The organism is Herbaspirillum sp. GCM10030257 (assembly GCF_042666555.1).
Lineage (GTDB): Bacteria > Pseudomonadota > Gammaproteobacteria > Burkholderiales > Burkholderiaceae_D > Noviherbaspirillum.
Map to the genome: position 1 here is coordinate 55,560 of NZ_JBHTDH010000006.1, position 55,483 is coordinate 111,042.

General features: G+C 59.3%; 59 protein-coding genes and 1 riboswitch (2 of these 60 only partly in view). Of the genes, 25 read left to right on the plus strand and 34 right to left on the minus strand.

All coding sequences use genetic code 11. The features are described from left to right. The 14 genes from ACFQUU_RS10995 to ACFQUU_RS11060 all read left to right on the plus strand — a co-directional run. Window positions 1-171, plus strand: partial view of an enoyl-CoA hydratase/isomerase family protein gene (locus ACFQUU_RS10995; RefSeq protein ID WP_382246884.1) — the 3' end only. Its footprint begins 615 nt before the window's first position; 171 of the gene's 786 nt are visible here — the last part of the coding sequence; the start codon falls outside the window, past its left edge; it ends in the stop codon at window positions 169-171. Window positions 172-370: 199 nt separating this feature from the next. Beyond that, window positions 371-757 (plus strand): endonuclease domain-containing protein, encoded by a 387-nt coding sequence (locus ACFQUU_RS11000; protein WP_382246887.1) that lies wholly within the window; start codon window positions 371-373, stop codon window positions 755-757. Window positions 758-806: 49 nt separating this feature from the next. Next, window positions 807-2,135 (plus strand): adenosylmethionine--8-amino-7-oxononanoate transaminase, encoded by a 1,329-nt coding sequence (gene bioA, locus ACFQUU_RS11005; protein WP_382246890.1) that lies wholly within the window; start codon window positions 807-809, stop codon window positions 2,133-2,135. A gap of 2 nt (window positions 2,136-2,137) precedes the next feature. After that, a complete protein-coding gene (gene bioF / locus ACFQUU_RS11010; protein WP_382246893.1) occupies window positions 2,138-3,325 on the plus strand; it encodes an 8-amino-7-oxononanoate synthase in 1,188 nt (395 codons plus the stop codon). Next, a complete protein-coding gene (gene bioD / locus ACFQUU_RS11015; protein ID WP_382246896.1) occupies window positions 3,322-4,056 on the plus strand; it encodes a dethiobiotin synthase in 735 nt (244 codons plus the stop codon). Before bioF ends, bioD begins: the two co-directional genes overlap by 4 nt. Further along, window positions 4,056-5,087 (plus strand): biotin synthase BioB, encoded by a 1,032-nt coding sequence (gene bioB / locus ACFQUU_RS11020; protein WP_382246899.1) that lies wholly within the window; start codon window positions 4,056-4,058, stop codon window positions 5,085-5,087. Before bioD ends, bioB begins: the two co-directional genes overlap by 1 nt. 87 nt (window positions 5,088-5,174) lie before the next feature. Beyond that, window positions 5,175-7,190, plus strand: coding sequence for an acetyl/propionyl/methylcrotonyl-CoA carboxylase subunit alpha (locus ACFQUU_RS11025; protein WP_382246902.1), 2,016 nt, complete (start codon window positions 5,175-5,177; stop codon window positions 7,188-7,190). Between the two features lie 102 nt (window positions 7,191-7,292). Further along, window positions 7,293-8,201, plus strand: coding sequence for a hydroxymethylglutaryl-CoA lyase (locus tag ACFQUU_RS11030; protein WP_382247440.1), 909 nt, complete (start codon window positions 7,293-7,295; stop codon window positions 8,199-8,201). Window positions 8,202-8,218: 17 nt separating this feature from the next. Beyond that, window positions 8,219-8,815 carry a uracil-DNA glycosylase family protein gene (locus ACFQUU_RS11035; RefSeq protein WP_382246904.1) on the plus strand — a complete coding sequence of 199 codons (597 nt, stop codon included), beginning with the start codon at window positions 8,219-8,221 and terminating at the stop codon, window positions 8,813-8,815. After that, a complete protein-coding gene (locus tag ACFQUU_RS11040) occupies window positions 8,812-9,318 on the plus strand; it encodes a YbaK/EbsC family protein (RefSeq protein WP_382246907.1) in 507 nt (168 codons plus the stop codon). Before ACFQUU_RS11035 ends, ACFQUU_RS11040 begins: the two co-directional genes overlap by 4 nt. Next, complete coding sequence (locus tag ACFQUU_RS11045) at window positions 9,315-9,524, plus strand: DUF1289 domain-containing protein (protein ID WP_382246910.1); 210 nt, start codon at window positions 9,315-9,317, stop codon at window positions 9,522-9,524. The genes ACFQUU_RS11040 and ACFQUU_RS11045 overlap by 4 nt, the downstream gene beginning before the upstream one ends. Window positions 9,525-9,695: 171 nt before the next feature. After that, window positions 9,696-10,322, plus strand: coding sequence for a 2-hydroxychromene-2-carboxylate isomerase (locus tag ACFQUU_RS11050; RefSeq protein WP_382246913.1), 627 nt, complete (start codon window positions 9,696-9,698; stop codon window positions 10,320-10,322). Between the two features lie 3 nt (window positions 10,323-10,325). Then, the gene (locus ACFQUU_RS11055) at window positions 10,326-10,775 is read left to right on the plus strand and encodes a hypothetical protein (protein ID WP_382246916.1); all 450 of its coding nucleotides are present in this window, start codon (window positions 10,326-10,328) and stop codon (window positions 10,773-10,775) included. Further along, entirely contained in the window at window positions 10,772-11,680 is a 909-nt protein-coding gene (locus ACFQUU_RS11060) for an MBL fold metallo-hydrolase (protein ID WP_382246919.1), read from the plus strand. Before ACFQUU_RS11055 ends, ACFQUU_RS11060 begins: the two co-directional genes overlap by 4 nt. A gap of 99 nt (window positions 11,681-11,779) precedes the next feature. On the opposite strand, the gene ACFQUU_RS11065 is transcribed toward ACFQUU_RS11060, so the two are convergent. The 3 genes from ACFQUU_RS11065 to ACFQUU_RS11075 form a co-directional block, all read right to left on the minus strand. Further along, window positions 11,780-12,682, minus strand: a complete 903-nt coding sequence (locus tag ACFQUU_RS11065; protein WP_382246922.1) for an SDR family oxidoreductase — start codon at window positions 12,680-12,682, stop codon at window positions 11,780-11,782. Between the two features lie 56 nt (window positions 12,683-12,738). Beyond that, window positions 12,739-13,596 (minus strand): enoyl-CoA hydratase-related protein, encoded by an 858-nt coding sequence (locus ACFQUU_RS11070; RefSeq protein WP_382246925.1) that lies wholly within the window; start codon window positions 13,594-13,596, stop codon window positions 12,739-12,741. A gap of 503 nt (window positions 13,597-14,099) precedes the next feature. Beyond that, window positions 14,100-14,759: a TetR/AcrR family transcriptional regulator gene (locus ACFQUU_RS11075; protein ID WP_382246928.1), complete on the minus strand. Its 660-nt coding sequence runs from the start codon at window positions 14,757-14,759 to the stop codon at window positions 14,100-14,102. Window positions 14,760-14,927: 168 nt separating this feature from the next. Between ACFQUU_RS11075 and ACFQUU_RS11080 the strand changes: the two genes are divergently transcribed. Next, window positions 14,928-15,899, plus strand: coding sequence for an NAD(P)H-dependent flavin oxidoreductase (locus ACFQUU_RS11080; protein WP_382246931.1), 972 nt, complete (start codon window positions 14,928-14,930; stop codon window positions 15,897-15,899). A gap of 117 nt (window positions 15,900-16,016) precedes the next feature. On the opposite strand, the gene ACFQUU_RS11085 is transcribed toward ACFQUU_RS11080, so the two are convergent. Further along, window positions 16,017-16,598, minus strand: a complete 582-nt coding sequence (locus tag ACFQUU_RS11085; RefSeq protein ID WP_382246934.1) for a hypoxanthine-guanine phosphoribosyltransferase — start codon at window positions 16,596-16,598, stop codon at window positions 16,017-16,019. Window positions 16,599-16,752: 154 nt separating this feature from the next. Here ACFQUU_RS11085 and ACFQUU_RS11090 point away from each other — a divergent pair, with 154 nt between their 5' ends. Both ACFQUU_RS11090 and ACFQUU_RS11095 read left to right on the plus strand, forming a co-directional pair. After that, the gene (locus ACFQUU_RS11090) at window positions 16,753-17,055 is read left to right on the plus strand and encodes a DUF1330 domain-containing protein (protein WP_382246937.1); all 303 of its coding nucleotides are present in this window, start codon (window positions 16,753-16,755) and stop codon (window positions 17,053-17,055) included. A gap of 8 nt (window positions 17,056-17,063) precedes the next feature. Further along, window positions 17,064-17,420, plus strand: coding sequence for a hypothetical protein (locus ACFQUU_RS11095; protein WP_382246940.1), 357 nt, complete (start codon window positions 17,064-17,066; stop codon window positions 17,418-17,420). A 68-nt stretch (window positions 17,421-17,488) separates the two neighbouring features. On the opposite strand, the gene ACFQUU_RS11100 is transcribed toward ACFQUU_RS11095, so the two are convergent. The 7 genes from ACFQUU_RS11100 to ACFQUU_RS11130 all read right to left on the minus strand — a co-directional run bounded on the left by ACFQUU_RS11100 (window position 17,489) and on the right by ACFQUU_RS11130 (window position 26,029). After that, a complete protein-coding gene (locus ACFQUU_RS11100) occupies window positions 17,489-18,745 on the minus strand; it encodes a phenylacetate--CoA ligase family protein (RefSeq protein WP_382246943.1) in 1,257 nt (418 codons plus the stop codon). A gap of 72 nt (window positions 18,746-18,817) precedes the next feature. Further along, window positions 18,818-19,666 (minus strand): ABC transporter ATP-binding protein, encoded by an 849-nt coding sequence (locus tag ACFQUU_RS11105; RefSeq protein WP_382246946.1) that lies wholly within the window; start codon window positions 19,664-19,666, stop codon window positions 18,818-18,820. Between the two features lie 82 nt (window positions 19,667-19,748). Continuing rightward, window positions 19,749-21,068: an ABC transporter substrate-binding protein gene (locus ACFQUU_RS11110; protein ID WP_382246949.1), complete on the minus strand. Its 1,320-nt coding sequence runs from the start codon at window positions 21,066-21,068 to the stop codon at window positions 19,749-19,751. Window positions 21,069-21,128: 60 nt separating this feature from the next. Next, window positions 21,129-22,193, minus strand: a complete 1,065-nt coding sequence (locus ACFQUU_RS11115) for a branched-chain amino acid ABC transporter permease (protein ID WP_382246952.1) — start codon at window positions 22,191-22,193, stop codon at window positions 21,129-21,131. 98 nt (window positions 22,194-22,291) lie between these two features. Further along, a complete protein-coding gene (locus ACFQUU_RS11120) occupies window positions 22,292-23,221 on the minus strand; it encodes a branched-chain amino acid ABC transporter permease (RefSeq protein WP_382246955.1) in 930 nt (309 codons plus the stop codon). Between the two features lie 59 nt (window positions 23,222-23,280). Continuing rightward, window positions 23,281-24,069, minus strand: a complete 789-nt coding sequence (locus ACFQUU_RS11125; protein ID WP_057288826.1) for an ABC transporter ATP-binding protein — start codon at window positions 24,067-24,069, stop codon at window positions 23,281-23,283. 4 nt (window positions 24,070-24,073) lie between these two features. Then, a complete protein-coding gene (locus tag ACFQUU_RS11130) occupies window positions 24,074-26,029 on the minus strand; it encodes an AMP-binding protein (protein ID WP_382246959.1) in 1,956 nt (651 codons plus the stop codon). A 258-nt stretch (window positions 26,030-26,287) separates the two neighbouring features. On the opposite strand from ACFQUU_RS11130, the gene ACFQUU_RS11135 reads away from it, so the two are divergent. Both ACFQUU_RS11135 and ACFQUU_RS11140 read left to right on the plus strand, forming a co-directional pair. Next, a complete protein-coding gene (locus ACFQUU_RS11135) occupies window positions 26,288-26,974 on the plus strand; it encodes a Crp/Fnr family transcriptional regulator (RefSeq protein ID WP_382246962.1) in 687 nt (228 codons plus the stop codon). A 65-nt stretch (window positions 26,975-27,039) separates the two neighbouring features. After that, entirely contained in the window at window positions 27,040-27,783 is a 744-nt protein-coding gene (locus ACFQUU_RS11140; protein WP_382247442.1) for an MgtC/SapB family protein, read from the plus strand. 220 nt (window positions 27,784-28,003) lie between these two features. On the opposite strand, the gene ACFQUU_RS11145 is transcribed toward ACFQUU_RS11140, so the two are convergent. Beyond that, entirely contained in the window at window positions 28,004-28,603 is a 600-nt protein-coding gene (locus tag ACFQUU_RS11145; RefSeq protein WP_382246965.1) for a type 1 glutamine amidotransferase domain-containing protein, read from the minus strand. A gap of 331 nt (window positions 28,604-28,934) precedes the next feature. Between ACFQUU_RS11145 and ACFQUU_RS11150 the strand changes: the two genes are divergently transcribed. Continuing rightward, the gene (locus ACFQUU_RS11150; protein ID WP_382246968.1) at window positions 28,935-29,351 is read left to right on the plus strand and encodes a hypothetical protein; all 417 of its coding nucleotides are present in this window, start codon (window positions 28,935-28,937) and stop codon (window positions 29,349-29,351) included. Between the two features lie 42 nt (window positions 29,352-29,393). On the opposite strand, the gene ACFQUU_RS11155 is transcribed toward ACFQUU_RS11150, so the two are convergent. The 16 genes from ACFQUU_RS11155 to apbC form a co-directional block, all read right to left on the minus strand. Further along, window positions 29,394-30,197 carry a substrate-binding domain-containing protein gene (locus tag ACFQUU_RS11155; protein ID WP_382246970.1) on the minus strand — a complete coding sequence of 268 codons (804 nt, stop codon included), beginning with the start codon at window positions 30,195-30,197 and terminating at the stop codon, window positions 29,394-29,396. A gap of 35 nt (window positions 30,198-30,232) precedes the next feature. Continuing rightward, the gene (locus ACFQUU_RS11160; protein WP_382246973.1) at window positions 30,233-30,907 is read right to left on the minus strand and encodes an ATP-binding cassette domain-containing protein; all 675 of its coding nucleotides are present in this window, start codon (window positions 30,905-30,907) and stop codon (window positions 30,233-30,235) included. Then, window positions 30,904-31,611, minus strand: a complete 708-nt coding sequence (locus tag ACFQUU_RS11165; protein ID WP_382246975.1) for an ABC transporter permease — start codon at window positions 31,609-31,611, stop codon at window positions 30,904-30,906. Before ACFQUU_RS11165 ends, ACFQUU_RS11160 begins: the two co-directional genes overlap by 4 nt. A 179-nt stretch (window positions 31,612-31,790) precedes the next feature. Continuing rightward, window positions 31,791-32,684, minus strand: a complete 894-nt coding sequence (locus ACFQUU_RS11170) for a DMT family transporter (RefSeq protein ID WP_382246978.1) — start codon at window positions 32,682-32,684, stop codon at window positions 31,791-31,793. A gap of 60 nt (window positions 32,685-32,744) precedes the next feature. Then, complete coding sequence (locus ACFQUU_RS11175) at window positions 32,745-33,587, minus strand: formate dehydrogenase accessory sulfurtransferase FdhD (protein ID WP_382246981.1); 843 nt, start codon at window positions 33,585-33,587, stop codon at window positions 32,745-32,747. A gap of 52 nt (window positions 33,588-33,639) precedes the next feature. Beyond that, on the minus strand, window positions 33,640-34,083 hold the full coding sequence (locus ACFQUU_RS11180) for a hypothetical protein (protein ID WP_382246984.1): 444 nt from the start codon (window positions 34,081-34,083) through the stop codon (window positions 33,640-33,642). Between the two features lie 40 nt (window positions 34,084-34,123). Further along, a complete protein-coding gene (locus tag ACFQUU_RS11185) occupies window positions 34,124-35,284 on the minus strand; it encodes a formate dehydrogenase subunit gamma (RefSeq protein WP_382246987.1) in 1,161 nt (386 codons plus the stop codon). Between the two features lie 200 nt (window positions 35,285-35,484). Continuing rightward, window positions 35,485-35,721 (minus strand): hypothetical protein, encoded by a 237-nt coding sequence (locus tag ACFQUU_RS11190; protein WP_382246989.1) that lies wholly within the window; start codon window positions 35,719-35,721, stop codon window positions 35,485-35,487. Next, complete coding sequence (gene fdh3B, locus ACFQUU_RS11195; RefSeq protein ID WP_382246992.1) at window positions 35,718-36,344, minus strand: formate dehydrogenase FDH3 subunit beta; 627 nt, start codon at window positions 36,342-36,344, stop codon at window positions 35,718-35,720. Before fdh3B ends, ACFQUU_RS11190 begins: the two co-directional genes overlap by 4 nt. Before the next feature lie 12 nt (window positions 36,345-36,356). Then, window positions 36,357-39,317 carry a formate dehydrogenase subunit alpha gene (locus tag ACFQUU_RS11200; RefSeq protein WP_382246995.1) on the minus strand — a complete coding sequence of 987 codons (2,961 nt, stop codon included), beginning with the start codon at window positions 39,315-39,317 and terminating at the stop codon, window positions 36,357-36,359. An 18-nt stretch (window positions 39,318-39,335) separates the two neighbouring features. Next, window positions 39,336-39,533 (minus strand): hypothetical protein, encoded by a 198-nt coding sequence (locus ACFQUU_RS11205; RefSeq protein ID WP_382246998.1) that lies wholly within the window; start codon window positions 39,531-39,533, stop codon window positions 39,336-39,338. Window positions 39,534-39,721: 188 nt separating this feature from the next. Then, window positions 39,722-40,336 carry a molecular chaperone gene (locus tag ACFQUU_RS11210; RefSeq protein WP_382247444.1) on the minus strand — a complete coding sequence of 205 codons (615 nt, stop codon included), beginning with the start codon at window positions 40,334-40,336 and terminating at the stop codon, window positions 39,722-39,724. A gap of 84 nt (window positions 40,337-40,420) precedes the next feature. Next, window positions 40,421-42,517 carry a 4Fe-4S binding protein gene (locus tag ACFQUU_RS11215; protein ID WP_382247001.1) on the minus strand — a complete coding sequence of 699 codons (2,097 nt, stop codon included), beginning with the start codon at window positions 42,515-42,517 and terminating at the stop codon, window positions 40,421-40,423. Continuing rightward, window positions 42,501-43,046, minus strand: coding sequence for a DUF3306 domain-containing protein (locus ACFQUU_RS11220; RefSeq protein ID WP_382247004.1), 546 nt, complete (start codon window positions 43,044-43,046; stop codon window positions 42,501-42,503). Before ACFQUU_RS11220 ends, ACFQUU_RS11215 begins: the two co-directional genes overlap by 17 nt. Then, window positions 43,036-43,554, minus strand: coding sequence for a DUF3305 domain-containing protein (locus tag ACFQUU_RS11225; RefSeq protein ID WP_382247007.1), 519 nt, complete (start codon window positions 43,552-43,554; stop codon window positions 43,036-43,038). Before ACFQUU_RS11225 ends, ACFQUU_RS11220 begins: the two co-directional genes overlap by 11 nt. Before the next feature lie 314 nt (window positions 43,555-43,868). Beyond that, window positions 43,869-44,957, minus strand: a complete 1,089-nt coding sequence (gene apbC / locus ACFQUU_RS11230) for an iron-sulfur cluster carrier protein ApbC (protein WP_382247010.1) — start codon at window positions 44,955-44,957, stop codon at window positions 43,869-43,871. A 175-nt stretch (window positions 44,958-45,132) separates the two neighbouring features. Here apbC and mobA point away from each other — a divergent pair, with 175 nt between their 5' ends. The 4 genes from mobA to ACFQUU_RS11250 all read left to right on the plus strand — a co-directional run bounded on the left by mobA (window position 45,133) and on the right by ACFQUU_RS11250 (window position 50,093). Further along, complete coding sequence (gene mobA, locus ACFQUU_RS11235; RefSeq protein ID WP_382247012.1) at window positions 45,133-45,732, plus strand: molybdenum cofactor guanylyltransferase MobA; 600 nt, start codon at window positions 45,133-45,135, stop codon at window positions 45,730-45,732. 4 nt (window positions 45,733-45,736) lie between these two features. After that, on the plus strand, window positions 45,737-47,017 hold the full coding sequence (gene glp / locus ACFQUU_RS11240; protein ID WP_382247015.1) for a gephyrin-like molybdotransferase Glp: 1,281 nt from the start codon (window positions 45,737-45,739) through the stop codon (window positions 47,015-47,017). A 359-nt stretch (window positions 47,018-47,376) separates the two neighbouring features. Continuing rightward, on the plus strand, window positions 47,377-49,746 hold the full coding sequence (gene lon, locus ACFQUU_RS11245) for an endopeptidase La (protein ID WP_382247446.1): 2,370 nt from the start codon (window positions 47,377-47,379) through the stop codon (window positions 49,744-49,746). Next, window positions 49,743-50,093 carry a hypothetical protein gene (locus ACFQUU_RS11250; protein ID WP_382247018.1) on the plus strand — a complete coding sequence of 117 codons (351 nt, stop codon included), beginning with the start codon at window positions 49,743-49,745 and terminating at the stop codon, window positions 50,091-50,093. Before lon ends, ACFQUU_RS11250 begins: the two co-directional genes overlap by 4 nt. A 32-nt stretch (window positions 50,094-50,125) precedes the next feature. On the opposite strand, the gene ACFQUU_RS11255 is transcribed toward ACFQUU_RS11250, so the two are convergent. After that, window positions 50,126-51,256 (minus strand): cytochrome P450, encoded by a 1,131-nt coding sequence (locus ACFQUU_RS11255; RefSeq protein ID WP_382247021.1) that lies wholly within the window; start codon window positions 51,254-51,256, stop codon window positions 50,126-50,128. A gap of 31 nt (window positions 51,257-51,287) precedes the next feature. After that, window positions 51,288-51,839, minus strand: coding sequence for an antibiotic biosynthesis monooxygenase family protein (locus tag ACFQUU_RS11260; RefSeq protein ID WP_382247024.1), 552 nt, complete (start codon window positions 51,837-51,839; stop codon window positions 51,288-51,290). 84 nt (window positions 51,840-51,923) lie between these two features. On the opposite strand from ACFQUU_RS11260, the gene ACFQUU_RS11265 reads away from it, so the two are divergent. Next, the gene (locus ACFQUU_RS11265) at window positions 51,924-52,613 is read left to right on the plus strand and encodes an ArsR/SmtB family transcription factor (protein ID WP_382247027.1); all 690 of its coding nucleotides are present in this window, start codon (window positions 51,924-51,926) and stop codon (window positions 52,611-52,613) included. Between the two features lie 79 nt (window positions 52,614-52,692). Here the strand turns inward: ACFQUU_RS11265 and ACFQUU_RS11270 are convergent, their stop codons facing one another. The 4 genes from ACFQUU_RS11270 to ACFQUU_RS11285 all read right to left on the minus strand — a co-directional run. Then, window positions 52,693-53,451, minus strand: a complete 759-nt coding sequence (locus ACFQUU_RS11270; protein ID WP_382247030.1) for a phytanoyl-CoA dioxygenase family protein — start codon at window positions 53,449-53,451, stop codon at window positions 52,693-52,695. 141 nt (window positions 53,452-53,592) lie between these two features. Continuing rightward, window positions 53,593-53,910, minus strand: a complete 318-nt coding sequence (locus ACFQUU_RS11275; RefSeq protein ID WP_382247033.1) for a hypothetical protein — start codon at window positions 53,908-53,910, stop codon at window positions 53,593-53,595. A 59-nt stretch (window positions 53,911-53,969) separates the two neighbouring features. Next, window positions 53,970-54,058, minus strand: a riboswitch (cyclic di-GMP riboswitch). Window positions 54,059-54,241: 183 nt separating this feature from the next. Then, window positions 54,242-55,342 carry a DUF748 domain-containing protein gene (locus ACFQUU_RS11280; RefSeq protein WP_382247036.1) on the minus strand — a complete coding sequence of 367 codons (1,101 nt, stop codon included), beginning with the start codon at window positions 55,340-55,342 and terminating at the stop codon, window positions 54,242-54,244. 105 nt (window positions 55,343-55,447) lie between these two features. Further along, window positions 55,448-55,483, minus strand: the 3' portion of a protein-coding gene (locus tag ACFQUU_RS11285; RefSeq protein WP_382247039.1) for an amidohydrolase family protein. The gene runs 1,236 nt beyond the window's last position; 36 of the gene's 1,272 nt are visible here — the last part of the coding sequence; its start codon lies off the right edge, out of view; the stop codon is at window positions 55,448-55,450.

The following is a 55,483-nucleotide window of genomic DNA, read 5'->3' on the forward strand; positions in this document are numbered from 1 at the left end:
CATGCGGTCAAGGAAGCCAAGCGACTGGTGCAGGATGTCGCGGGGCGGCCGTTGAGTGATGCGCTGATTGCGGATACAGCGGTGAGGATTGCGGATATTCGCAGTTCGGAGGAGGGGAAGGAAGGGGTAAGGTCGTTTTTGGAGAAGCGGAAGCCGGGGTGGTTGGTGTGAAGCTGTTCTTTCAATCTCTTGCCCCAAACAAGTAAATAACAAGTCCCTTCCCCCTTTTAGGGGGAAGGTTGGGATGGGGCGGGCCGCGTAGGCGTGTGAGGGTTGAGCATGGGACTGCGACAACTCGACCGCATCACCCCCACCCTAACCCTCCCCCTAAGAGGGGGAGGGAACCTGACGGAGTAAGTAGAGAGGCAGGATGGTTGAATCAATCACGCGCATCAAACCAACAACCACGACCAATGCCAGAACACTGCGCACAGGTATGACCTTAGCTGAGCAACGGTTATGGCATGCGATACGAGGCAGGCAATTACAAGGACACCGCTTCCGCCGGCAACATCCAATCGGCCCTTACATCGCGGATTTTGCGTGCGTTGAAAAGCTGCTACTGATTGAATTGGATGGCGGCCAGCATCAGGATCAGATTGAATACGACCTGGAACGAACGACATATTTAAATTTGCAAGGCTGGCACGTAATGCGATTCTGGAACAACGAGATATTTGAAAATTTCGACGGCGTCTTAAGCAGCATTGACGACACATTGAACGTAGCACCCGCAGTGCAATCATTTTCGAAATGAAAAAACGCCAGCCAACGCCAAGCAACAAACCATAGTCTCTGGAGCAGTATTGAACACAATTGAACAATCTGACTGGGTCGCCCGCAGCCTGAAAAGCGTCTGGCACCCATGCACGCAGATGCAGCACCATGAGACGGTACCGCTGGTGCCGGTCAGCCATGGGCGCGGTGCATGGCTGTACGATGCGCAAGGGCGGCGTTACCTGGACGCCATCAGTTCCTGGTGGGTCAACCTGTTCGGTCATGCCAACCCGCGCATCAATGCCGCATTGAAGGATCAGCTGGACCTGCTAGAGCATGCGATGCTCGCAGGCTTTACCCACGAACCGGTCATCAGGCTGTCCGAACAGCTGGCGGCTCGCACCAATCATGTGCTCGGCCATTGCTTTTACGCGTCCGACGGTGCTTCCGCAGTCGAGATCGCGCTGAAGATGAGTTTTCATTTCTGGCGCAACAGTGGCCAGACCGACAAGCGCGAATTCGTTTGCCTGAAAGGCAGCTATCACGGCGAGACGATCGGTGCGCTCGCGGTCACCGATGTGCAACTGTTCCGCGACGCCTATGGGCCGCTGCTCCAGCAGGCGCACGTGGTCCCCTCACCCGATGCGCGTCAGGCGCAGGATGGCGAAGCGCCCGCCGATGTTGCCCGCCGTGCGGCGCAAAAGCTCGAAGCGCTGTTGCAACAACGCACCGGAAAAATCGCCGCTGTGATTGTCGAACCGCTGGTGCAATGCGCCGCCGGCATGGCGATGTACGATCCGGTCTACCTGTCGGAGCTGCGCGCCATCTGCGACCGTCACCAGGTACATCTGATCGCCGATGAAATCGCAGTTGGCTGCGGTCGGACCGGCAGCTTCTTCGCCTGCGAACAGGCGGCAATCTGGCCGGATTTCCTTTGCCTGTCCAAAGGGATCAGCGGCGGCTATCTGCCGTTGTCACTGGTGATGACGCGCGACGACATCTATCAGGGCTTTTACGACACCGATGTGCGGCGCGGTTTTTTGCATTCGCATTCCTACACCGGCAATCCGCTCGCTTGCCGCGCGGCGCTGGCGACGCTGGCGATTTTCGATGAGGACGATGTCATCCATCGCAACAAGGAACGTGCGGCACGCCTCGGCAAGGCACTGGACGTGTTCGCCACCGATCCCCGCGTGGAGCATGTACGCCAGCGCGGCATGATCTGGGCATGCGATGCAAGGACCGACGACCCGGCATTCTCGCGCAAGTTCTTTACCGCAGCGTTGCAGCATGAACTCTTGCTCCGCCCCATCGGCCGCACGCTCTACCTGATGCCGCCTTACATCCTCGACGACGAGGAAACCGCCTTGCTTGCACAGCGTACGCATGCGATATTCCAGCAAGTGATCGGAGTCTGAACATGCAACTCTTGTCCGATCTCGAACAGCAACTCAATGCACTCGATGCGCAGCAACTGCGTCGCCGCCGTCGCATTGCCGACACGCCATGCGCGCCGCATGTGACGGTCGACGGCCGCAAGCTGCTGGCTTTCTGCAGCAATGATTATCTCGGCCTGGCGTCGCATCCGCGCCTGGTGGAGGCCTTGCGTGAAGGCGCCTCCCGCTATGGCGTCGGTAGCGGCGCGTCGCATCTGATCAGCGGGCATTCGCGTGCGCATGCCCTGCTGGAGGAGCGGCTCGCCGACTTCCTGTCGCCGCACCTGGAGCAGGCGCGCGCCCTGTACTTTTGCACCGGTTACATGGCGAATCTTGCGGTACTCACCGCGCTGGCAGGGCGGGATGCGGATCTGTTCTCCGAATCGCTGAACCATGCTTCCCTGATTGATGGTGCTCGCTTGTCGCGCGCCAGAGTGCAGGTCTATGCGCACGGTGATAATGCCGCGCTTGAAGTCCTGCTCAAGTCCAGTACCGCAAAAACCAAAGTCGTCGTCACCGACAGCGTGTTCAGCATGGACGGCGATCTCGCGCCCTTGCCTGCACTGCTTGCGCTTTGCGAGCGTTATGGTGCCTGGCTGGTAGTGGACGACGCGCACGGGTTCGGTGTACTCGGTACGCACGGGCGCGGTGCGCTCGAACATTTCAACCTGCGTTCTCCCTACCTGATCTACATGGGCACGCTGGGCAAGGCGGCCGGTGTCGGCGGCGCCTTCGTTGCCGCGCACGCCACCGTGATCGAATGGCTGGTGCAGCGCGCGCGGCCTTACATCTACACCACCGCAGCAGCACCCGCGCTGGCTCATGCGCTGATGACCAGCGTCGAATTGATCAGCGGACACGAAGGCGCGATACGCCGGGCGCACCTGCAGCAATTGGTCGGTCAGTTGCAATCGGCATTGCACTTGCAGCGCTGGACATTGCTTGCCTCGCAAACGGCGATACAGCCAGTCATCATTGGTCGCAACGACGAGGCGCTACGTGCCGCCGCCGCCTTGCAGGAACAGGGCGTATGGGTGCCGGCGATCCGCCCGCCGACGGTGCCGGCCGATACCGCGCGCCTGCGCATCACGCTGTCGGCCGCACATACCGCAGCCGATGTCACACGCGTGGCCGAAGCGATCAATGCGGTCGAAGCCGGAGTGCCTGCATGAACAAGCCCGCCTACTTCGTCACCGGCACCGATACCGAAATCGGCAAGACGCTTGCATCGAGCGCCTTGCTGCATGCGCTGGCGCAATGCGACGTGCGCGTGGCAGGGATGAAACCCATCGCCGCCGGTGCGGAACTGCGCGACGGCGTGCTGCATAACGAGGACGTCGATGCACTCGCCGCCGCCGCCAATGTGACGCTGCCGCTGGAATTGACCACGCCATATTTGCTGCAGGATGCCGCAGCCCCGCATATCGTCGCCGCACAGGAAGGCGTGCGCATCGATCTGATGCATATCCGCCTTTGCTATGAACGCGTCGCGGCCAGTGCCGATGCGGTGGTAGTCGAAGGCGTCGGTGGATTCTGCGTGCCCTTGTCGGATACCGCCAATACCGCCGACCTCGCGCAACAGCTCGGTTTGCCGGTGATCATGGTGGTCGGCATGCGCCTCGGCTGCCTCAGCCATGCCTTGCTGACTGCCGAAGCGATTGTCGCGCGCGGCTTGCCGTTGGTTGGCTGGATCGCCAATGTGGTCGATCCCGGCATGCGTCATCTTGATCACAATATCGACGCGCTGCGCACACGCATCGCCGCGCCGCTGCTCGGCTGCATTCCGCGTCTGCCCGCGCCATCGGCTGCACGGGCCGCCGCGTATCTGGATTTTTCAAGCTTGCCCCACTGGCCAGTGCCGGCCCGGCAAGTCCTGTCTCACTCTGAAGTAAAGGAAGTCTGATGTCGTCACAAGCCATTACGTTTCATGAGATTCGCACGCCTGCCGCAGTGCGTGTTGCCGCCGCGCAGGCATGGCCCGAAGAAAAGGTGCTGGAACTGTTCAACTTGCCGTTCAACGAATTGATGTTCCGCGCGCAGCAAGTGCACCGTGAACATTTCGATCCGCAAGAAGTTGAGCTGGCCACGCTGCTGTCGATCAAGACCGGTGGCTGCCCGGAAGACTGCGGCTACTGCCCGCAAGCCGCACGCTACGACACCGGGGTCACCGCACAGAAGCTGCTGGAACTGGAAACCGTGCTGGAAGCAGCACGTGCCGCCAAAGCCCATGGCGCGACACGCTTCTGCATGGGCGCTGCCTGGCGCAGCCCCAAGGACCGCGACCTCGACCACGTGGAAGCGATGGTGCGTGGCGTCAAGGAACTTGGCCTCGAAGCCTGTGCCACGCTCGGCATGCTGGAAGACGGCCAGGCCGAGCGCCTCGCCGCTGCCGGTCTCGATTACTACAACCACAACCTCGATACCGCGCCCGAGTTCTATAACGACATCATCACCACCCGAAATTACGAAAACCGCCTCGATACGCTGGACAAGGTGCGCAATGCCGGCATCAAGGTGTGCTGTGGCGGCATCGTCGGCATGGGCGAATCGCGCAAGCAGCGCGCGGGACTGATCGCGCAGGTCGCCAATCTCGATCCGTATCCGGAGTCGGTGCCGATCAATCACCTTGTGCAGGTCGAAGGCACACCATTGCATGGCCTCGATCCGCTCGATCCGCTGGAATTCGTGCGTACCATCGCGGTGGCGCGCATCACCATGCCAAAGGCGCGCGTGCGCCTGTCGGCCGGCCGTCGCGAGATGGGCGAAGCAGTGCAGGCGATGTGTTTCCAGGCAGGGGCCAACTCGATTTTCTATGGGGACAAGCTGCTCACTACCGGCAATCCGGACGCGGATGCAGACATGGCCTTGCTCAACAAACTGGGGATGAAGATCAAGCATACGCAAGTCGATGCGAAGCTTGCAGTGAACGAGTAAAGAAAGACTTCCCTTCCCATGCAGGGAGGGGACCAAAAAAAGCATTACAACAAGAGACACCCCAACCGCCACCCAAAAGGAGATAGCGTGTTTAACAAGATCCTGATTGCAAACCGCGGCGAGATCGCTTGCCGCGTGGCCGCCACCGCACATCGTCTCGGCGTCAAAAGCGTCGCTGTGTATTCGGAAGCCGATGCCAATGCCAAGCATGTCGCCGTCTGCGACGAGTCGGTCCTGATCGGCCCGCCGCCGGCCAAGGAAAGTTACCTGCGCGCCGACAAGATCATCGAAGTGGCGCTTGCCACCGGCGCCCAGGCCATCCATCCTGGCTATGGCTTTTTGTCGGAAAACGACGAGTTTGCCGAAGCTTGCGCCAAGGCCGGTCTCGTGTTCATCGGCCCGCCGGCATCGGCAATTCGCGCGATGGGTTCCAAGTCGGCTGCGAAAGCGCTGATGGAAAAAGCCAATGTGCCGCTGGTGCCTGGCTACCATGGCGACAATCAGGATGCCGACTTCCTGCAGGAGCAAGCCGACAAGATCGGTTACCCGGTACTGCTCAAGGCCAGTGCAGGCGGCGGTGGCAAGGGCATGCGCATCGTCGAGAAGAGCGCCGACTTCAAGGCCGCGCTCGAATCCTGCAAGCGCGAAGCGATCAACAGCTTTGGCGACGACAAGGTGCTGGTCGAAAAATACCTGACCCGCCCGCGCCATATCGAGATCCAGGTGTTTGCCGATACCCATGGCAACTGCGTCTACCTGTTCGAACGCGATTGCTCTGTACAACGCCGTCACCAGAAAGTGCTGGAAGAAGCCCCAGCACCCGGCATGACCGAAGAACGTCGTCGTGCAATGGGTGAGGCAGCAGTTGCCGCCGCCAAGGCAGTCGGCTACGTCGGCGCGGGCACGGTGGAATTCATCGCCAACCAGGACGGGTCGTTCTACTTCATGGAAATGAACACCCGCCTGCAGGTCGAACATCCAGTGACCGAAATGATTACCGGTCATGATCTGGTCGAATGGCAATTGCGCGTCGCCTTCGGTGAAACGTTGCCGAAGCAGCAGGATGAACTGCGCATCCACGGCCATGCGCTGGAAGCGCGCATCTATGCGGAAAACCCGGAGAAGGGTTTCCTGCCATCGATTGGCACCTTGCAGCATATGCACACGCCGCAAGCGGTCAGTTTTCAGCTTGGCAATGGCATCGTCCCCGGCAATCCGGCTGCGGTGCGTATTGATTCCGGCGTACGCGAAGGCGATGCGATTTCACCGTTCTACGACCCGATGATCGCCAAGCTGATTGTCTGGGGCAACGACCGCGAAGAAGCACTGGCCCACATGTCTCAAGCCCTGTCGGAATTCCAGGTGGTCGGCCTTTCCGCCAACGTTGCTTTCCTCAAGCGCCTGGTGGAAAGTCGCCCGTTCTCGCAGGCCGACCTCGATACCGGCTTGATTGAACGGAACCACGATGCGCTGTTCCCGCAGGCGGCACCGGTATCGCTGCAGATCCTCGGGCTGGCAGCCGCCTCGCTGTTGTCCGCAGAGCAAAACGACGGTATCGCCGCCAACGATCCCTGGGCCAATACCAGCGGCTGGCGCATGAATGCGGCGCTCATGCGCACACTGGAATTTGCGGAAGAAGCCACAACATATCCCGTATCGGTCAGTTATCGCGATGCCGGCTGGAACATCGGCATTGGCCAACCCTCATCGGTGATGACCCTGGTCGAGCGCAAGGGCCAGCACTTGGTGATCAAGGTGGATGGCACGGCGGTACGCGGCACGGTGGTGCGCGCAGCCGATGTGTTCCACGTGTTCACCGGCGGTGCGCATTATGTTCTCAATTACAACGATCCTCTTGCGCATGCCGGTGAAGCGGAAGCCGAAGGTGGCCGCCTGACAGCACCGATGCCCGGCAAGATCGTCGCGCTGCTGGTCGACAAAGGCAAAACTGTGGAAAAAGGTGCACCATTGCTGATCATGGAAGCGATGAAGATGGAACATACGATTGCCGCGCCGGCGAATGGGACGGTGGAAGAGTTGTTGTATGCCGTCGGAGATCAGGTGGCGGAAGGTGCGCAATTGCTGGCATTCAAGGCGGCTTGACGCACCGCTGCCGTCAGACGCATAAAGAAGTTCCTTCTCCCTACGCGGGCCGCCGTGAAGGGGGAGGAACGGTCAGTGAACACTACATTCCGAGAGATAAAAATGACCCTGCCCAGCAAAGTCAAAATCGTCGAAGTCGGCCCGCGTGACGGCCTGCAGAATGAAAAGGAAACCATTCCGGCTTCCGTCAAAATCGAACTGGTCGACCGCCTCACCGACGCCGGCTTCGTCAACATCGAAGCCGCCTCCTTCGTCTCGCCGAAATGGGTGCCGCAGATGGCAACCTCGACCGAGGTGATGGCTGCGATCAAGCGCAAGCCCGGCGTGGTCTATTCCGCGCTGACGCCGAACATGAAAGGGCTGGAAGCCGCCATCGCCGCGAAGGCCGATGAAGTCGTGATCTTTGGCGCGGCATCCGAAGCCTTTTCGCAAAAGAACATCAATTGCTCGATCGCCGAATCGATCGAGCGCTTCCGCGAAGTCGCACAGGCAGCCAAGCAGCACAACATCCGCCTGCGCGGCAGCATCAGCTGCTCGTTCGGTTGCCCTTACCAGGGCGAGGTGTCGCCGGAAAGCGTGGCCGACGTCGTGCGCCGCCTGCGCGAACTCGGCTGCGATGAAATCGACATCGCCGATACCATCGGCGTCGGCACGCCAAGGAAAGTGCAAACCGTGATGGAACGTGTCGCGAAGGAATTTCCGATTGAGCGTCTGTCCGGCCACTTCCATGACACCTATGGCCAGGCGACCGCCAACATCTACGCCAGCCTGGAAGTCGGCATTTCGATTTTCCATTCCTCGGTCGCGGGACTTGGCGGTTGCCCGTATGCCAAGGGTGCGACCGGCAATGTGTCGACCGAAGATGTGCTGTACCTGATGAACGGCCTCGGGATCGACACCGGCATCGATCTCGACAAGGTGGTCGACGCCGGCCAGTTCATTTCGCAGCATCTCGGCCGCAAAGCCGTGAGCCGCGCGGGCAACGCGATTGCGGCAAAGCGTCTCGGCTAACAGGGAACACCAAAGAAGTGGGCAAGCTGGAACTTCCTGTACTGTTGTCCGACATCAGTGCCTGCCGCCGCTGCGAGGCCAATCTGCCGCACGGTCCGCGTCCGGTGGTGCAGGCGGGCGCCAGCGCCAGGCTGCTGATTGTCGGGCAGGCACCGGGACGCAAGGTGCACGACACCGGTATCCCGTGGAATGATCCGTCGGGCGACCGCTTGCGTGAATGGCTGAATCTGTCGCGCGACAGTTTTTATGATGCATCCCGGGTGGCCATCGTGCCGACCGGTTTTTGCTATCCCGGCAAGGGTCGCAGCGGCGACTTGCCGCCACGGCCGGAGTGCGCGCCGACCTGGCATGCACCGCTGCTGCAAGCGATGCCTGATATACAACTGGTGCTGCTGATCGGCCGGTATGCGCAAGAATATTATTTGCGCGAGAATGCCAAGGCAACGCTGACCGACACGGTGGCGGCATTCCGCGACTACCTGCCGCGCTACTTGCCATTGCCGCATCCCAGCCCGCGCAACCGCTACTGGTTCACCATGAATCCATGGTTCGAGCTGGAGGTATTGCCGATCCTGCGCGAGCGCATCGATACCTTATTCAAGACTGCACAATGAGTACAACACCAAAACTTCCCGATTCCGCGCAACGCGTTGCCGACCTGCTCGCCGCACTCGGCCATGACAAGCCAGTGGTGATGTTGCCCGAAACCGGCAAGACTTCGGCCGAAGCGGCTGCCGGCCTTGGCTGCGGCGTGGCGGAAATCGCCAAGTCCATTGTTTTTCGCCGCCTGTCCGACGACGCGGCGGTGATGGTGGTCGCCAGTGGCGTCAATCGCGTCGATGAACAGAAGGTCGCGGCAATCGTTGGGCCGCTCGGCAGGGCCGATGCCAGGTTTGTAAAAATGCGCATCGGTTACGCGATCGGTGGCGTCTGCCCGATCGGGCATGTGGAAAAGACGATCATGCTGATCGACGAAGATTTGATGAAACTGCCCAGCGTCTGGGCAGCGGCAGGACATCCGCATGCAGTCTTCAACCTCACGCCCGCGCAACTGCGCGACATGACCGGCGCACCAGTTGCCGACGTCGCCCTGCGTACTGAAACGGAATCCGCATGACGGTGAACTACGATCCGATAGCGGACAACGGCACCGGTACGGTCCCTTCGCCCTGCATCAATATCTGCAAGATGGACCCGGCTAGTGGCTTGTGTGAAGGATGCTTCCGCACCATCGACGAAATCAGAATGTGGAGCACGGCGACCAATGACACGAAGCGTGCGGTGTGGGTAGAGATTCGGCGACGGCAGGAAGACTTGTTTTAATAAAGGACGGTTCCCTCCCCCTCGTAGGGGGAGGGCTAGGGGCGCCCGGCGTAGGGTGGGGGTGATGCGGTCGAGTTGTCGCAGTCCTATGCTCAACCCTCACACGCCTACGCGGCCCGCCCCATCCCAACCTTCCCCCTACAAGGGGGAAGGAGCAAAAGGAGCAACACCATGCAAAAAATCGACTGGTACTTCGACTTCATCTCCCCTTTCGCCTACCTGCAAAGCGAACTGCTCCATACGCTGCCGAGCGACGTGCAAATTAACTTCAAGCCGGTTCTGTTCGCCGCCTTGCTCGCGCACTGGGACAATCGCGGTCCCGCCGAAATCGTGCCGAAGCGGCAATGGACCTACGAGCACTGTGCCTGGCTCGCGCACAAGCATGGCATCCCGCTAACGATGCCTGCCCAGCATCCGTTCAACCCATTGCCGCTGCTGCGCCTGTGCATTGCCTTCGGCAGCACGCCGGAAGTCGTGCAACGTCTGTTTCGCTGGGTCTGGCGCGAAGGCAAGCTTCCCAGTGAAAGCGACCACTTCAGCCAACTGTTGAAAGAACTGTCGGTCACACCTGAAATGCTCGATACACCCGAGGTCAAGCAACAACTGCGCAACCATGGCGAGCAGGCAATTGCCGCCGGGGTGTTTGGCGTGCCGAGCACGGTAGTGGATAATCGTTGTTTCTGGGGATTGGATGCGACCGACATGCTGCAGGCGTACCTGCGCGGCGATCCCTTCTTCCGGTCCGAGCCCTTCCTCCGCGCGGGCAATGTGCCGCAAGGCGTGCAACGTAACAAATAAACAATGACTCTCGATTTCTACAAACCGCAGCAACCTCTTACCGGTCCCGCATACAGCCTCTGGTTCAAACTCCTGGCGACGGTCGTCACGATCCTGCTCGCAACATACGGGATGAATATCGCGATCCGTTTTCCGCTGATGCAATACGGTTTCGGCGTCAAGGCTTTGCTGGCCGGTGCCGCGCTGATGCTGATCATCAGCTACTACTGGTTCCTGCGCTCGACCATCACGATCAACGAGTCCGGCATTACGCAACGCTGGATGTATAACCGCCATGTCGAATGGCGCGACATCCGCAGCGCCAAGATGATCGGCATTCCCTATCTGTCGGCCATCTTCCCGCCGCGCCTGGTGGTCCGCACCGGTAATTCCTTCACGACCTTCAACGGTGGTTCGCAATCCATCCTGGTGGAATTCGCCAAGATCTCGCTTGCCTATCAAATGAAAAAATGAAACTTCCCGCATCGATGGAAGTGTTCGAACGCGGCTGGCTGTCGTCGAACAATATTCTCTTTGTCGGCCGTCATGAGACCGCGCTGGTGGACAGCGGTTATGCGACCCATGCTGCGCAAACCGTGGCCCTGGTCGAGCATGCGTTGCAGGGCCGTCCGCTGGACCGGCTGGTCAATACGCATCTGCATTCCGATCACTGCGGCGGCAACGCCGCGCTGCAACGTCGCTTTTCCTGTCGCACCGCGATTCCCGCGGCCGAAGCGGCCAAGGTCCAAAGCTGGAACGAAGAGGAGCTGACATATGAAGCGACCGGCCAGCAATGCGAGCGCTTCCGCTTCGATGAGACGCTGACGCCGGGTGATGTAATGACGCTTGGCGACCTGCCATGGCAGGTGCTGGGGGCGCCCGGGCACGATCCGCATTCGCTGGTGTTCTTTTGCCCGGATGAAGGCATCCTGATTTCCGCCGATGCCTTGTGGGAGCACGGCTTCGGTGTGGTCTTTCCCGAGTTGGAAGGCGAGTCCGGTTTTGCGGAAGTGCGCGCGACGCTGGACATGATTGCCGCACTGGATGTGAAGCTGGTGATTCCCGGGCATGGCGCGCCGTTCAGTAACATTGGCAAAGCCCTTGAAACCGCTTACTCGCGGCTGGAATATTTTGCCGCTGATCCGGCACGTAATGCGCAGAATGCGATCAAGGTTTTGCTGAAGTTCTTGCTGCTGGAGAAGCAGAGCTTGCCATTGGCGCAAGTGCCGCAACTGATGTCGGAAATGTTTTTGTTCCGCGAAGCGAATCAGCGCTTTTTGCACAAGGATGAAAACGAACTCGCACAATGGGCGATCGAGCAACTGGTGCGGGTCGGAGCGGCCGAGGTGAGTGGCGAGGCGCTTCGGAATCGGGATTGAGAACAGGTGATGCTGGCCCTGTTCTGATCCGCCCCCCTCACTACGCCGTCGCCACACGCACTCAACCGCCAAATTCGGCCGCTACAGCGCCTCAGCCGGTCAAGCCGTACGCTGCTCCCTGTCCTTCTTGTTCTGCGCCTCGATCCGGTCGCGCGCTTCCTTCCACTGCTGTTCGGACCACGAACGCAATTCATAAAAATTGCCGCCGGTCGCAAGATGGTTGCCGCCATCCATCATGATCGCCTGACCGGTCAGCCAGTCGCAGCCATTGCTCATCAGGAAGGTCGCCAGGTTCTGCAATTCTTCCATCTTGCCCGCGCGTCCCATCGGGTTGATCGCTGCGGAACGCGCGCCGGGTGCTTCCCCCGGGTTCAGGCGTTTGCTCATGCCTTCGGTCGGGATCTCACCCGGGCCGATTGCATTCAGGCGTACGCCATACTGCGCCCATTCGGTGGCGAGCGACATGGTCATCGCATGAATCGCGGCCTTGCTCATCGATGAAGGGACGACGAAGGGACCGCCATTCAGCACCCAGGTGACGATGATCGACACCACGCTGCGATAGCCGTCTTCCGGTTTCCATTGTCCCTTTGCCGCCATCTCCACCCAGCGACGTCCGACCGCATGCGTGACGTAGAAAGTTCCGTGCATCACGATATTGGCGATCGCATCGAAGCCGCGCGGCGACAGGGCGGACGTTGGCGAGATAAAGTTGCCGGCCGCATTGTTCACCAGCCCGGTCAGCGGACCCTCGGCAAAGATCTGCTCGACCATGTCATCTACTGCCGCAGCATCGCGGATATCAATGCCGAAGGTTTTCACCGAACCGCCATAGGTCGCCATCATTTCCTTCGCAGTCTCGTCGCAGACCGGTTTGCGACGGCCGCAGATATAGATGTCAGCGCCGAGCGATAAATATTTTTCCGCCATTGCGCGGCCGAGGCCGGTGCCGCCACCGGTCACCAGAATGCGTTTGCCTTGCAGCAGTTTGGGTTCAAACATGGTTGTCTCCTTGAATGAGAATGCGGGAAGCTTCGTCGGCGATCGTTAGGTGATCGTTATTTCAGCTCGTACTTGCCTTCGCTGAAGGAATGCAGTGGCGCGAGATCGTCGTATTGCGGTCCGCGACCCTGCTGCTTGGCGGTGAAGGCTTCCACCAGGTTGCCGGTCTGCCAGATGCCGGATTGCAGCCAGCCCATCTGTTGCAGAGCATCATGGGTTGAATGGTCGCGTGCATAGTGGATTGCCTGCTTGCTGCCCCAGATCGCGACCGGCGGTTTTTCGGCGATTTCGCGGGCCATTTGCAGAGCGGCTTCGAGCATTGTGTCCTGCGTATCGAATATTTCATTGACCAAACCGACTGCGAATGCACGTTGCGCGGGCAGACGGCGGCCGGTGTAGGCCATCTCGTGGACGATGCCTTCCGGGATCAGCTTGGGCAGGCGCTGCAAGGTGCCGAGGTCGGCGGTCATGCCGATGTTGATTTCCTGGATGCAAAAGAAGGCATCGGCAGTGGCGAGACGGATGTCGCAGGCGCTGATCATGTCGACGCCACCACCGATGCAGCCGCCCTGGATGGCAACGATGACGGGCATGCGCAGTTGTTCGATCAGGTTGAATGCCTGTTGCATGTCGGTGAGTTGGGGGACGATGTTGGCGCGGCCGGCTGCCGTGCTGTCGTTGAGCGAGATGCCGCTGTCGGCGCCGAAGACGTCGAGGGCCATGCCGGCGGTGAAGTGCTTGCCGGTCGAGGAGATGACGAGTGCCCTGGCGGTGGCTTCACGGTTCAGGGTGGTGAGGGCGTGGGTGAGTTCGCGCCAGAGCGCGGGGTGCATGGTGTTGAGGGTGGCGGGGCGGTTGAGGGTTAGGTGGGCGATTTTGTTGGTGATGGTTAGGGTGAGGCATTCGTAGTTCATGATGGCTCCTTTGGTTTTTGGTTTCTCGTTATGTTTTTTCTTCGGTGATGCAGCACATTCTTTTCTTCGAGGGTGCTTGCCGGGACTGGCCCCGGCGGGCCACCTTCTTTCTTTGCTTCGCCAAAGAAAGAAGGCAAAGAAAGGCGACCCCGGTGCCGCCGCCCTTCGGGTTCCCAAAAGAGTGCGCGCCAAAACGGGAAGCGAAACAAACTCGCCTGCGGCTCAGACAGGTTTCGCTTCTTTATCCGTTTTGACGCGCACTCTTTTGGCGTCGGCACAGGGGAACAACCACCACAGCCTCTATGCGCGACCTAGCCAAGTGCTCCAACCTTCGCGCCTTCGCCTCCCAGTCCCTTCCCCTTTGCAGGGGCGCCCGGCGAGGGGGAAGGTTAGGATGGGGGTAGTGCGTTCGAGTCAGCGGATCTGCTTGCTAAAGCAGAAAGCAGAAAACCGTCGGATGCTGAACAGAACAATGCGCCAATAAATGCACATCAACCTCCACCTCACGCCACTTCCTTCTCCCCCATCTGCAACGACCGCAACACCGCATTCACCGCCGCATTAAACAACTCATCCGCCCGCTCGGTCTTCAGGTAATACCCCTTCAACTCCAGACTCACCGCACCATGCATCGCCGCCCACAGCAAGCGCGCCGCGGCAGTCGGATTCGAAGGCGGCAACGTCCCATCCTTCATCGCCGCATCAAACGTCTCGATCAGCACAGCCAGCGACTCCCAGGCCTGATTGCGCGACTCGACCGGCGGTACAAAGCCGGCAATCGCATCACCAAACATCACCATGTAATAACTCGGATTTCGCTTCGCATACTCGTGATATACCCGCGCGTGCAAGAGCAGCGGTCCCAGACCTTCGGTATCGGATTTCTTTTTCGCTGCCTGCGCCGCCGCGGCAAATTCCGTTTTCAGGCGCGCAAACCCTTCCAGATACAACTCGTTGGCAAGGCCATCCTTGCCGCCGAACAGCGAGTAGAGCAGGGTGGTCGAGCAGTTCACCGCATCGGCGACGCGCCGGACCGTCATCGCCGCCGGACCTTCTTCGGTCAGCAGCCGCGTAGCTGCTTCCAGCATGCCTTGCCTGAGCGTGCTGCGTAATTCTTCCTGTGCCTGGCGGAAATCAACCACCGGTGTTTTTTTAGATTTCATGTTCCAGAGGCGTTGTGCAAAAACGTTGTTTTTTCTGATAACATCATAAACAGAAAATAAAAAAACGCAATCGGCCAATTGAAATCAGCCGACAGGCGCATGACAAATCTTGCAACGAACCTAGTTACGTAACCCGGAACGGTTCGGGGCCATCTCCAAGGAGTTTTCATGAGCAACAATCATTTGCCGGCGGTTTTGCAGAACCTGAGCCTGCCCGTTATTGCATCGCCAATGTTCATTGCCAGCGGCCCGGAACTGGTCAAGGCCCAGTGCAAGGCCGGTATCGTCGGTTCGTTCCCGGCACTGAATGCGCGTCCGGCGGAATTGCTGGATACCTGGCTGACCGAAATCCAGGCTGATCTGGAAACCTTCAAGCGCGCCAATCCCGGCGCCAAGGTCGGCCCGATCGCGGTCAACCAGATCGTGCATCAGTCCAACGACCGCCTGGCACATGACGTTGAAGTGTGCGTGAAGCACCAGATTCCGATCATCATTTCCAGCCTGCGCGCGCCGCCGAAGGAAATGCTGGATGCGATCCATAACTATGGCGGCATCGTGCTGCACGACGTGATTTCGATCCGCCACGCGCAGAAGGCGCTGGAAGCCGGCGTCGATGGCCTGATCCTGGTGGCCGCAGGTGCCGGTGGCCATGCGGGCGCATTGTCACCGTTCGCGCTGGTCGGCGAGGTGCGCAAGTTCTTCAAGGGACCGATCGCCTTGTCAGGTTCCATTGCGACCGGCGATGCGGTGCTGGCTGCGCAGGCCATGGGCGCCGATTTCGCTTACATCGGCTCGCGCTGGCTGGCGACAAAGGAAGCGAATGTCGACGACAACTATCGTCAGGCAATCGTGGAATCGGCCGCAGCCGACGTCATCTACACCAACCTGTTTACCGGCGTGCATGGCAACTACCTGCGCAAGTCGATCCTCGCCGCAGGACTGGATCCCGACAACCTGCCCCAAGCCGATAAATCGGCAATGAATTTCGGCTCCGGTGGCGGCAGCAAGGCCAAGGCATGGCGCGATATCTGGGGTGCCGGTCAGGGTGTCGGCTTGATGGATGCGGTCATGACCGTGCCGGAAGTGATGGAGAAACTGACCGCCGAGTACGTGGCCGCGAAAAAGCGGATCGGCGTATAAGACAAGGAAGCCGGCGAACTCGCGGGAGTCGGCCGGCTTCTTCGTTCAGGCGGGGATGTGGATCTGGATGTTAAAACAAGGGTGTTAAAACAATAAGGCAGATCCTCTGGAAAATGCTTAGCCGCCCGTCTTGATCGCCCAGATACTCGGGAGGTTACGCCAGTAACCATAGGCATCCATGCCGTAACCCACGACAAACTTGTTCGGCAGCGTCAGGCCGATATAGTCCGCCGCCACCGGCTTGGCCTTGCCGATATTCTTGTCGGCGAACACGGCCAGCACGACTTCCGCCGCACCCATTTCCAGCAGGCGCTCCTTCACATGCGCCAGCGTTTCCCCTTCGTCCAGAATATCATCCAGCACGATGACCGTGCGGTCTTGTACGTTGGAACGCGGAATCACTTTCCACTCGATCTTGCCGCCCTGATCCTTGCTGCCATAGCGGGTCACGTGCATGTAATCAAATTCCAGCGGAAACTTCAGCCGTGTCAGCAACTGGCCGCAAAACACCACCGCGCCGCCCATGACGCCAAGCACCAGCGGGAAGGGAGCGCCTTCATTATTGTCGAAGCGCTCATTCAGCTTCGCTGCGACATCGTCGACGGCGCGCTGGACGGCGGCATCGTCAAAAATCAGTTCGGCGTCATTGAGCAGCGCGCGGGCTTTGTCACGGTGAAATTCAGAATCGATATAGGTCATGGCACGGGGCCTCACATCAAAAAATAAACGGGTACTGCATGCAGCCAGTCGTCATGCTAACGCAGACCCGGCGGGCGGCCATCATATGACGCCGGCGCGGGTGTGGCAAGATAATGACAAGCTGACCATTTCAAACCATGCAATGGAGAAAATAATGAAGAAAGCCTACGTTGTCGCGGAAATCAACGTGACCAACCCCACAGATTATGAAGGATACCGGGCCTTGTCGACCGAGGCCGTCAAGCAGTATGGGGGGCAGTTCCTGGTACGTGGCGGACAGCGCGACCAGCGCGAGGGCGAGGACGCGACCCACAATGCCGGCTGGCGCACCGTGATCGTCGAGTTTCCGTCGCTGGAACAGGCGCAACGCTGGTATCAATCCCCGGAGTATCAGAAAGCGATGGTAATTCGACAAGCCAATTCGGTTGGACGCTTGTTCATCGTCGAAGGTGCCTGAACGCAAGCTTGATCCCAGGCAGGGCCGCCGACGTTAATGCCATCGTGCGGGAATCTTTCCTGCAGATTCGCCTCGAACAGGATGACATTCTTTCATGTGAGGGAGCGATGAAGACCACCTTGAAGCAGCACCAGGTAACTACCCAACGACCTTACCGGGACGGTTCGACGCCGCGGATGCCCCACGAGCGCGACGAATCGAATGACAACTACGACGACAATGTGCGCGACGATATGAAGCAGGCTTACGAGGACTTGCAGAACGGCCAGGTCGATACCGACCTGCGCGAGACCGGTGGCGTTGACGAAGTCGTCAACGACCGGCCCGGCACATCCCCGGACAAAGTTGTGAAAAAGTCGTTTTAATGCTGGTTTTAATCCGGTAACACTGACGCACTAAAGCAGGATCGGCAGGGTGCAGCGCACCCGCCATCTCATTGGTATTTGCGCGCGTCCTCGATTACCTTGCCGTCGTTCGGCAGGCTGCCGCGCGCCACCAGTTGCACATCGCCGCGCAACTTGGTGACATCCCTTATGGTCTCGACGACCTCGGACGCCGCCAGCGTGGCCGGATCGTCCACTTCGCACTGCAGTGTCATCACATCATTGGCCATCTCTCCGGACACCACCAGCCGTGCGCGCCCGATCTGCGGATGCCGCCTGACGATTTCCGCCACCTGCGATGGATGCACGAACATCGCCCTGACCTTGGTGGTCTGGTCGGCCCGCCCCATCCAGCCTTTGATGCGCACATTGGTGCGGCCACAGGGGGACAAACCTGGTAGTACCGCGGACATGTCACCGACGCTGAAACGAACCAGTGGATAGTCGGGATTGAAAGACGTGACGACCACTTCGCCGACTTCGCCGTCCGCAACCGGGTCACCGGTGCCGGGACGTACGATTTCCAGGATCAGGTCTTCATCAACCACCATGCCCGGATTCACCTGGCCGTCAGTCTCGGTTTCGTAGGCAATGCTGCCGATATCGGCCGAGCCGTAGACCTGCAACACATGCGGCACGCCGTTGTCCTGTAGCCATTTGCGCAGTGACGGTGGCAGTGCCTCGGCGCTGACCAGCGCACGCTGCACACTGCTGAAATCCGCACCCATCTCTTGCGCCTTTTCAATGATGAGCTTGAGGAAGGAGGGGGTGCCCGCGTACGCATCCGGACGCAGGCTGGCAATCGCCTGCACCTGCATCTCGGTCTGGCCGACGCCCGCCGGAATGACCGCGCATCCCAGCCTGGCTGCGCCGCCCTCGACCATGAAGGCCGCCGGCGTGAAATGATAAGAAAAACAATTCTGGATGAGTTGTCCGGCGCGCAGGCCGAGCGCCGCCATCGGCCGACCGAAGCGCCACCAGTCCTGGCTTTGCCCTTCCGGATCGAAGATCGGCCCCGGCGACATGAAAACATGCCGCATGCCGGCGAGCGCGGTGTTGGTCAGCCCACCAAAGGGCGCGTCCTGTTGCTGCAATTCCTTCAACTCGGATTTGCGCGTCACCGGCAATTGCGCGAGTGCCTGGCGTGAACAAATATCGGCCGCATTGACGCCGGACAGAATCCTGCCCCAGCCCGGCGCGGCTTGCGCGCGCGCCACGAGTTGCGGCAATTGTTGCATCAGGCTGCGTTCGCGTTCCTGCGGGTCGCGGATTTCGAGGGAATCAAGAGTATCAAGAATGTGGGACATCGCTTGGCTGCCGGGTCGATGGGTAAATGATGGGAGGAGGTAGCGCCTTGGGCCTTATGCCACTTATCCGGGTTATGCCAGCCAGCGCTTGCGGCGCTTGTAGCTCTTCACGTCCTTGAAGCTCTTGCGCTCTTCGCCGCCGACGCCGAGGTAAAACTCCTTGACGTCTTCATTGTTGGCGAGGTCGCGCGCTGCGCCGTCCATGACGATGCGTCCGCTTTCCATGATGTAGCCGTAGTCGGCGTACTTGAGCGCCATATTGGTGTTCTGCTCGGCCAGCAGGAAGGTCACTTTTTCTTTCTTGTTCAGGTCTTGCACGATATCGAATACTTCTTCGACAATGCGCGGCGCCAGACCCATCGACGGTTCGTCGAGCAGCACCATGCGCGGGCTGGTCATCAACGCGCGGCCGATCGCGCACATCTGCTGTTCGCCGCCGGAGGTATATGCGGCCTGCGAAGTACGGCGCGTTTTCAGACGCGGAAAATAGGTGTACACCTTGTCCAGGTTCGCCGAGATCTCACCCTTGTTCTTCAGTGTGTAGGCGCCGGTCAACAGGTTCTCTTCGATGGTCAGGTGGGCAAAGCAATGGCGGCCTTCCATCACCTGCACCACGCCGCGCTGCACGAGTTGCGCCGGCGACAGGTTTTCGATGCGCTCGCCGCGCAACTGGATCATGCCCTTGGTCACTTCGCCGCGTTCGCCATGCAACAGGTTGGACACCGCGCGCAGCGTCGTGGTCTTGCCCGCGCCATTGCCGCCGAGGAGGGCAACGATGCGGCCTTCCGGTACATGCAGCGAGACGCCCTTGAGCACCAGGATCACGTGGTTATAGATGACTTCAATGCCATTGACTTCCAGCAGGTTGGCGGCTTGCGCCGGAGCGCTCACAGGCGCGGAGGACAGCACGGCGGACGGCATAGGATTTCCTTCTTGCGATTCGTTTGACCGGTGAGGCAGCCGTACCCGCTACACGATGAAAGGCGTGTAGCGGGTACAAACATCAGCAGCTACGTGGCTTGATGTTCTTTTCCTTCGAGTACTTGTCTGCGTACTCTTTGACCAGCGGGTCGATCATGGTCTTGTCAGCCTGGTACCAGTCGGAAGTGATCTTCCACTTGGTGCCGTCCCACTGCACGATGCGCGCCCAGTCGGCGCCCATGTGATTGGCGCAGGAGGTCTGCACCGGGCGCATGATTTCGCTAAAGCCCAATGTCTTCAGGCGGTCCGCGCTCAGGTTCAGGTTTTCAAAGCCCCAGCGCACCTGCTCCGGTGTGAGCGCCTTGCCCTTGCCGTACTTTTCCTGCGCGGTACGGATTGCTTCCACCTGCATCATCGCGATCATCATGCCGCGGGTATGCGCCAGCGTGCCAACTTCGCTGCCATCGCTTGCGGTGCCCTGGCCCTTGTCGTACACCAGCTTCTTCAGGTCCTCATGCACCTTGTCGCGTGCCGCGCTGTTATGGATGGTGATCGCGTTATAACCCTTGGCGCCGTCGCCGATATCCTTGACATCATGATCGGAGCCAGCCCACCAGATTGCGTACATCTTGTCGCGCGGATAACCAGTGGACTGCGCTTCGCGAATCGCCGCTGGTGTCATCACACCCGCGCTCCAGAGCAGTACATAGTCGGGACGTTGCTGGCGTACCTGCAGCCAGGTCGACTTCTGCTCGACGCCGGGTGGCGTTACCGGGAACAGCGACAGCGTGAAGCCATCTTTTGCCGCGCGCTTCTGCAACAGCGGGATCGGTTCCTTGCCATACGGCGAGTCGTGATAGACCAGCGCAATCTTCTTGCCTTTCAGATTGCCTTTCTCTTTTTTCATGATGTCCTGGATCATCACGTCGGCGGCGGTCCAGTACGTGCCGAGCAGCGGGAAGTTCCATTCGAACACGGTGCCGTCGCTTGATTGCGACAAGCCATAACCGAGCGTCTCGATCGGCATCTTGTCAGCGTAGGCCTTGTCGGTCAGCGCAAAGGTGATGCCGGTCGACTGCGGGTCGAAACCGGCAGCGCCGGTGCCGCGCGTTTTCAGACGCTCGTAGCATTCGACGCCCTTGGCAGCGTCATAGGCGGTCTCGCATTCTTCGTACGTGAGCTTGACGCCGTTGACACCGCCATCGCGTGCATTGATCAGTTTCAGGTAATCCTGCTTGCCGTTGGCCCAGGGAATGCCCAGTGGCGCGAACTGTCCGGTGCGGTATACCAGCAGAGGAATGAATTGCTCGGCCGATTGTGCATACGCGAGCGGCGCCGCGGTCAGGGCAGAGAAGCCGGCTGCCGCAATGGCGGCGGTAGCAGCGATGGTCTTCAACATCATTTTTGTCTCCTTGTTGTAAGCGCACGCTTGGTGCGAGATGAAAACGTTAGCCGGGTTCGATTAATGCGGGAACGGCCAGACCCGCAGTTTTTGCCGTGCGGTAAGCCACAGCCGGGCAAGGCCATGCGGCTCCACGATCAGGAAAAACACAATCAACGCGCCAAAAATCATGTGTTCCAGATGCGATGCGGTCGCTGTCGACAAGGGCAGTCCCAGCCAGTGCGGTATCAGGTTCAGGAACAGCGGCAGCAGCACCATGAACGCCGCGCCGAAGAAACTGCCGACGATCGAACCCAGTCCGCCGATGATGACCATGAACAGCAACTGGAAGGATTTCTCGATATTGAACGCCGATGGTTCCCACGCGCCCAGGTGGATGAAGCCCCACAGCGCCCCGGCGACGCCGACGATGAAGGAACTCACCGCGAACGCCGACAGCTTGGCAAACACCGGGCGAATGCCGATCACCGATGCGGCCACGTCCATGTCGCGGATTGCCATCCACTCGCGCCCGATCGCGCTACGCACCAGGTTTTTGGCCAGCAGCCCGATAACCAGCACCAGCGTCAGGCAAAACAGGTATTTCGAGACCGGTGTATCGAGCGTGAAACCGGCGATCTGCAGGGTACCGACACTCACCGAACCAGAGGAAGAATTATTGGTTACCCAGGGCACGCGGTTGGTGAACCAGTCGATGAAGAATTGCGCGGCCAGTGTCGCCACCGCGAGGTACAGCCCGCGGATGCGCAGGCTGGGCGTGCCGAAGATCACGCCGATGACGGTGGCGCACAGGCCGCCGCCGATCAGTGACAACAGCAGCGGCATGCCTGGAAAGCGTGCATGAAAATTGAATGCCGCGTAGGCGCCGACCGCCATGAACGCGCCGGTACCGAGCGAGATCTGTCCGCAGTAGCCCACCAGGATATTGAGTCCGATGGCCGCCAGCGACAGGATCAGGAAGGGAATGAAGATTGCACGGAATACATAATCGCTGGCCAGTCCTGGCAGGACGATGAAGGCGATCGCCAGCAACAGGCCCATCGCGATGCGGTCCTGCGAGATCGGGAAAATCTGCTGGTCGAGGCGATACGTGGTTTTGAACTGGCCGTTTTCGCGATAAAACATGATGCTTGTCTCCAATGCGTCCGTGATTCCGGCGCGGGTTGTTTCTTGCTGTTTTTTTCGTGTTTCCTGCTGGTGCTTGCCACACCTGACTACACCGACTACACCCGGTCGATGATCTTGTCGCCGAACAATCCCTGCGGCCGGACCAGCAGGAAGCCGAGTGCCAGCACATAGGCAAACCAGTTCTCGATGCCGCCGCCAAGGAAGGGCCCGAGATAAATTTCAGACAATTTTTCGCCGGCGCCGATGATCAGCCCGCCGATGATCGCACCCGGCACCGAGGTCAGTCCGCCGAGAATCACCACCGGCAGGGCCTTCAATGCCACCTGCGAAATCGAAAACTGCACGCCCAGCTTGGAGCCCCAGATGATGCCGGCCACCAGGGCCACGATACCGCCGACTGACCAGACAATGACCCAGATGCGCGACAGCGGGATGCCGATCGACTGCGCTGCCTGGTGATCGTCAGCCACGGCGCGCAATGCGCGCCCGGTCGCGGTCTTCTGGAAAAAGATCGACAGCGCGGCCACCAGCGTGGCCGCGATCAGTGCCGCATACAGGTCTTCCTTGCTCAGCAGCAGGCCGCCTTCGAAGGTGTTTTCCATCACCATCATCGGTTCCTTCGGCATGCCGACATCGATCTTGTAGGTCGCGCTGCCGAACAGCAGTTGTCCGGCGCCATCCAGGAAATAACCGATGCCCAGCGTTGCCATCAGCAAGGCGATCGGCTCCTGATTGACCAGCTTGCGCAGCGCCAGCCGTTCGATCAGCCACGCCACGCAAATCATCAGTGCGATCGATGCGGTCAGCGCCAGTGCATTGGACAGGAACTTGTTGCTCAGCCCCAGCCAAGCGGGGATCCATTCGGCAAACCGTGCCATCGCCAGCGCGGCGAACAGCACCATCGCGCCTTGCGCAAAATTGAATACGCCGGATGCCTTGAAAATCAGCACGAATCCGAGCGCCACCAGCGCGTACAGCATGCCGGCCATCAGTCCGCCAAAAACCGTTTCAATAAAAAATCCCATGATGCTTTTCCTTGTTCGCGGATGAGTGCGTGACTTGGGTGATCTATAGCTTGCGTCAGTTAATGCGCGGTGCCGAGGTAGGCAGAAATCACGTCGTCGTTCTTGCGTACTTCGTCGGGTGTACCGTCACCGATCTTCTTGCCGTAATCCAGCACCACTACCCGGTCCGAAATATCCATCACCACGCCCATGTCATGCTCGATCAGCACGATGGTGGTGCCGAACTGGTCATTGACGTCGAGAATGAAGCGGCACATGTCCTGTTTTTCTTCGACGTTCATGCCGGCCATCGGCTCGTCCAATAGCAGGATCGACGGTTCGGCGGCCAGCGCTCGACCCAGTTCCACGCGTTTCTGCAAGCCATAGGGCAGGCGGCTCACCGGCGTCTTGCGGATGTGCTGGATTTCCAGGAAATCGATAATTTCTTCGACCACCTTGCGATGCGCAATCTCTTCGCGCTGCGCTGGCCCCCAGTACAAGGCCTGCATCAGGAAGTTGGTTTGCATCTTCAGGTTGCGACCGGTCATGATGTTATCGAGCACGGTCATGCCCTTGAACAGCGCAATGTTCTGGAAGGTGCGGGCGATGCCGCTCTTTGCTGCCGCATACGTGTTCATGTCGCGGCGCTGCTGGCCGCGATATGTGATCACACCCTCTTGCGGACGATAGACGCCGTTGATCACATTGAGCATCGAACTCTTGCCGGCGCCATTGGGTCCGATGATCGAACGGATCTCATGCTCACGCACGTCAAAGGAAATGTTGGTCAGCGCCTTCACGCCGCCAAATGACAGCGATATGTTTTGCAGGTCCAGGATCACATCGCCGATGTTGCGATTGCTGTTCATGTGCTTACGCTGCCTTTTTCAATGACGAAAATGTCTTCACATCGACGATGCGCAGATCGGCGGCCACCATGCCGGTGCGGCCATCTTCAAATTTGACCTGGGTTTCAATATATTGCGAGGTACGGCCGCTGTACAGGGCTTCGATCAGCACCTTGTACTTTTCACCCACGAAACGGCGACGCACCTTGCGCGTGCGAGTCAGTTCTTCGTCATCGGCATCAAGCTCCTTGTGCAGGACCAGGAAGCGATGGATCTGCGTGCCCGACATCATGGGTTCGTTGGCGAGATCGGCGTTGACCTTTTCCACGCACTCGGCGATCAGGTCATAGGTTTCATGTTTGCCGGCCAGATCGGTATAGCCCGAATACGCAATGCCGCGCCGTTCGGCCCAGTTGCCGACTGCGTCGAGATCGATGTTGATAAACGCGCATACCATGTCGCGCTGGTTGCCAAAGGCGACCGCTTCCTTGATGAAAGGGAAAAACTTCAGTTTGTTTTCGATATAGTTCGGCGCGAAGATGTCGCCGCTGTTCATGCGGCCCACATCGGCGGCACGGTCGATGATCTTCAGGTGGCCGTCTTCATCGAAGATGCCGGCGTCGCCGGTGTGGAAGTAGCCATCGCTGTCAATGACTTCCGCGGTGGCATCCGGCCGCTTGTAGTATTCCTTGAGCATCGCATCCGATTTCACCAGCACTTCGCCGTTCGGCGCAATCTTCACTTCCACGCCTGGCGCAGGCAGGCCGACGCTGTCGAACTTGATGTTGCCGTTCGGCTGCAGGCAGACATAGGCGCAGGTTTCGGTCGCGCCGTACAGTTGCTTGAGATTGACGCCGATGCAACGATAGAAACGGAACAGGTCAGGTCCAATCGCCGCACCCGCCGTATAGGCAATGCGCACGCGCGACAGGCCGAGTACGTTCTTCAGCGGCCCGTAGACCAGCAGATTGCCGATGCCGTAACTGATGCGGTCCATCAACCCGACTGGCTTGCCATCGAGAATATCGGAGCCGACCCGGCGCGCGACTTCCATGTAATGATGAAAAATCTTGCGCTTGATCGCACCCGCATCTTCCATGCGGATCATGACGTTGGTCAGCATGTTTTCAAAAACACGCGGTGGCGCAAAATAGTAGGTCGGGCCGATTTCACGCATGTCGGTCATGACCGTATTGCCCGATTCCGGGCAATTGACGGTGAAGCCGGCTACCAGCGCCTGCGCAAACGAGAACAGGTGATCGCCGCACCACGCCATCGGCAGGTAGGACAGGATGTCTTCCTCGTCGGTCAGCTTGTCGAATTCAATGCCGCCGATGGCCGCCGACATGAACGCATGGTGGGTCTGGCAGACGCCTTTCGGCTTGCCCGTCGTGCCCGAGGTGTACAGCATCACCGCGGTATCCGTACTGCTGCCGGCGTTGACTTCCTGCATGAAAAATTCCGGATGGGCGCGATCGAAGTCGCGGCCGAGTTGCTGCACTTTTTCAAAGGAACTCAGCTCGGGCCGGACGTAGTGCCGCATGCCACGGTCGTCGTCAAAAATGATATGCGAAATCCGGTTCAGGCTTTGCTTGATTTCATAAAGCTTGTCGACCTGCTCCTGGTCTTCCACCACGGCGAAGTCGATTTCCGCGTCGTCGAGCACGAACATCATGTCTGCCGCCGGCGCATCCTGGTACAGCGGTACCGCGACGCCGCCGAGGCATTGCGCGGCCAGCATGGACCAGTACAGGCGCGGCCGGTTGTCGCCGATGATCGCCAGACTCATGCCGCGCTTGAAACCCATGGCGGCCAGGCCGCAGGCCAGTGCGCGCACTTCATCGGCTACCTGCGACCAGGTCCAGGTCTGCCAGATGCCGAGGTCTTTTTCGCGAAAGGCTGGTTTACCGGCACGTTGCTGTGCGTGCTGCAGCAGGATGCGGGGGAATGTGCGTCCGCCCGGCTTGGTTGTCTCTTCCATCGTCCCGCTCTCTTATAACAGGTGAACCGTCATGAAGGATCGAATGCGGAGCGCCGGCCATCTGTCCGTTTGGCTGGTCAGGCGATGCAAGCCCACCGGACCACTCTGTGCGCAGCTATACCCGCACGGTGGAAGTCGGCTTACAATGTCTCCGTTATTTTCTTTGTTGTCAGCATACTAGACAGCGAAGCTGCTGTGCGCTGTCATTTGACTGACAATCCTGATCAAAATAAAAAACTATCGTTGATGCATCGCACCATGACCGTAGAAAAACGCACGCTGAAACAGGCCTTGCGCGAGACCATCTGGGCTCGACAGCTCAGCCCGGAACAAATGGCGCGCGTCGAGGCCGATACCGTCGAGCAGTTTGTGCCGAAAGGAGGCTACGTCTGCCGCAAGGGCGAAAAGGTCGATGCCTGGCTGGGTGTGATCGACGGGCTGGTCAAGATGAACAATCTGTCGCCAGAAGGTAAATCCATCACCTTTACCGGCCTTTCCAACGGCAGCTGGTTCGGCGAGGGTACGGTGCTCAAGGGCGAAGTGCGCAAGTACGACGTCACCGCCTTGCGCGACAGTCGGATTGCGCGCATGCCGGCCTCTACCTTTATGTGGTTGCTCGACAATAGTTTGCCGTTCACCCGCTTCCTGTTAATGCAGCTCAACGAAAGACTCGGCCAGTTCATCGGCATGGTGGAGGTCGACCGGCTACTTGATGTGGATACACGTGTTGCACGCTGTCTCGCCGAAATGTTCAACGCCCATCTTTACCCGGGAGCCAATCCCTTACTGCAGATTTCCCAGGAGGAAATCGGCTACCTGTCCGGCGCCTCGCGCCAGCGCGCGAACCAGGCATTGCAGGTGCTCGAAAAGGAAGGCTTGCTGAAGGTCGATTACGGCGGCATACAAATTCTCGATCTGGACGGCTTGCGCCGCTTCCGGGCCTGATGCTCTGATACGCTTGCTGCGCCCAGTTGACTCACAAGGATTTCATGAATAGTTTTCTTGCCGACCTGCCATCGCTCGAATTGCTGGCGGCGTTTTGGTCAGGACCGGTGGTTGCCACCAACCTGATCGTTTTCTTCAGTTTGTTCGGTGCCTTGCTGCTTGGCCTGCTGGTCGGCTACGAACGATCGTATCGCGGTCGTGCCGCCGGCATGCGCACGTATGGACTGGTCTGCATGGGCTCGGCCGCGCTCACCGTTATCGCAGGCTATCCGAATGACTGGTACGGCGGACAGGTCATCGTCGGAATGGGCGCGGATCCGACCCGTATCGTACAAGGCATCGTCACCGGCGTCGGCTTCCTCGGCGCGGGCGTGATCATGAAGGAGGGCTTCAATATCAGCGGCCTGACCACGGCGGCGTCGATCTGGGCGACGTCCGTGATCGGCGTGCTGGTAGGTGTCGGGTTCTACCTGTCGGCGATGCTGCTGGCCTTCATGTCGGCATTCTGCATGATCGGTGTGCCACGCCTGGCAAGCCGGTTGCCGACACGGCAGGCGATCGCGATTGTGATGCGCTTCAAGGAAGGCGCGGCACCCAGTGAACAAAAGTTGCGCGAAGCAGCCATGAATCGCGGATATGAAATTGCCGGTGGTTCAATTTCCATTGCAATGCAGAATGGGAAAATCGAATGGCATTTCGTTGCGGTCGCTTACAGCAAGAGCAGCGGTGCGCCGATCAGCGTGCTGGCGCGCGATATGTCACAGGTGGAAGGTCTGGAGAGTTTCCATCTGTCGCATGCGAGGAATTGATTGAATCGAGAGGAAATAAAGCAAGATAGCCGGCAGGCTCCTTCCCCCTCTTGGGGGGAAGGTTGGGATGGGGGTAAGCTGGTCGAGCCAACACCGTTGATAACTCGACCGCATTACCCCCTCCCTAGCCCTCCCCCTGCATGGGGGAGGGAACATGACGGAAGGTGGTAAGGGACCTAACGGTGGGGACGCTTAGTATGTCCCATAGCCAGACGCAATCTCAACTACTCGCCAACCCCACCGCATGCTCATCCGGCGTACCACGCAGATGCGCGCGCATCCTGTCGGAAATGACTTCCACCATCTTGTCGTTGAACGCCGGAATATCTTCTGGCGTGCGGCTACTGATCAGATTGCTGTCGACCACCACTTCCTGATCGACCCAATTGCCGCCCGCACTCCGGATATCCTGTTCCAGTGCCGGAAAACTGGTCAAGGTCCGTCCCTCCACCATGCCGGCCGATACCAGCAGCCACGCACCATGGCAAATTGCAGCGATGGGCTTGTGGTCTTCTTCCATGTTTTGCACGAAACGCTGGGCTTCGCCCATATTGCGCAGTGCTGCAGCATTCACTTTCCCACCTGGCAGCAACACCGCATCGAAAGCTTTTGCATCGGCTTCACGCAGCAGCAGGTCGACCGTGAATTCATCGCCTGGCTGGTCGTGATGCATACCCTTTACCTTGTCAAACTTGTCTGACACGATCCGGGTCAGTGCGCCGGCGGCTTCCAGTGCCTTTTTCGGTTCCGTCAGTTCTACTTGCTCGAAGCCATCGGTGACGAGGATGGCGACGTTCATTCCGTTCAATAGCGGATCCATCTCATTTCTCCTGAACCAAAATCAGGTGGAGTAACGGCTTCCAAAAAAGTTCGGAAAAGCACGTTGGGCCCTGCGTCTGCACAGCAGACGTGCAGATAATTCCTCGGTGACTGAACCCATGGGCAACCAGTCCGTCTTTTATCCTTGCCTTGATTGCCGCTGTGCATGACTAGTACGCTTGAGTAGGAAGAAAATTTGATTTTGCTCGTCCGGATGTAATGAATTTCGAACCGGTAGGAAAAAGCTTGGTCAAAAGTTAACGAATCCGGTCCTCGCTAACCGAATCTTCCGAGCGCTGATGCCGGTTAACCCGCTTTGCACGGAGCTCATCATGACCCTTTATCGCCATATCTTGCTTGCCGGCACAGCACTTGCCCTGATTGCCGGTTGCCAGAAAACACCCGAACCGAAAACCTCTGCCAATACCGGCACGAGTACCGCTGCCGATACGTCGACCAATGCAGCGGCCAACACGTCCGCCAATACCGGTGCGGCTGAAAACACCGGCAAATCGGTCGCTTTGCCGCCCAACCAGACGCCGGCTTCCGATGCTGCGATACCACCCAAAGTCGCGAACGCACCCAACAGTGGCGACGCCAATACGCCAAATCAAGCCAATCCCGCGGCGTTAAGCAAGGGACAGGAGCAGAACACGTTGCCGCATTCAGGGCAGGTGAATAATCACTCTACGCCTGATACCACCGGTCCCGCCAGCAGCAGTGCCAGCCCTAGCGGCGAGAAAAAATAACGGAAAAGGCGGAGCGACCGAGCAACAACTCGCTCCACTTTCTTACCGCCCGGCCGCAGGGAAGAACAACTGTTGTCCGTCCAGCCGGAATTCGGCAATGCGTTGCTGACCGGCTTCTGAAGTCATCCACTCGATCAGCTGCATTGCGCCCTTGTAGTTGGCGTCTTTGTGGCGTGCGGGGTTTACCGCGATGATGCCGTAGGGATTGAACATCTTCCGATCGCCCTCGACGTTGATGGCAAGGCCGGTTTTAGCCCGGTAGGCTACATAGGTGGCGCGGTCGGTCAGCGTGTATGCCTGCAGTTCGGCCGCCATGGTCAACACTTCGCCCATGCCCAGGCCGGCGGACACGTACGCACTGCCGGTCGGCCTGGCGCCGATTTCTTTCCAATAGGCTTTTTCCATCTGGTCGGTGCCGGAATTGTCGCCGCGCGAAATGAAGCGCGCCCCGGACGAGACAATTTTCCTGAGAGCCGCGTGGACATCGCGCATGCCCTTAATCCCTGCCGGATCCGACGTGGGCCCGACCAGGATGAAATCGTTATACATCACATCGCGTCGATTGAACCCATGTCCTTCCGCGACGAACTTGTCTTCGGAAGGACGGGCATGGACCAGGGTCACGTCGACGTCGCCATTCTTCGCCAGTTCCAGCGCCTTGCCGGTACCGACCGAAATGACTTGTACCTTGAGCCCGGACTTTTGTTCAAACGCCGGCAGCAGGAATTTGAGCAGGCCGGAATTCTCGGTACTGGTCGTCGTGGAAAGCCTCACTACCTGCTGCGCCATCGTCAGCGGTGCGGCAAGCAGCAGTGCGGAAAGCAGGGCGGCGATACGGACGCGCATGGTGTCGGACTCCATTTGAAAATTGATTAGACCAGCTAGGCGACACGGATACGCTGCTGTCTCGCCTGCAGCCGCCCGTCCCTAAGCTTCAGCCGCTGCACGCCGGGCAGCGCAATCAGGTCGCGGTCATGGCAGGCCATGATCACGCTGCTGCCGCTGGCGGTCAGCGACGGGATCAGCGCAATCACCTGTTCGCGCGCTGCGCCGTCAAGGTTGGCGGTCGGCTCGTCGAGCAACAGTAGTTTTGGCACCAGCACCTTGGCGCGGGCCAGCGCGATGCGCTGCTTTTCACCGCCAGACAGTACGGTCGGCTTGCAGTCACGCAGATGACCGACGCCGGCCCATTGCATCGCTTCCTCGACACGGCGTGCGACTTCGGCTTTCGGCACGCCGCGCGATACCAGTCCGTATCCGATGTTGTCTGCCACGCTGGTCGAAAACATCACCGGATGCTGGTGCACATAGACGATGGCTTCACGCATGTCGCGCGGATAGGGCGCCAGCCGGACTTCGCTGTCGAGAAAAGTCACGCGCGCCGCATCCGCCGGTTCCAGTCCCGCGAGCACCCGCAGCAGCGTGCTCTTGCCCGCGCCGTTGAGACCTGTCAGTACATAGGCAGTCGCCTGCCGGATCTGCAGTTGCTCGATATTGAATAGCTGGCGCTCGCCAAAGCGCTTGGTGAGCTGGTGCAATGAGAGCAGCGGAGTCATGCCGCCCCCCTTGCCGTGCGTGCATCACCTTGCAACAATACCAGCGCCGCATTGATCAGCAGCGCAATGGCGACCAGCACCATGCCAAGCGCGATACCTTGAGCAAATTCCCCCTTGCTGGTTTGCAAGGCAATGGCGGTGGTAATGGTCCGCGTGTCGCCTTCAATGTTCCCGCCGACCATGATCGCGCAGCCGACTTCCGAGATCACCCGGCCGAAGCCGCTGATGATGGCTGCCATCACGCCAAAGCGTACTTCATACAAAACCGTGCGCATCACGCGCCAGGGTGACGCGCCGAGCGTGACGGCGGTTTCCGCCAGCCGGTTGTCCGCGGCTTGCACGGCAGCCAGGGTAAACGCCGTCATGACTGGCAAGGCAATCAGCATTTGTCCGGCGATGATGCCCGACTGCGAAAACAGCCAGCGGAAGTCACCCAGCGGTCCCTGGCGCGATAGCATCAGGTAGAGCAGCAAGCCGATCAGTACGGTAGGCAGCGACAATGAGGTCTGCACCAGCCAGATGGCGACGCGTCGCCCCGCAAACGTCCGTGCGGCGATCAGGTAACCGAAGATGACGGATGCCGGCGTGGCCAGCAGCAAGGCGAGGACGGTAGTTTTGATTGATACCCAGATGACTTGCCATAGCTCTGCATTCCCGGACAGGAGCAGGGCAAAAGCGTCACGGATGGCGTCAAGCAGATGCATAGGATACGAATATCACGCTGGGGCGGCGAATGGGGCGGTGTCCACAGGGGAAACTCCAGTCCTCGCCCCTAACGCCTGAAACATCAGAATGGGTATAAGTTTGCCAGAGATCGGCGCGTTGCAATGCCTGAAAATGCTGGCGTCAGTTGCCAGTCGGTTGCCACTCAGTTGTCATATACTCAAGCCCTTCCCGCCGATGCACCCGATGTAACCGAAACCAGTGCCACGCCGGCACAGGTGACCGCAATGCCGATCACGCTCAGCCAGGTCGGCACCACGCCAAACATTGCCCATTCCAGCAATACCGCCACCACAGGCGTCAGAAAGAACAGGCTTGTCACCTTGGCAGCATGGCCGCGACGCATCAGTGTGTGCAGCGCATTCACGGCCAGGATGGAGGCAAAAATCACCAGCAACACCACCGACCACAGCAATGGCCAGCTCCAGTGGATCACAAAGCCTTCGACCGACCATGCGAGCGGCGCCAGCACCAGCAAGGACAGTACGAACTGGATGAAAGCCGAACTACGCAAGTCGGCCGTCCTGCAGAAACTGCGCTGGTACAGCGTGCCGCAGGTAATTGCCACCAGCGATACGCTCACTGCCAATAGGCTCGCCGCCCCCGCCGCATTGAAGTTGATCTTGTGCCAGACCACCAGCGCGACACCGGCCAAGCCAAGCAGCACCCCCAGCCATTGCTGCGGCTTGAGGCGCTCACCCATCAGCAAATGGGCAATCGCCGCGGTAAACAGCGGCTGTGTCGCCAACATCAATGCAGTGATGCCCGCAGACATACCGAGGTATTGGGCGTAATGGCTGCCGCTGAGGTTGATTGCATGCATCATCAGGCCAGCGATACAGACATGCAAAAACTCACGCGGACCGGATGGCCATGATGGCCGCGACAGTAGTACCCAGGGAATCAGGCACAGTACGCCAAAGCCGTAACGTAATGAGAGAAAAGTGAATGGCGCTGCGTATTGCAAGCCGGTCTTGCTCGCAAGGTAGCCTGAACCCCAGACGATCACAAAAAACCAGGCCAGCAGGCTGTCGAGGCGTTGCGTAGATGGCATTAAATGAACGTCCGTGCCTTCAACACCGCCTGCCGGCAGCGCATACCGCAAGTACCGGCATCAGGCGACCCGCAGCACGTCGGCCAGATGCGGTTCCATGATCAGGCGATCGCGCCCGGTCAGCGCCAGGAAATGCTTGCCGGTGCAACGCGCCAGCAGGGTCATGCCCAGGCGTTCGGCCACCATATGGCCCATCTGCGTGGTGCCCGAGCGGGACAGCAGGAAGGGAATGCCCATCTGCGCGCCCTTGATCACCATCTCCGAAGTCAGCCGTCCGGTTGTGTAAAACACCTTGTCGCCCCCGCTGATATCGTCGAGCCACATGCGGCCCGCAATCGAATCGACTGCGTTGTGGCGTCCGACATCCTCGACGAAATACAGCATGTCGCCGTCGGAAGAAAACAGGGCGCAGCCATGCACCGAGCCGGCCTGTTTGTAAATCGATTGCTGGGTACGGATGGTATCGACGATCTTGTAGAGCGTCGACTGGCGCAGCCTTGCCTCGGCCGGCAGGGAAATCTTGTCGACCTCATCCATCAGGCCGCCGAATACCGAGCCCTGGCCACAGCCGGTGGTGACCACCTTTTTCGAGGTACGTTCTTCGATGTCGGCAATGCCGGTAAAGGTTTTGACGGCGACCGCATCGACTTCCCAGTCGACCGTGACCGATTCAATATCTTCGATGGACTTGACCAGGCGCTGGTTGCGCAGATAGCCGAGCGTCAATGCTTCCGGTGCGCTGCCCAGCGTCATCAGCGTCACTAGCTCGCGCTTGTCGACATAGACTGTCAGCGGCCGTTCGGAGGGAATTGAAATGGTGGACAACCTGCCGCGTTCATCCATCACCTCGACTTCCTGCGTGAGAGGGGCGGCGGCATTGGTCAGGTGAGGACGGCGTGGCATGCTTCGGACTTTTCTGCTGCGAACAGCAACGAGTGTATCAGCGAATCCGCTCTTACTTCTTGGCAGGCGCGGCGGGCGTTGCGTTGGTATTGGCCGGAGCATTGGCATTGGCCGGGGCATTGGCCGGAGCAACACTCGCCTGCGGGCTTGCGGGGGTGCCCGAGGGCGCGGCGGCTGCGGCGGTAGTGCCTCCGGCTGCAGGACCCGGCGCGGCGGCAGGCGTCGCAGCGGTCGTCGGCACATAAGGACCGGGATCGGCGCATGGCGGGGTTTCCACGGTCGGCTTCTTCGCCCCTTCCTTGCTCTTCAGATATTGTTCAGCGATCTTATCCTGTGCTTGGCAAAGTTTGTAGGCAGCGACCTTGTCGCTCCAGGCGGTCTTGTCCTTGGCGGCATCGGCGGCAGCCTTGGCTTCAGGCGTTGGCGGTGGCAGTTTTGCCTGCACGACGGAAGCGCCGCAGGCCAGTACGATCAACAGGGCAAAGCTTTTTTTCATGATGTCCTCTCTTGCCTTCCTTCAGACCAGATTTTTGACTTCAGGCTTTTGATGGCCTGGCCGGCAGCGCATCGGCCGGCCTCTCCTGGGTACGCACACGCGGAATCTCACCGCTTTCGACCTGCCGGTACCACAACTCATGGTGTTCCTTGGCCCAGGTATCGTCAACGTAGCCGGTACGCATCGCGGCGTACGCGCCTTCCATGCCGATGGTACCGAGGTAGATGTGTCCGAACGACATCGCAACGAACAGTACCGCGGCGATCAGGTGAATGATGTTGGCAATCTGCATGGTGCCGCGCGTGTAAAGGATGCCGGGCACCAGCATGTTGAGCACAAAGCCGGACGCACTGACAATCAGGCCAAGCAGCACGACGCCGCCCCAGAACCAGAGCTTTTCGCCGGCATTGAAGCGACCCGCACTGACATGTTCCTTGCCGACCATCCCACCCATCCGCACCAGCCATTTGCCGTCGCCGCGCTGCGGAAAGTTGTCCTTCACATAGATGACGAACATCACGATCAGCGACAACGAGAACAAGGGGCCGACAAAGTTATGAATGTTCTTGCAGGCATAGGCAAGCCAGCCAAACAGCGTGTGGCCGAACACCGGCATCAAGATGTATTTGCCGAACAGAAGGATCAGTCCCGACACCGCCAGCGCCAGGAAAGTGATCGCCACGGTCCAGTGCGAGATACGCTCAAGCGAAGTGAAGCGCTCGATCAGGCGGCCGGTGCGCCCTTCCTTGAGTTTCACCTGGCCTTTGACGAAGTAGATGATCGCCAGCACAACGATGGCGAGGACCAGCAGCCAGCCACCGAAGGTGGTCAGTGGGCCGTTACGGTATTGTCGCCATGCTTCGCCTGCGGTGACCGCCCGGTCCTGGCCTAGAAATTGTGCCTTGGGCTGGATTAGCACGCCCATTTCCGCACCGGGCAGGCTGGAATAATTGTTCGTGCCTTCCTTGACGATGCGCCAGGTCGGCGCGTTGTTGCCAGGCTGGTCGCGCGTGCGTTCGGCCTGGTTCTGTTTGAGGATGTCGACCGACTCCACATTCGGCGCGGCGGACGGCGCCGTGGCCGCAGGTGCGGAAGCGGGAGGCGGCACCGGTTGGGCGGCGGGCGCCTTGGCATCCTGTGCGATCGCGATACCGGCCGACAGCATCGTCGACAGGGTGAGGGCGGTAATCCATTTGTTCATGATGTTTCCCTTTGACTGAGGGGCATTCCTGCTACCGGCCTGCTCCTTCCCCCTTTTAGGGGGAAGGTTGGGATGGGGGTAAGCTGGTCGAGCCAACACCGTAGATAACTCGACCGCACTACCCTAGCCCTCCCCCTGCATGGGGGAGGGGACCGGTCAGCGATGGGAAGATACTTGCTCCAATATCGTTTCGCCTGCCGTCAATTCACTTTCACATACTCATTCTGCGTCTGTCCGCGCGTCTGCAGCTGCTTTTCCCAGCTTTTCTGATCGCCGGGCGACCAGCCAGGGGCGACATAAGCATTCTTTGGACCTTTCCACGGCGCGACATCGCCGGGGTTGGTCGTGTCCTTGCTCATAATTTGATCGTTTTCGCCGCAGCCCGCCAGCAAGGCTGCAGAACCAGCCAATCCCGCCAGTATCAATGCCAGTCTCATGATTTCTTCCCTTCCGGCTTGACTTCCCCATTCGGTGCCTTGCCATAGGCAGTGCCCCAGCCCCAGACTTCGCTGCCCTTGCCGCGACGCATGACACGGTTACGGAAGATGTCCGCCACCATATCGCCGTCGCCGCCAAGCAGCGCCTTGGTCGAGCACATTTCCGCACAGGCCGGCAGCTTGCCTTCGGACAGGCGGTTACGGCCGTACTTGTCGAACTCGGCCTTGGAGCCGTTTTCCTCCGGGCCGCCGGCGCAGAACGTGCACTTGTCCATCTTGCCGCGCAGGCCGAATTCGCCGCTGGACGGGAATTGCGGTGCGCCGAACGGGCAGGCATACGAGCAGTAACCGCAGCCGATGCAGGTGTCCTTGTTGTGCAGGACCACGCCTTCGTCGGTGCGATAGAAGCAGTCGACCGGGCAGACCGCCGCGCAGGGCGCATCCGAACAATGCATGCAGGCGACCGAGATCGATTTTTCCTGGCCGATCACGCCGTCATTGATGGTGACCACGCGCCGGCGGTTCACGCCCCATGGAACTTCATGCTCGTTCTTACAGGCAGTGACGCAGCTGTTGCACTCGATGCAGCGCTCCGAGTCGCAGATAAATTTCATTCGTGCCATGTCGTCTCTCCGTCAGGCAGTAAAGCGTTCGATGTTGCAAATCGTGGTCTTGGTTTCCTGCATCATGGTCACCGAGTCGTAGCCGTAGGTGGTCGCCGTATTCACCGCTTCACCGCGCACCACCGGCGCCGCACCTTCCGGGTAATACTCGAGCATGTCCTTGCCCTGCCACCAGCCGGAAAAGTGGAAGGGAATGAACGCCGTGTCCGGACCGACACGCGGCGTCACCAGGGCCTTGACCTTGAGGCGGGCACCGGTCGGCGTCGACACGATGACATAGTCGCCGTTGCGAATGCCGCGGTCTGCCGCCGCTTTCGGATTGATCTCGACGAAGTTGTCCTGTTGCAGTTCGGCCAGCCAGGGATTGGAGCGTGTCTCTTCGCCACCGCCCTCGTATTCGACCAGTCGCCCCGACGTAAGGATGATCGGGAATTTTTCGTAGAGCTTGGTCTCGACATTCTTTTGCTGCAACGACTTGTACAGCGTCGGCAGGCGCCAGAACCCCTTCTTGTCGTCGTGCGTCGGATACTTCTCCACCAGATCGGCGCGCGTGCCATACAGCGGCTCGCGATGCAGCGGTACGGGATCAGGGAAGTTCCACACCACCGCGCGTGCCTTCGCGTTGCCGAACGGGTGCACGCCATGCACCTTCATGCAGACGCGCTGGATGCCACCAGACAGGTCGGTCTTCCAGTTCTTGCCTTCGGCCGCTTTCTTTTCGGCGTCGGTCAGATCGTCCCACCAGCCCAGCTTCTTCAGCAGTACGTGATCGAATTCCGGATAGCCGGTCGTAATCTCCGAGCCGGCCGAGTGCGAACCATCTTCCGCCAGCAGGTTGATACCTTCGCGCTCGACGCCGAAGTTGGCGCGGAAGCAGCCGCCACCGTCCATCATGTGCTGGTTGGTGTTGTACAGGATGTGGGTGCCCGGGTGCTTGAGTTCCGGCGTGCCGTAGCAGGGCCAGGGCAAGCCGAAGTAATCGCCGGTCATGTCGTAACCGGTTGCAGCGTCCTTGCCGCCCTTGCAGCGCAGCGTCTTCACATCGAACAAATGCATGTTGCGCATGTGCGCCTTCAAGCGCTCCGGCGACTGGCCGGTGTAGCCGATGGTCCAGGTGCCGCGATTGATTTCGCGCAGCATGTCTTCCGGTTCCGGCTCCATCATGCCGCCCTTGCCCGGCACCAGCTTGATCTTGGCAACCAGCTCCTTGCCGAAGCCGAGTTTTTCCGCCAGCTGATACATGATCATGTGGTCGGTGCGCGATTCGAACAGCGGCTCGATCACTTTCTCGCGCCACTGCAGCGAGCGGTTGGACGCCGTTACCGAGCCGGAAGTCTCGAACTGCGTGGCCGCCGGCAGCAGGTACACCGCACGATTGGGATTGAGTTCCTGGCCGTCGACCTTCATGGCCGCCATCGCCGCGGTGGCCGATGGATAGGGATCGATCACGACCAGCATGTCGAGCTTGTCGAGCGCCTTCTTCATGTCCAAACCGCGTGTCTGCGAGTTCGGCGCATGGCCCCAGAACAGCATCGCCTTGACGTTGTTGTCCTGGTCGATCAGTTCATTCTTTTCCATCACCGCATCGACCCAGCGCGACACCGTGGTGCCGGACTTTTCCATCATTGCCTGTGACACGAACTGCTTCTTGATCCATTCATAGTCAACGCCCCACACGGCCGCCCAATGCTTCCACGAACCGGTTGCCAGGCCGTAGTAGCCAGGCAGGGAATCGGGATTGGGGCCGACGTCGGTCGCGCCCTGCACGTTGTCATGGCCGCGGAAGATGTTGGCTCCGCCACCGGCGACGCCAACGTTACCCAGCGCCAATTGCACCAGGCAGGAAGCACGCACCATCGCATTGCCGATCGAGTGCTGGGTCTGCCCCATGCACCAGACCAGCGAGGACGGGCGGTTTTTCGCCATGGTCTCGGCCGCCTTGAAGACTTCCGCTTCCGGCACGCCGCAGGCCTCTTCCACCTTGTCCGGCGTCCACTTCATCACTTCCTCTTTGACCTTATCCATGCCGTAGACACGGTCATTGATGTACTGCTTGTCTTCCCAGCCATTCTTGAAGATGTGGTACAGCATGCCGTACAGGTAAGGAATATCGGAACCGGAACGGATGCGGATGTACTGGTCGGCCTTTGCTGCGGTACGGGTAAAGCGGGGATCGACCACGATCATCTTGGTGCCGGTTTCCTTCGCGTGCAGCATGTGCAGCATCGAGACCGGATGGGCTTCAGCAGCGTTGGAGCCGATATACATCACCGCCTTGGCGTTCTGCATATCGTTGTAGCTGTTCGTCATCGCACCGTAACCCCAGGTATTGGCGACGCCGGCGACCGTAGTCGAGTGGCAGATGCGCGCCTGGTGGTCGGTGTTATTGGTACCGAAGAAAGATACGAACTTGCGCAGCAACGCGGATTGCTCGTTATTGTGCTTGGACGATCCAACGAAAAACACCGAATCCGGACCGGATGTCTTCCGGATATCCAGCATCCTGGCGGAAATCTCGTTGAGTGCCTGGTCCCAGCTGATACGCTGATATTTGCCGTTGACCAGCTTCATCGGGTATTTGAGACGATACTCGCCGTGTCCGTGCTCGCGCAACGCCGCACCCTTCGCGCAATGTGCGCCGAGGTTGATCGGTGAATCGAACACCGGCTCCTGTCTGACCCAGACACCGTTTTCGACGACCGCATCAACCGCACAGCCGACCGAACAGTGGGTACAGACCGTACGCTTGACTTCGATCTTGCCGCCGGCAGCCTTGTTGCCATCTGCCGCGCGGGCTTTTTGGATCAGGTTAAGCTGCGATGCAGCAATGCCTGCACCGATGCCGATTCCCGAGCGCTTCAGGAAGGTGCGGCGGTCCATGGTCGGCAAGGCGCGCGACAAGCTTTCCGACAGGCTGGACGTAAAACGATTGGGCGAGCGCTGGCCTGACTGGCCTTTGCGAGTCAACAGCATGATCGTCTCCCTCGACGGTTAGATGGTGGTCGTCCGGTAATACTTTTTAACGTGTTCCGTCAGGCGGTAACCGTCACCCTTCGGCTCGGAAGGAGCCGCTTCGGTGACTTCCGTTATGGCGGTTTTGGAGGAAATTTTTGCAGCAATGCCAGCAGCAGCTGCGAGACCCAGGCCGGCGAAGAAAGTCCGGCGGGCAATCTTGGTTTGATCTGCCATATCTGTCTCCTGATGGTAGTAGGATGAAATGCAATCCTTGCTACTTTTTGTTTTGTTTCTTCAAGTTAGCACAAATTTTTGAGAATTGCATTGCAATGGAAAATTTGTCTATACAAACTGATTATTCCGCAAACGTTCATGCATAAATGACAATTCCAGACTCCGCAGGCGAACTGGGGACAGGCGTTTTATGCCATATCGAATGCCTGCATCTCTACTTCAAAAAACGCCTTTGCCAGCCGGGCGACCGGCGCATAAAAGACCGCCTGCGGATTGGCTTCGATTGCATCGCACAATTGAGAAACCCAAGGCTGCAGGTGCTGCCCGAAAAACTGCTTCTGCGTCACCAGGTTGGCATGCGTCACGTCGTCTGACGCAATCAGGTAGCGCATGACTTCACATAGCGTCGCGATATGGTCTTCACTCTCGCTGACGTGCTGCTCCCGTTCCAGTCCCAAGCGGGCAAGATCGGTACGCAAGGCAGCCAGCGGCTTTTCCATCATGAATCCCGCAAGGTAATACGAGCCGTACAGGATGATCTCGGGTTTGCCAACACCGATGAACAGCGAATCATATTCGTCGCGTACCTGTTCCGCGCTTGCCGACGCACAGGCAGCAGAGACTTCTCCCCATGCCTGCTGCAACACACCGTCACCCTCATTGGGCGCTGCGGCAATGGTTTCCAGCATGTGCTGTGATGGCGGCGCATAGAACAGCGAAGCCAGCACGCCGTAGAGGTCGGCCCGTGCGGTTTCCTCGCCCTGGTCGGGCGCTTCAAATTTCAGGGGCTGGGCAGTGGTCATCATTTGCTTGGTTGCATCCTGCTTGGTGATTCGATTGCTGCAAGGCCGGAACGCTTGAATCAGCGTTTCAATGAATGCTTAAATCTATCGCTTCAATTCCAGAATCGACGTTTCCTTCTTGTTTTCCATCATGTCGATCACCCTGCAGTCCGAGCACATTTTCAAACGGTCGATATTGCCTGCGAAAGCGCCATGCAACGACAGCTTGGACACCATGGTTTCGATCATGCGCAAGGTGCCGAACGGTTTGCTGCAGCGGATACAGTGATACGGCTGCGCCTCATTCAGCGTGGCCGGCTGCCTGGCCGCATCACTGAGCAGCAGGCGCGGCGACAGGCTGATCGCGTTTTCCGGACAGGTCTTTTCGCACAGACCGCACTGCACGCAATTCTTTTCAATGAAGCGCAACTGCGGCAGATTGGGATTGTCGAGCAGCGCCGATTCCGGGCAGGCGCCGACACAGGACATGCACAATGTGCAGGCCGAAGCGTTAACTTTCACCTGACCGAAGGGCGCGCCAGCAGGCAGGGGAATCTCTTCCTTGGCTGCCGGTGCATGCTTGAGCAAATGCTCGAAAGCAAAATCCAGCGTGCTGCGTTTTTCCGCACCGATGTTGTACGTGGCGCGCATGGCAGGCACCTGCGCCGGCTGCAGCTTGTGCAACTGGGCATCGAGTTCCGCCGGTGTCGTTGCGCGCAGCAAGACAATATGCTGCCCCTGGTAGCCTAGACCCGACAGGATCGTTTGCGCAATCCCGATCTGCGCTTCCAGCGCGTCCAGGTATTGCGGTGCTTCGTCGCCGGTGCTCAGCACCAGCACGTTGGTGGCGCCGTAGCACAGTGCGCTCAGCCAGGACTCCATGCCGACCGATGCCACATGATGCAGGTCGACCGGCATCACGCGCGCAGGCATGCCTTGCACCGAGCCGATGGCAGCCAGCCGGCCGAAACGGTTGATCAGATCCGCGCCCTGTTCCTGGTTATGCAACAGCAATGCTGCCTGTTTGCCGCCGGCTTTTGCATACGTGGACAGCAAGGTCTTGATCCGTATGCCGAGATCGGACGCACGTGGATACGCATAGCTCAATGCGCCGGACGGACAGACCGTGGTGCAGGCGCCGCAGCCGACACACAGGTTGGGATTGACCTTGATGTGATTGCCGTTGTGCGCAATCGCTTCTGCCGAGCACACTTCGACGCAGGCATTGCAGCCGACCGTCTGGTTGCGGCTGTGTGCGCAAATCTTTTCCTTGTAGACGAAAAACTTGGGCTTGCTGAACTCGCCGACCAGCTGGGTCAGCTGCATTGCCTGTTCGGTTTGCCTGAATGGGTCGGCACCGGGCGCGAAATAGCCCTGCGGCGGCTGATGCAGTGTAATCAACGGCTGATCGGACAAGTCGAACACCAAATCAAATTCGCCGCTGCGCGCGGTGTCCTCGCGCTGGAAGTCGATTGCACCGATCGCACCGCAAGCCTTCACGCAGTCGCGGTGCGAGGTACAGGCAGCCAGGTTGATCTGGTAGTCGAGGCCGATGGCATTTTCAGGACAGGCGTTAATGCAGGCATTGCAACGCGTGCACAATTCCAGGTCGATCGGGTTGGCCTGCTGCCAGGTGATCTTGAATGCGCCGAGCCAGCCATCGATACGAACGGCGGTGCCGGAATACGTCGGATAATTGCGATCCTGAAGCAGCGTGTCCGCATTGCCGGAGGTCACCAACACATTCACGCTGAGCTGGCTGCTCAATCGCTTTGCCCAAGGCAGTACGCGATCGGCGGGACCGACCAGCAGCACGTTGCCGCTGGAATCGTACTCGACGGTTGGCACCGGTTCTGGATCAGGCAATGCGGCGTCGGCAAGCAGTGCCGCCATTTTTGGCAGGGATTGCTTGGCCTCTTTGCCCCAGCCGCCGGTTTCTCGCAAGTTGACGAAGCGGATCGGCGCGGCCGCCGGCTTTTGCTCTGCGAGCTCGGAAAATAGCGCCTGTTCCTGCGTACAGCCGACGACCAGCTGATCGCCACCTTGTGATTGCACGCTGTCAAGATAAGCGCCGACCTCGCGCCTGCACAGTTGCGTCGCGGGATGAATGCTGCAGTCAAGCGCGGCGCCAAGTGTTGCGCCTGCCGCCGCGTCAAGCGGCATCGTCTGGTTACAGCTGCAGACTTTAAACTGGGTTGTCATGTGAAGCCTGGTCCGGGGTGTTGTCTACGTCATCGTCGATGTCGGATGATGCAAGTTCGTTATCGACTGCTTTGTGTTCAAGCTGCTCTGCTTGCACGCTCGCTTCCTCTGCCGGCGGCGGTGTCTGCAACAGGCGCATCAACGGATGCTCCAGTTGCGACAGCGGATCGAGCAATCCCTTCGCATGGTTGAGCGCGGCCAGCATCGCGGGTGGAATGGGATCGAATTTGTTGTAGTCCTCGATATAAACATCGAGGCCGTCCATCACATTGAAATGTGGATCGGTGAACAGTTTTTTCATGGCGGAGCGCCGCACATTTTCATCGACCCCACGCGCGACGAACGGCGTGAAGTCGGAGTCGGATGTGAGTGTCGCGACATCTTCAATGGTCGGCGGCGGCTTCGGCAACGCATCCGTCACCGGCTGCGATACCGATACAGATGCCGGTACTGCGATGGCGGCCTGTTTTTCCTCAGCCGCTTCCGCATTGCGTTTGCTCCAGCGCGCAAAGAAGCTTTCAGCTTCCATGGCTGCCTCCTTCGGCACGTGCCATCTGATCGACGCCGGCGCCGCCTTCAAACGAAGGTTTGCGCCGCTTCTTTTTGACTTCGGGACGATAGTGCTGCTGAACGAAGGCGCCCAGATGCGCGACGATGTCCGGCGAGGCCGGCAGGGTATCGACCTGTTCGCCGCCATCCATCAGCCGCGCGGCTTCATTGTAGGACAGGGTGACTTGTTTGGGTACCGCGACTTCGGTGCCGTCGATGTCCTCAAGGCGCCACATGATGAACCAGCAGGGCGCGGGGGAATCGATGTTAAGAAAATACCCTTCGGCTTCGTCGGTATAGAGGCGGACTTCGTAGCCGCCGAAGAGCCAGCGCGCGTCGGCCTCGTCGTTACGTAAACAGCGTCCGCCACCGTCTTGCAAACCGGAATCTGCCGATATCTCTATCGGCTTCCACTGGATGGGTTGCCAACGGTTTGCAAGCGGTACGCGCTGCATCACCACGGCTACCTTGAGTGCATCTGTCTCCATGTACTCCGCTGGTGCTTTGCACCTATGTTATGTATCAGAACATATTGTGCAATATTGCGCCAAAAAACAGATTTGTGCACGAGTGTTTACAAGACGTTGCCTGTTAGACAAATTTGCTGCAGTTCGAAGCGCCCGGCGTTATCGGCCGGATGGCTGAAATCCGGCATGAAAAAAGAACGCCCTTCGAATGAGGAAGGGCGTTGCAGATGTCAGTAGAGGCACACTGTTAATCGGTGGCTCAGTGAATCAAAGGCGAAGGGCTAAAGAATGACGGGGTTTTGCTGCGCCGCACCAGGTCGCGCATGAACCCCGCATCAGTCGTTCTTGATCACGATACTAGGGAACTTGCTGCTCATGTCCTTGGCTTTCTCTGCCACCTTGACGGCGACCTTGCGCGCAATGGTCTTGTAAATCGCCGCCACTTGGCCATCCGGATCGGCGACGACCGTCGGCTTGCCCGAATCGGTCTGCTCGCGGATCGACATTGTCAGCGGCAGCGCGCCGAGGAACTCCACACCATATTCGGCGCACATCTTCTCGCCGCCACCCTGGCCGAAAATCGGTTCGGCATGGCCGCAGTTGGAGCAGATGTGCATGCTCATGTTTTCAACAATGCCGAGGATGGGGATGCCAACTTTCTCGAACATCTTGAGACCCTTGCGCGCATCCAGCAGCGCAATGTCCTGCGGTGTGGTGACGATCACCGCGCCGGTAACAGGCACTTTCTGCGACAAGGTCAGCTGCACATCGCCGGTGCCCGGCGGCATGTCGACGATCAGGTAATCCAGGTCGCGCCAGTTGGTCTGTTCGAGCAATTGCTGCAACGCCTGCGTGACGATCGGGCCGCGCCAGACCATGGGCTCGTCCGGATCGATCATGAACCCGATCGACGACACCTGCAGCCCGTGGTTTTCCAGAGGTTCCATGGTTTTGCCGTCCACTGTTTCCGGGCGCCCATTGATACCCATCATCATCGGCTGTGAGGGGCCGTAGATATCAGCATCCAGGATGCCGACGGTGGCGCCTTCGGCGGCCAGTGCGAGCGCCAGGTTGACGGCGGTGGTCGATTTGCCGACCCCACCCTTGCCGGACGCCACGGCAATGATGTTCTTCACATTGGGCATCAGCTTGACGCCGCGCTGTGCGGTATGGGCAATGATCTTCGAATACACGTTGACGCTGACATTGCCGGCGCCTTCGACACCGCGCACTGCGGCAATGGTGGCCTTGCGGATGAGGTCCAGCTGGCTCTTGGCTGGATAGCCGAGTTCGACGTCCAGCATGACATCGGCGCCGTCGAGACGGATGTTTTTGGCGGATTTGGAGCTGACCAGATCCTTGCCGGTATTGGGATCGATGACTTGCGACAAGGCGGCTTTGACGGTTTCAATCGAGATGCTCATTACTTCTCCTCATAGATGCGCAAAGTCTAAACCAGATTGCAGCGGATGCGCTTGCAAGTTTTTCCGGATCGGCCTTGCCAGTGTGCCACGCCGTTATCATGACTGTTCGACAGATAAACGATGCACGACTTACAATGTCCCCTACCGTCCCTACGAAGTTCCAATGAATGCTTCCATGACGATCGATACTCAACAGATTACCGGACTGATCCTCGCCGGCGGCCGCGGCTCCCGCATGGGGAGCGTGGACAAGGGCCTGCAGAATTTCCGCGGCGTGCCGATGGTATTGCATGTCATCATGCGCCTGTCGCCGCAGGTTGGCGCCCTGATGATCAACGCCAATCGAAACCTTGGTCCGTATGAGGGTTTTGGCTTGCCGGTCTGGCCCGACCAGCTCACGGGTTTCGAAGGGCCGCTTGCCGGCTTGCAGACGGGCCTGTCGCAGTGCGATACCGACTACCTGGTGACGGCGCCCTGCGACTCGCCTTTTCTGCCACAGGATTTGGTCGAACGCCTGTTCCGGGCACTGACCGACAACGATGCGGACCTCGCGGTTGCCGTCACCGAGGAAGAGGGCAGGCGCCAGCCGCATCCGGTGTTTTGCCTGATGAAAGCGTCGGTACTGCCGAACCTGACTGCCTTCCTGCAATTGGGCGAGCGCAAGATCGACAAGTGGTACCGATCACTCAAATTCGTCGAAGTCATGTTTCCCGACGAAACCGCTTTCCGCAACATCAACACCCTCGACGAATTGCGTCGCTTCGAAAATACCTGAACCCATGCCCAGCCTTTCAGAAGTCATCAGCTGCCTGTCGGGCTACGACCCGAATGCCGTGCCCGTCGCACAAGCGCAGCAAATCATCCGCGATGTGGTCGCGCCCGTGCAGGCTGTGGAAAAAGTCGCGATCCGTTCGGCGCTTGACCGGGTTCTTGCGCAAGATATCGTGTCGCCGATCAATGTGCCGCAGAATGACAATTCGGCAATGGACGGTTATGCAGTCTGCGGCGGGGATCTCGATACAAACGGTCCGACCGTGCTGAAAGTGGTCGGCACTGTGCATGCGGGCGGGCGCTTCGATGGCGCGGTGAATCAAGGCGAGTGCATTCGTATCATGACCGGCGCACCGATGCCGGCGCGCTGCGATACCGTGGTGCCGCAGGAATTTACCGAAGCTGCCAATGCCACGGCGGTGACTATTCCTGCAGGCGTCGTCAAAACCGGCGACAACCGGCGCCTGCAAGGCGAAGACCTGATGGCGGGCAAGCCTGCATTATTCAAAGGCAAGTGCCTGCGTCCCGCCGATCTCGGTCTGCTGGCGTCGCTCGGTTTTGCGGAAGTGCCGGTGCAGCGCCGTTTGCGTGTCGCTTTTTTCTCGACCGGCGATGAACTGCGTTCCATCGGCGAACCGTTGGACGCCGGTTGTGTCTACGATAGCAACCGCTACACGCTGTACGGCATGCTGACACGGCTTGGCTGCGACATCGTCGACATGGGTGTGATCCGGGACGACCCTTCCTCTCTGGAACAGGCATTCCGCACCGCATGCGAAAACGCCGACGCCGTGATCACATCCGGCGGTGTATCGGTCGGTGAAGCCGATTACACAAAGCAAATGATGGCGACGCTGGGCGATGTGACGTTCTGGAAAATCGGCATGCGGCCCGGACGCCCAATGGCATTCGGCAAGATTTCCTCGAATGGCAGGAGCGCTTACCTGTTCGGCTTGCCGGGCAATCCGGTTGCGGTGATGGTGACCTTTTACTTCTTCGCCCGCCAGGCGCTGCTGCGCATGATGGGCGCGGATGATACGCCATTGCCGCTGATGCGCGCCGTGTCCGAGTCGGCGATCCGCAAGAAGCCCGGACGTACCGAATATCAGCGCGGCATCCTGACCGTTGGTGAGGATGGCCTGCAGCGCGTGCGCATTACGGGCGCACAGGGATCCGGCATTCTGCGTTCGATGTCCGAAGCCAACTGCATGGTCGTCCTGCATCACGAACAGGGCAGCGTCAATGCCGGTGATCCGGTTGACGTCCTGCTGTTCGAAGGCCTGGTATAAGCAGGCTGGTGCCACTGCGTTCATGCGCCGCTGCGGCGCGCTGGCAGTGGTGCAATCGATGTTCCTGTCTTCCCCTCTCATCGCATCGATGGCGGCTCAATGCCCTTCAATGACAGCCCGTTGCGCGTCTATGCCGCCTCTTTTCCGTTCCTTAGTTTGACAATGGTTTAGCTTCGCGTCGTCAGTTGCCGGATTCGGGCTTTCATAGGAACAGGGTCTGCCCTTCCATGTCCAACAAGTCAGCCGAGAGCGCCGTGCATCTGCACGACCGTATCCGGCCAATCTTGGGACGTGACATGATCAAGCCGGAGCAAATACATATACTCGAAGCGAGCCTGGGCGGCGAAAGCACCAGGACCATGGAGGACATCAAGTCCTCACCCGCCATCCTGCCGAAATTGCCGCACGATGCAATGGTCATCATTCCGGTGCGTTACCTCGTGCTTTTTCCCGGCATGATCGTGCCGATCAGCATGGGCCGCGAGGCGTCGATCGCCGCGGCGCGGGAAGCGGTGCGCACCGATCGCGAGATCGGCTTGCTACTGCAGCACGACTCTGAAGTTGACACGCCACGTGCCGATGAGTTGTACCAGGTTGGTACGGCCGCCAGCATCATGCGCTATATCACTTCCGAAGAGGGTGGGCATTACATCGTATGCCAGGGGCAACAGCGGATCCGCGTGCTGGAATTCCTGGAAGGATTTCCATTTTTGGTAGCGCGTGTCGAACGGATCGAGGATTCTATCGACGACGGCAATGCCATCGAAGCACGGATGATTCCCCTCAAGCAGTTAACCGCGGAAGTCATTGATTTGTTGCCGCAGGCCTCCGCCGAACTGGTTGCCGCAACGCAGAACATGGGCTCCGCTACCGCGCTTGCCGACTTTGTTGCGGGACTGGTTGACCTGCCCTTGCAACAGAAACAGGAAATCCTGGAAACCGATGACTTGTCTGCGCGCCTAGACAAGGTGCTCGATGCATTGTCCGCGCGCCTTGAAGTGCTGCGCCTGTCCGAGGAAATCAGCGCCCAGACCAAGGAAAGAATGGAAGACCGCCAGCGCGAGTTCCTGCTGCGCGAGCAACTCAAGACCATCCAGGATGAACTTGGTGAAGCAGAAAGCGTGAATGCCGAGCTCGACAAGCTTTCCGAAGGCATTGCCCGCGCAGCAATGCCGCAAGACGTCGAAGCGCATGCCCGCAAGGAGTTGCAGCGCCTCAAGCGCATGCCCGAAGCGGCAGCGGAATATTCGATGCTCTGCACGTATCTGGAATGGATGACGGAATTGCCCTGGGCGATCAGCAGCGAAGACCGCATCGATATTGCAGCCGCGCGCAATATTCTTGATGAAGACCATTTCGGCCTGCTCAAGGTCAAGCGCCGCATCCTCGAACATCTCGCGGTGCGCAAGCTTAATCCGGGAGGAAAGAGCCCCATCCTGTGTTTCGTCGGTCCACCCGGTGTCGGCAAAACCTCGCTCGGCCAGAGCATTGCCCGTGCGACCGGACGCAAGTTTGCCCGCGTGAGCCTTGGCGGCGTGCATGACGAAGCCGAGATCCGCGGCCACCGCCGTACCTATGTCGGCGCATTGCCCGGCAATATCATCCAGGCGTTGCGTAAGGCCGGCACCAACAACTGCGTGGTCATGCTCGACGAGATGGACAAGCTCGGCAGCGGTGGCATGCATGGCGACCCGGCCGCGGCGTTGCTGGAAGTGCTTGATCCGGAACAGAACGGCAGTTTTCGCGACAATTATCTGGCCCAGCCTTTCGATTTATCCAAGGTGATGTTCATCGGCACGGCCAACATGCTCGACACCATCCCCGGCCCCTTGCTGGACAGGATGGAAGTGCTGCATCTGCCTGGATATACATCCGAGGAAAAAAAACAGATTGCACACCGTTATCTGATCCACCGGCAACTTGATGCTGATGGGTTGCGAGCGGAACAATGCCGGATCACCGATGACGCGATCGACGCCTTGATTCACGACTACACACGTGAAGCCGGTGTGCGCAATCTCGAACGCGAAATCGGCAATGTCTTCCGGCACGTGGCAATGCGGGTGGCAGAAGGATCGGCGCAGCAGGTGACGGTCGATGCAGGCGATCTGGTCGACATCCTTGGACCGGCAAAATTTGAAAGCGAGCTGGCTCTCCGTACCAGCCTGTCGGGGGTGGCCACCGGGCTCGCGTGGACACCGGCCGGCGGCGATATCCTGTTCATCGAGGCCAGCCGCATGCCCGGTTCCGGCAAGCTGATCCTCACCGGTCAGCTTGGCGATGTCATGAAGGAAAGTGCGCAGGCCGCACTCACGCTGGTCAAGGCACACGCCGCTGAACTCCAGGTCGATCCCGAGGTCTTCGACAAACATGACATCCATGTGCATGTGCCTGCCGGTGCAATGCCCAAGGACGGGCCCAGTGCCGGCGTGGCGATTTACGTTGCGCTCGCTTCGCTGGTGCGCGACAAGCCGATCAGCCACGATTGCGCGATGACCGGCGAGATCAGCCTGCGCGGCCTGGTGCTGCCGGTGGGCGGCGTCAAGGAAAAAGTCCTCGCCGCGCTGCAGGCCGGTATCAAGGTCGTCATGCTGCCGGCCCGCAATCGCAAGGACATGGACGATATTCCCGAAGCCGCGCGCAAGGGATTGCGCTTCGTCTGGCTGGAAACGGTGGACGATGCGCTGCATGAAGCCATCGGTCACCTGATCATTGGAGATACCGTATGAAGTGGGAACTCGATCACCAACCGCAGCAACAACTGCAACCACAACCGCAACAGCGCAGCGAACCCGTACGCCAGGACGTATGGCCGCCGGTGCAGCAATTTCCGTTCACTATGCCAAGCGGATTAGTTACCTTTCGCTATTCATCGACGGAAGTGTTTTCGCAGGACGGCCAGGTACACGTCAAAATGCATGAGACGCGCTATCAGGATGGCAGGCTCAGCTCGCAGGAATGCGAAGGCTCGATCAACCGTGACGCTTACCAGCGCATGGTCAGCGAAGCACAATCCCAATTCCTGAACCAGATGTTTGGCGTCGCCCGTTTGCTGCTTGGGCCGTTCATCCGCTGAGCTGCCGGGTCCAGTCGAGATTGAATTGCGCTTCAGCCAAGCGCCAGCATCATCCGCTGCGGTAAGCGCGCATTGACCATGGGTGCATACGCAATGTCCTGTGGCATGAGCCGCACACGCGTGCGGCTAAATAGTGTAGCCAGCGTCTGTGTGGCAAGCGCCACGGAAAAATGCCGGGCAGCGCATTCATGGATGCCTGTGCCGAAGCTCAAGTGCTTGTCGTTGTTTGTGCGAACGGGGTCGAATTGCTCGGGGCGTTCGAAGACCGCCGGATCGCGATTGGCGGCCGCCATCACCACCAGTACCGCATCGCCTCGCTGCAAGACTTGCCCCCCGAGACGCACATCGTCCGCCATGATTCTGCGCGTATTGTGAATCGGCGGATCGAAACGCAGGGTTTCCACCACCAGTTGCTCGCAGGTTTTCCGGTCGGGCGTTGCTCCGGCCGAAAGATGCCGCAACGCCTGCAGCATCGCATTGCCAAGCAAGCCACGCCCTGCATCGACGCTCTGGATAAGCAGGCCGATCAGGTTGACCGCATGCGTGTCGAGCGCATCCTGGTCCTGTGCCAGCGTCCGAAGCAAGGGGTGGGCAAGAATATGGCGTCTGGCGATTGCCAGTGCCGACTCCGCAGCATCGCTGGCTTCCTTTGCTTGTGCCGCCGTCTTCTCGGGCAGCATGACTTTTGTCAGTGGTTCCGTCTGTGGAAGCAGCAACGCGATGTCGCCTTCGGTAAATCCCAACCCTTGCATGACGGCCATTGCCGGCAGCTTGCGGCATACCGTATCGACCCAATCGATTTCTTTTGAAGCACCCAGCAGGCGCGACAGCATGGCGTCGATGGCAAGCGGCTGCAGCTGGGCAAGCAAACCCATCACTGACTGGCGCAATACCGGATGCACTGGCGGATTGGCAACACGTGCCAGCCGCGCGACCAGCATGCGCGCCGCCTCGTTGAGCGCCTGGTTCTTTTCTGTATGTTGCGGCGGGATCATGGCAGCGGGATGCTGCAACAAGGCCGTACACTCGTTGTAGCCGTACACCGCCCATACGTGGTCTTCGGGACTCCAGCTGACAGGCTGCTGCGCACGCCGCGTTGCGTAAAGGGGATAGGGATCGGTGACTTCGGATTGCAGGAATAACACCTTGCTCATGATTGCCATGTTTTCTCCAGTTTGTACTGTTGATCAGACGTTAGCCGCGCGTCACGGCAGGAAAATGTTGTGGTGCCTGCTGCCTGTCGAACAGGCCGTAGTCGCGCAGTACGTTTGCGCACCAGATACGCTCCGAGGCGGCTGGTGGTAAAAGCTGTTCGACCGATGCCGCATCGGTTTCCCACAGGTCGATGTGTTTGCCAGGAGTAACCAGACTGTCAAATCGTTTGTTGCATGGGATGCTGGGATTGGCAGGATGTTCATGCATTACAAGGAGCGGGCTGTTTTCCGCTCGGGATGTCCCGGCATCGACCATGCGTACGACACGTAGCCGATAGTCGTCGAACACTGAAGCCCGTCCGGCTTCCTGGGCAGCATGGTGTTCGCCATGATTGCGCCATTGCACCAGCGCGGCTTCGGTTTGCCAGAGCGACAGGGAAAGTATCCAGCCAGAGTGCGTCATGCTGCAGAAGCGTTCGATCGACACAAAGCCGGGTATTTCATCAAGGCGCGGACGCAGGGCGGCGGCCGTATCCAGATAGTGCTGATAACCGCTGGCGGATGGCAATACTTCAAACACGACTGCATACATGGTGACCTCCGTTGTCCATTCTCCGTTGCTGATGGAGGAATGATACGATGGTGACCTCTCCGATATTTCATCCTGAGGTGAAGCATGGAATCCGCCGTACAGATTGCAAAGGTCGCCGCCCTGCTCGGCGAACCGGCGCGCGCCGCGATGTTATGGCAACTGATCGATGGTCGAGCCCGACCCGCTGGCGAGCTTGCCTTTGCGGCCAATGTCTCGGCGCAATCCGCCAGCGGCCACTTGTCCAAGTTGGTCGAAGCGGAATTGCTGCAGGTGGAAACCCAGGGGCGGCACCGCTACTACCGGCTTGCCAGCCATACGGTTGGCGTGGCGCTGGAGTCGCTGGCGGCGATTGCCCCGCGTCCCGCGCTGAAACCAGTGCCGGCCTCGCGCGGTACACCACCGGCCATGCGTTTTGCCCGTACTTGTTATGACCATCTCGCTGGAGAACTGGCTGTCAGCCTGCTCATGCAGATGGAGCAGAAAGCCCTGCTGACGCGCAGCGAAAAAAACTTTGACGTTTCCGCAAAGGGTGAAAAGGCCTTCGCCCGGCTTGGCATGGACTTGTCAGCATTGCGAGGAACAAAGCGTCAGTTCGCCTGCGGTTGTCTCGACTGGAGCGAACGTCAGTTCCATCTTGGCGGCGCACTGGGTGCCGCGCTGTTGCAACGCATGCTGGATGAAAAATGGTTGTTGCGCGGACAGCAGGCGAGGGTGCTGCAATTGACGCCGGTCGGGAGCACGGGTCTGAAGGACGTGTTTGGGATACGGTTGTAGCGCATGACAGCGGACCCGCCGGTGCATCAGGCGAGGCCCGCCCCATGGCTACGGAGTTCACTGACGTAGTCGATAATGTCTATCCCAGGCAGACGTCGCCTGCTTGCGCCGAGCGGCTTCCGGCAAGGGGAAGATTACTTTCGCCACGATAGGCAAACACCACTGAATTCTTCACTGCAGCGCCATTATTTTTTCCCGCTGCATGGAACAGACCGCTGTGGAAGAACAGCACATCTCCCTGTTCCAGTTCCACCGTCGACCCGCCGGCAAAGATCGCCTGGTTCTCTTGCACATCCGGCCGCAGGAAATCGAGCTCGTCGAGTTGGGAGCGCTTGATGTCCAGCCGGTGGGAACCAGGAATCACCTTCAGTGCGCCGTTGGCTTCCTTTTCGCTGCCGAGCGCCAGCCAGACCGAGATCAATTCATTACGGGTAAACGACCAGTAACGGATATCGCGATGCCAGCCCGTCGCGGTGCCGAAGTTGGGGTGCTTGGTCATCACGCAATTGTGGTGTGCCAGCGTCAGGCACACCGGTTCGCCGAGCAGTTCGCGCAACCATTCAATGAGACGAGGATCTTCGGCCCATGCGCGAAACGACGGATCGCGCTGGTACGCGGCACGCAGCCGGCGCACGGTCCGGCCACCCGGTGCATCAAGCGAAGCGGGCGCGCCGGCGTAACCGACTTCGGCTTCGTATTCGACCGGCGCCAGCGCTTGCTGCAGATGCGCCTGCGTTACGGCCAGCATGCTTGCGCAAGCCGCTGGTGATGCCAGCTTCCTGAAAACCAAGTAGCCATCCGTCCTGAACTGTTCAATCTGTGCTGCTGAAAGCGACATGCCGCATATCCTCCTGAGGTACTCTACGTTAGCGCAAAAACCACAGTTTTGGGGACAACTTTGATGGCAAATTGGCGATCTGAGCGAACGCCGGCCGTCGATCCATGGAAAAGAATCTACGTGGTATTGACTAAAATAGCTCTATCGACCCTGGCCGAAATACCGGCCGCCGGCAGTCGCCTGATGATGGCGTTCGGCCAGCGCCCACAGCTTGTTGCCATTGCGGGTGCGATGATCGAAAGGTTTCTTTTGCCCGGCCACGACAGCATCGCTTTCACCGAGTGCCGCCTGAATATTAGCCTTGAAGGCTTCGCGGAATTCCGAAGAAAAGCAGGAAGAGGTGTTGCCGCCGACGACGATGGTCATCGTATCGCCGGATTGCACAAAGCCGCATGACGCCAATACCGGGGAGGTCATCAGTGCGGAAACGAAAAACAGGGCAATGCTGGCTTTGGACATGTCGGCTCACAATAGAACTATGCAAGGCATGCCAAAGGTAGAGGCTTGGCTTCGCTTCGGAAGGCGGCCCCGCTACCGTGAGAGGAAATCCTCTGTTAGGCCGGAAGCTTTGCGTCCCGGTCTTTCGACCGGTTTGCCCCGCGGTGATGGAAGGGTTTTAGCGCAACCACATTGCTCTTTAACAGATCACAGGTAAAGAACCAGCGCCGTAGTGAAAACCTTCAAGTTGACGAAAGTATAGCAGTTTGCGAATTTGTGTCTTGCAGGCAATATTTTGAGCATGCCTGCAAGAGGAAAGAGAAGGATGTCAGGGCGGGTTTCTGGTGTCGGGCTAAGGCTTGAACAATTTTTTTACCATTCCACCCAAGCCTTGGGCAGCGGTACCGACACCCTGCGTCAAGCCTTCCAGGCTGATGCCGAGACTCTCGGCCACTGCGGTGCCGATACGCCGGTTGATGCTGTCATTAAGCGAAAATCGCGGATCATCGAGATTGCCATCCAGGCTGAAATCGATACGGATCTGGTCGTGACGGTTCTTCAAGCTGGCAATGACCGCCTGGCGTGGTACACCCATGAAAGTGCCGAAGGCACCACCCGCCGGCGCCAGTTCCAGTCCCGTCAATGTCACGGTGCCTGGCGCATGCAGACGGTTGCTGCGCACGGTCGACTTCAGTTTCAGGTCCAGCGTCCCGCGTCGCACACCGGTTTCCGAGGCCTTGATCAGGTAAGGCTGCAGTGCGATCAGATCCACCCCCTGCAGCTTGGTAGTGATTTCGGAGTTCCGGTCAGCGATTTCGGCCCAGCCGTCGATCAGCAATTTGCCGTTGCGCTTCACGCCCTTGATCGAACCGTCAAGTTGGATGCGGGTACGGCCTGAAAGCGCCGGCAGGTGCAGGTCATCAATCCGTGCATGCATTTGCTCGATCCGGGTTTTGTGCGCCGGCTGGCGGACAGTCGCGTCATAGAATTCAAGCTCGCCCTGACGCAGTTCGATAAGGCCGATGGAAATCGGGGTGCCGGCGGATGCCGGCTGCCCCGCTTGCGCAGATTTTTCAAGCAGGCTGGGCAACACCCGCAGCTTGCCGTCGCGGGAGCGCAACACTGAGACATAGGCACGGTCGACCGTGATACGGCGTACATGCACGCGCGCAGAAAACAGGCCGATCAGATCCGGCTCGATCACCACCCGGTCTGCCCGCAAGGCATCCGCCACCGGCCATCCCTTGGGACTGGCGATACGTATACCGCGCACCTCGACCGCTGACCAGCCGACGAGCACCTCGGCGACTTCGCTATCCGGTCCGAGTGCCTGAAGCACCTGTTCCTTCAATACCTTGGTGGCGACATGCAATCCCGCAAAGGCCGCGATGGCAAGCAGGCTCAGCACGGCAAGCGTGGCGACAGCCACGCGCTGATAGGTTTTTTTGTTCATCTCCCTCATACCGGCCCGCTTGCATGCTTACTTATCGAGTCAACCGTAGCGCGCCGGTTCCTGTTCTGATCTGCGTCGGCACAGTATGCCACGCGCCGTTGCCGCTTAGCGAGCGAGCCGGAAATCCACGGTCCCGGGGCG

Excerpts from the sequence above, each read along its gene's own strand:
- ACFQUU_RS11150 (WP_382246968.1), top strand. The coding sequence starts at position 28,935 with ATGACCCTTTATCGCCATATCTTGCTTGCCGGCACAGCACTTGCCCTG.
- ACFQUU_RS11280 (WP_382247036.1), bottom strand. The coding sequence starts at position 55,342 with ATGAACAAAAAAACCTATCAGCGCGTGGCTGTCGCCACGCTTGCCGTG.
- ACFQUU_RS11255 (WP_382247021.1), bottom strand. The coding sequence starts at position 51,256 with ATGGCAATCATGAGCAAGGTGTTATTCCTGCAATCCGAAGTCACCGAT.
- bioD (WP_382246896.1), top strand. The coding sequence starts at position 3,322 with ATGAACAAGCCCGCCTACTTCGTCACCGGCACCGATACCGAAATCGGC.
- bioB (WP_382246899.1), top strand. The coding sequence starts at position 4,056 with ATGTCGTCACAAGCCATTACGTTTCATGAGATTCGCACGCCTGCCGCA.
- ACFQUU_RS11160 (WP_382246973.1), bottom strand. The coding sequence starts at position 30,907 with ATGACTCCGCTGCTCTCATTGCACCAGCTCACCAAGCGCTTTGGCGAG.
- ACFQUU_RS11040 (WP_382246907.1), top strand. The coding sequence starts at position 8,812 with ATGAGTACAACACCAAAACTTCCCGATTCCGCGCAACGCGTTGCCGAC.
- ACFQUU_RS11000 (WP_382246887.1), top strand. The coding sequence starts at position 371 with ATGGTTGAATCAATCACGCGCATCAAACCAACAACCACGACCAATGCC.
- ACFQUU_RS11180 (WP_382246984.1), bottom strand. The coding sequence starts at position 34,083 with ATGAAAAAAAGCTTTGCCCTGTTGATCGTACTGGCCTGCGGCGCTTCC.
- ACFQUU_RS11070 (WP_382246925.1), bottom strand. The coding sequence starts at position 13,596 with ATGAACTACGAATGCCTCACCCTAACCATCACCAACAAAATCGCCCAC.
- ACFQUU_RS11170 (WP_382246978.1), bottom strand. The coding sequence starts at position 32,684 with ATGCCATCTACGCAACGCCTCGACAGCCTGCTGGCCTGGTTTTTTGTG.
- ACFQUU_RS11105 (WP_382246946.1), bottom strand. The coding sequence starts at position 19,666 with ATGCCGTCCGCCGTGCTGTCCTCCGCGCCTGTGAGCGCTCCGGCGCAA.
- ACFQUU_RS11175 (WP_382246981.1), bottom strand. The coding sequence starts at position 33,587 with ATGCCACGCCGTCCTCACCTGACCAATGCCGCCGCCCCTCTCACGCAG.
- ACFQUU_RS11100 (WP_382246943.1), bottom strand. The coding sequence starts at position 18,745 with ATGTCCCACATTCTTGATACTCTTGATTCCCTCGAAATCCGCGACCCG.
- ACFQUU_RS11045 (WP_382246910.1), top strand. The coding sequence starts at position 9,315 with ATGACGGTGAACTACGATCCGATAGCGGACAACGGCACCGGTACGGTC.
- ACFQUU_RS11185 (WP_382246987.1), bottom strand. The coding sequence starts at position 35,284 with ATGAACAAATGGATTACCGCCCTCACCCTGTCGACGATGCTGTCGGCC.
- ACFQUU_RS11275 (WP_382247033.1), bottom strand. The coding sequence starts at position 53,910 with ATGTCCAAAGCCAGCATTGCCCTGTTTTTCGTTTCCGCACTGATGACC.
- ACFQUU_RS11060 (WP_382246919.1), top strand. The coding sequence starts at position 10,772 with ATGAAACTTCCCGCATCGATGGAAGTGTTCGAACGCGGCTGGCTGTCG.
- mobA (WP_382247012.1), top strand. The coding sequence starts at position 45,133 with ATGACGATCGATACTCAACAGATTACCGGACTGATCCTCGCCGGCGGC.
- ACFQUU_RS11250 (WP_382247018.1), top strand. The coding sequence starts at position 49,743 with ATGAAGTGGGAACTCGATCACCAACCGCAGCAACAACTGCAACCACAA.
- ACFQUU_RS11080 (WP_382246931.1), top strand. The coding sequence starts at position 14,928 with ATGAGCAACAATCATTTGCCGGCGGTTTTGCAGAACCTGAGCCTGCCC.
- lon (WP_382247446.1), top strand. The coding sequence starts at position 47,377 with ATGGAGGACATCAAGTCCTCACCCGCCATCCTGCCGAAATTGCCGCAC.
- ACFQUU_RS11135 (WP_382246962.1), top strand. The coding sequence starts at position 26,288 with ATGACCGTAGAAAAACGCACGCTGAAACAGGCCTTGCGCGAGACCATC.
- ACFQUU_RS11220 (WP_382247004.1), bottom strand. The coding sequence starts at position 43,046 with ATGGAAGCTGAAAGCTTCTTTGCGCGCTGGAGCAAACGCAATGCGGAA.
- fdh3B (WP_382246992.1), bottom strand. The coding sequence starts at position 36,344 with ATGGCACGAATGAAATTTATCTGCGACTCGGAGCGCTGCATCGAGTGC.
- ACFQUU_RS11090 (WP_382246937.1), top strand. The coding sequence starts at position 16,753 with ATGAAGAAAGCCTACGTTGTCGCGGAAATCAACGTGACCAACCCCACA.
- ACFQUU_RS11190 (WP_382246989.1), bottom strand. The coding sequence starts at position 35,721 with ATGAGACTGGCATTGATACTGGCGGGATTGGCTGGTTCTGCAGCCTTG.
- ACFQUU_RS11270 (WP_382247030.1), bottom strand. The coding sequence starts at position 53,451 with ATGTCGCTTTCAGCAGCACAGATTGAACAGTTCAGGACGGATGGCTAC.
- ACFQUU_RS11200 (WP_382246995.1), bottom strand. The coding sequence starts at position 39,317 with ATGCTGTTGACTCGCAAAGGCCAGTCAGGCCAGCGCTCGCCCAATCGT.
- glp (WP_382247015.1), top strand. The coding sequence starts at position 45,737 with ATGCCCAGCCTTTCAGAAGTCATCAGCTGCCTGTCGGGCTACGACCCG.
- ACFQUU_RS11030 (WP_382247440.1), top strand. The coding sequence starts at position 7,293 with ATGACCCTGCCCAGCAAAGTCAAAATCGTCGAAGTCGGCCCGCGTGAC.
- ACFQUU_RS11120 (WP_382246955.1), bottom strand. The coding sequence starts at position 23,221 with ATGGGATTTTTTATTGAAACGGTTTTTGGCGGACTGATGGCCGGCATG.
- ACFQUU_RS11165 (WP_382246975.1), bottom strand. The coding sequence starts at position 31,611 with ATGCATCTGCTTGACGCCATCCGTGACGCTTTTGCCCTGCTCCTGTCC.
- ACFQUU_RS11265 (WP_382247027.1), top strand. The coding sequence starts at position 51,924 with ATGGAATCCGCCGTACAGATTGCAAAGGTCGCCGCCCTGCTCGGCGAA.
- ACFQUU_RS11130 (WP_382246959.1), bottom strand. The coding sequence starts at position 26,029 with ATGGAAGAGACAACCAAGCCGGGCGGACGCACATTCCCCCGCATCCTG.
- apbC (WP_382247010.1), bottom strand. The coding sequence starts at position 44,957 with ATGAGCATCTCGATTGAAACCGTCAAAGCCGCCTTGTCGCAAGTCATC.
- ACFQUU_RS11210 (WP_382247444.1), bottom strand. The coding sequence starts at position 40,336 with ATGACCACTGCCCAGCCCCTGAAATTTGAAGCGCCCGACCAGGGCGAG.
- ACFQUU_RS11075 (WP_382246928.1), bottom strand. The coding sequence starts at position 14,759 with ATGAAATCTAAAAAAACACCGGTGGTTGATTTCCGCCAGGCACAGGAA.
- bioF (WP_382246893.1), top strand. The coding sequence starts at position 2,138 with ATGCAACTCTTGTCCGATCTCGAACAGCAACTCAATGCACTCGATGCG.
- ACFQUU_RS11110 (WP_382246949.1), bottom strand. The coding sequence starts at position 21,068 with ATGATGTTGAAGACCATCGCTGCTACCGCCGCCATTGCGGCAGCCGGC.
- ACFQUU_RS11050 (WP_382246913.1), top strand. The coding sequence starts at position 9,696 with ATGCAAAAAATCGACTGGTACTTCGACTTCATCTCCCCTTTCGCCTAC.
- ACFQUU_RS11085 (WP_382246934.1), bottom strand. The coding sequence starts at position 16,598 with ATGACCTATATCGATTCTGAATTTCACCGTGACAAAGCCCGCGCGCTG.
- ACFQUU_RS11205 (WP_382246998.1), bottom strand. The coding sequence starts at position 39,533 with ATGGCAGATCAAACCAAGATTGCCCGCCGGACTTTCTTCGCCGGCCTG.
- ACFQUU_RS11215 (WP_382247001.1), bottom strand. The coding sequence starts at position 42,517 with ATGACAACCCAGTTTAAAGTCTGCAGCTGTAACCAGACGATGCCGCTT.
- ACFQUU_RS11125 (WP_057288826.1), bottom strand. The coding sequence starts at position 24,069 with ATGAACAGCAATCGCAACATCGGCGATGTGATCCTGGACCTGCAAAAC.
- ACFQUU_RS11145 (WP_382246965.1), bottom strand. The coding sequence starts at position 28,603 with ATGGATCCGCTATTGAACGGAATGAACGTCGCCATCCTCGTCACCGAT.
- ACFQUU_RS11065 (WP_382246922.1), bottom strand. The coding sequence starts at position 12,682 with ATGTTTGAACCCAAACTGCTGCAAGGCAAACGCATTCTGGTGACCGGT.
- ACFQUU_RS11055 (WP_382246916.1), top strand. The coding sequence starts at position 10,326 with ATGACTCTCGATTTCTACAAACCGCAGCAACCTCTTACCGGTCCCGCA.
- ACFQUU_RS11260 (WP_382247024.1), bottom strand. The coding sequence starts at position 51,839 with ATGTATGCAGTCGTGTTTGAAGTATTGCCATCCGCCAGCGGTTATCAG.
- ACFQUU_RS11225 (WP_382247007.1), bottom strand. The coding sequence starts at position 43,554 with ATGGAGACAGATGCACTCAAGGTAGCCGTGGTGATGCAGCGCGTACCG.
- ACFQUU_RS11155 (WP_382246970.1), bottom strand. The coding sequence starts at position 30,197 with ATGCGCGTCCGTATCGCCGCCCTGCTTTCCGCACTGCTGCTTGCCGCA.
- ACFQUU_RS11115 (WP_382246952.1), bottom strand. The coding sequence starts at position 22,193 with ATGTTTTATCGCGAAAACGGCCAGTTCAAAACCACGTATCGCCTCGAC.